General features: G+C 59.4%; 57 protein-coding genes and 3 pseudogenes (1 of these 60 running past the window's edge). 26 read left to right on the top strand and 34 right to left on the bottom strand.

The window, feature by feature from the left end; all coding sequences use genetic code 11:
* The 3 genes in view from E4O97_RS17870 to E4O97_RS17860 are tightly spaced (each overlapping or abutting the next) and all read right to left on the bottom strand, a layout consistent with a single transcriptional unit that may run on beyond the window.
* Positions 1–456, bottom strand: the 5' end (the start) of a protein-coding gene (locus E4O97_RS17870; protein WP_148852356.1) for a biotin-dependent carboxyltransferase family protein. The gene continues 459 nt to the left of window position 1, outside the view; only the first 456 of its 915 coding nucleotides appear in the window; it begins with the start codon at positions 454–456; the stop codon falls past the left edge of the window.
* A complete protein-coding gene (gene pxpB / locus E4O97_RS17865; RefSeq protein ID WP_103733530.1) occupies positions 453–1,157 on the bottom strand; it encodes a 5-oxoprolinase subunit PxpB in 705 nt (234 codons plus the stop codon). Before pxpB ends, E4O97_RS17870 begins: the two co-directional genes overlap by 4 nt.
* Positions 1,154–1,894: a 5-oxoprolinase subunit PxpA gene (locus tag E4O97_RS17860; RefSeq protein ID WP_005786116.1), complete on the bottom strand. Its 741-nt coding sequence runs from the start codon at positions 1,892–1,894 to the stop codon at positions 1,154–1,156. The genes pxpB and E4O97_RS17860 overlap by 4 nt, the downstream gene beginning before the upstream one ends.
* 175 nt (positions 1,895–2,069) lie before the next feature.
* On the opposite strand from E4O97_RS17860, the gene E4O97_RS17855 reads away from it, so the two are divergent.
* Positions 2,070–2,990, top strand: coding sequence for a LysR family transcriptional regulator (locus E4O97_RS17855; protein WP_005786115.1), 921 nt, complete (start codon positions 2,070–2,072; stop codon positions 2,988–2,990).
* A 113-nt stretch (positions 2,991–3,103) separates the two neighbouring features.
* Here E4O97_RS17855 and E4O97_RS17850 read toward each other — a convergent pair whose 3' ends face one another.
* From E4O97_RS17850 to E4O97_RS17840, 3 genes are read right to left on the bottom strand one after another with little or no spacing between them, the layout of a single operon-like run.
* Positions 3,104–3,646, bottom strand: a complete 543-nt coding sequence (locus tag E4O97_RS17850; RefSeq protein ID WP_005786113.1) for a DUF2937 family protein — start codon at positions 3,644–3,646, stop codon at positions 3,104–3,106.
* A gap of 10 nt (positions 3,647–3,656) precedes the next feature.
* The gene (locus E4O97_RS17845) at positions 3,657–4,433 is read right to left on the bottom strand and encodes a class II glutamine amidotransferase (protein ID WP_248161864.1); all 777 of its coding nucleotides are present in this window, start codon (positions 4,431–4,433) and stop codon (positions 3,657–3,659) included.
* A gap of 32 nt (positions 4,434–4,465) precedes the next feature.
* Positions 4,466–4,993 carry an MFS transporter gene (locus tag E4O97_RS17840; RefSeq protein ID WP_032877234.1) on the bottom strand — a complete coding sequence of 176 codons (528 nt, stop codon included), beginning with the start codon at positions 4,991–4,993 and terminating at the stop codon, positions 4,466–4,468.
* Positions 4,994–5,017: 24 nt separating this feature from the next.
* Here E4O97_RS17840 and E4O97_RS17835 point away from each other — a divergent pair, with 24 nt between their 5' ends.
* Entirely contained in the window at positions 5,018–7,060 is a 2,043-nt protein-coding gene (locus E4O97_RS17835; RefSeq protein WP_078820612.1) for a S9 family peptidase, read from the top strand.
* Between the two features lie 48 nt (positions 7,061–7,108).
* On the opposite strand, the gene E4O97_RS17830 is transcribed toward E4O97_RS17835, so the two are convergent.
* Positions 7,109–7,387: a hypothetical protein gene (locus E4O97_RS17830; RefSeq protein WP_005786107.1), complete on the bottom strand. Its 279-nt coding sequence runs from the start codon at positions 7,385–7,387 to the stop codon at positions 7,109–7,111.
* A gap of 78 nt (positions 7,388–7,465) precedes the next feature.
* Here E4O97_RS17830 and E4O97_RS17825 point away from each other — a divergent pair, with 78 nt between their 5' ends.
* Positions 7,466–8,152, top strand: coding sequence for a hypothetical protein (locus E4O97_RS17825; RefSeq protein ID WP_032877236.1), 687 nt, complete (start codon positions 7,466–7,468; stop codon positions 8,150–8,152).
* Between the two features lie 117 nt (positions 8,153–8,269).
* Here the strand turns inward: E4O97_RS17825 and E4O97_RS17820 are convergent, their stop codons facing one another.
* Entirely contained in the window at positions 8,270–9,190 is a 921-nt protein-coding gene (locus E4O97_RS17820; protein WP_248161863.1) for a ParB/Srx family N-terminal domain-containing protein, read from the bottom strand.
* 107 nt (positions 9,191–9,297) lie between these two features.
* Here E4O97_RS17820 and E4O97_RS17815 point away from each other — a divergent pair, with 107 nt between their 5' ends.
* The 3 genes from E4O97_RS17815 (at position 9,298) to E4O97_RS17805 (ending at position 10,719) form a co-directional block, all read left to right on the top strand.
* Positions 9,298–9,672 (top strand): YajD family HNH nuclease, encoded by a 375-nt coding sequence (locus tag E4O97_RS17815; RefSeq protein ID WP_005786102.1) that lies wholly within the window; start codon positions 9,298–9,300, stop codon positions 9,670–9,672.
* A 161-nt stretch (positions 9,673–9,833) separates the two neighbouring features.
* Entirely contained in the window at positions 9,834–10,301 is a 468-nt protein-coding gene (locus tag E4O97_RS17810; protein WP_003189607.1) for an RNA methyltransferase, read from the top strand.
* A 67-nt stretch (positions 10,302–10,368) separates the two neighbouring features.
* The gene (locus tag E4O97_RS17805; protein WP_032877238.1) at positions 10,369–10,719 is read left to right on the top strand and encodes a DUF2892 domain-containing protein; all 351 of its coding nucleotides are present in this window, start codon (positions 10,369–10,371) and stop codon (positions 10,717–10,719) included.
* Between the two features lie 83 nt (positions 10,720–10,802).
* Here E4O97_RS17805 and E4O97_RS17800 read toward each other — a convergent pair whose 3' ends face one another.
* Together E4O97_RS17800 and E4O97_RS17795 are read right to left on the bottom strand one after the other, a co-directional pair.
* Positions 10,803–12,023, bottom strand: coding sequence for a hypothetical protein (locus tag E4O97_RS17800; protein ID WP_078820609.1), 1,221 nt, complete (start codon positions 12,021–12,023; stop codon positions 10,803–10,805).
* 14 nt (positions 12,024–12,037) lie between these two features.
* The gene (locus E4O97_RS17795) at positions 12,038–12,487 is read right to left on the bottom strand and encodes a YcgN family cysteine cluster protein (protein ID WP_003172524.1); all 450 of its coding nucleotides are present in this window, start codon (positions 12,485–12,487) and stop codon (positions 12,038–12,040) included.
* A 154-nt stretch (positions 12,488–12,641) separates the two neighbouring features.
* Here E4O97_RS17795 and E4O97_RS17790 point away from each other — a divergent pair, with 154 nt between their 5' ends.
* A complete protein-coding gene (locus E4O97_RS17790; RefSeq protein ID WP_078820608.1) occupies positions 12,642–13,235 on the top strand; it encodes a nitroreductase family protein in 594 nt (197 codons plus the stop codon).
* Between the two features lie 70 nt (positions 13,236–13,305).
* On the opposite strand, the gene E4O97_RS17785 is transcribed toward E4O97_RS17790, so the two are convergent.
* The 5 genes from E4O97_RS17785 to E4O97_RS17765 all read right to left on the bottom strand — a co-directional run bounded on the left by E4O97_RS17785 (position 13,306) and on the right by E4O97_RS17765 (position 17,962).
* Positions 13,306–14,238 (bottom strand): D-2-hydroxyacid dehydrogenase, encoded by a 933-nt coding sequence (locus tag E4O97_RS17785; protein ID WP_103733526.1) that lies wholly within the window; start codon positions 14,236–14,238, stop codon positions 13,306–13,308.
* Positions 14,239–14,346: 108 nt separating this feature from the next.
* Positions 14,347–14,640 carry a YcgL domain-containing protein gene (locus E4O97_RS17780; RefSeq protein ID WP_014717482.1) on the bottom strand — a complete coding sequence of 98 codons (294 nt, stop codon included), beginning with the start codon at positions 14,638–14,640 and terminating at the stop codon, positions 14,347–14,349.
* A complete protein-coding gene (gene rnd, locus E4O97_RS17775; RefSeq protein ID WP_032877242.1) occupies positions 14,637–15,770 on the bottom strand; it encodes a ribonuclease D in 1,134 nt (377 codons plus the stop codon). Before rnd ends, E4O97_RS17780 begins: the two co-directional genes overlap by 4 nt.
* A gap of 122 nt (positions 15,771–15,892) precedes the next feature.
* Positions 15,893–16,492 carry a class I SAM-dependent methyltransferase gene (locus E4O97_RS17770; protein ID WP_005786086.1) on the bottom strand — a complete coding sequence of 200 codons (600 nt, stop codon included), beginning with the start codon at positions 16,490–16,492 and terminating at the stop codon, positions 15,893–15,895.
* 99 nt (positions 16,493–16,591) lie between these two features.
* On the bottom strand, positions 16,592–17,962 hold the full coding sequence (locus E4O97_RS17765) for a glutamine synthetase family protein (RefSeq protein ID WP_078820606.1): 1,371 nt from the start codon (positions 17,960–17,962) through the stop codon (positions 16,592–16,594).
* Between the two features lie 350 nt (positions 17,963–18,312).
* Here E4O97_RS17765 and E4O97_RS17760 point away from each other — a divergent pair, with 350 nt between their 5' ends.
* Positions 18,313–19,086 carry a transporter substrate-binding domain-containing protein gene (locus tag E4O97_RS17760; RefSeq protein ID WP_248161862.1) on the top strand — a complete coding sequence of 258 codons (774 nt, stop codon included), beginning with the start codon at positions 18,313–18,315 and terminating at the stop codon, positions 19,084–19,086.
* Between the two features lie 105 nt (positions 19,087–19,191).
* On the opposite strand, the gene cynR is transcribed toward E4O97_RS17760, so the two are convergent.
* Positions 19,192–20,058: a transcriptional regulator CynR gene (gene cynR / locus E4O97_RS17755; protein ID WP_248128169.1), complete on the bottom strand. Its 867-nt coding sequence runs from the start codon at positions 20,056–20,058 to the stop codon at positions 19,192–19,194.
* 112 nt (positions 20,059–20,170) lie between these two features.
* Between cynR and E4O97_RS17750 the strand changes: the two genes are divergently transcribed.
* The 3 genes from E4O97_RS17750 to E4O97_RS17740 are packed head-to-tail and all read left to right on the top strand — an operon-like array spanning position 20,171 to position 22,204.
* Positions 20,171–20,812, top strand: a complete 642-nt coding sequence (locus E4O97_RS17750; RefSeq protein ID WP_248161860.1) for a carbonic anhydrase — start codon at positions 20,171–20,173, stop codon at positions 20,810–20,812.
* A 27-nt stretch (positions 20,813–20,839) separates the two neighbouring features.
* The gene (gene cynS, locus E4O97_RS17745) at positions 20,840–21,310 is read left to right on the top strand and encodes a cyanase (RefSeq protein WP_005786081.1); all 471 of its coding nucleotides are present in this window, start codon (positions 20,840–20,842) and stop codon (positions 21,308–21,310) included.
* A 54-nt stretch (positions 21,311–21,364) separates the two neighbouring features.
* Positions 21,365–22,204, top strand: coding sequence for a cache domain-containing protein (locus E4O97_RS17740; protein WP_248161858.1), 840 nt, complete (start codon positions 21,365–21,367; stop codon positions 22,202–22,204).
* 87 nt (positions 22,205–22,291) lie between these two features.
* Here the strand turns inward: E4O97_RS17740 and E4O97_RS17735 are convergent, their stop codons facing one another.
* Both E4O97_RS17735 and pobA read right to left on the bottom strand, forming a co-directional pair.
* Positions 22,292–23,809: an MDR family MFS transporter gene (locus E4O97_RS17735; RefSeq protein ID WP_078820688.1), complete on the bottom strand. Its 1,518-nt coding sequence runs from the start codon at positions 23,807–23,809 to the stop codon at positions 22,292–22,294.
* Positions 23,810–23,875: 66 nt separating this feature from the next.
* Positions 23,876–25,069, bottom strand: coding sequence for a 4-hydroxybenzoate 3-monooxygenase (gene pobA / locus E4O97_RS17730; protein ID WP_148852365.1), 1,194 nt, complete (start codon positions 25,067–25,069; stop codon positions 23,876–23,878).
* Between the two features lie 180 nt (positions 25,070–25,249).
* On the opposite strand from pobA, the gene E4O97_RS17725 reads away from it, so the two are divergent.
* Complete coding sequence (locus tag E4O97_RS17725) at positions 25,250–26,125, top strand: helix-turn-helix domain-containing protein (RefSeq protein WP_248161856.1); 876 nt, start codon at positions 25,250–25,252, stop codon at positions 26,123–26,125.
* Here the strand turns inward: E4O97_RS17725 and E4O97_RS17720 are convergent.
* Together E4O97_RS17720 and E4O97_RS17715 are read right to left on the bottom strand one after the other, a co-directional pair.
* Entirely contained in the window at positions 26,118–26,297 is a 180-nt protein-coding gene (locus E4O97_RS17720) for a hypothetical protein (protein ID WP_248161854.1), read from the bottom strand. The two genes, E4O97_RS17725 and E4O97_RS17720, sit on opposite strands and share 8 nt — an antisense overlap.
* 100 nt (positions 26,298–26,397) lie before the next feature.
* A complete protein-coding gene (locus E4O97_RS17715) occupies positions 26,398–27,303 on the bottom strand; it encodes a LysR family transcriptional regulator (protein ID WP_005786071.1) in 906 nt (301 codons plus the stop codon).
* A 105-nt stretch (positions 27,304–27,408) separates the two neighbouring features.
* Between E4O97_RS17715 and E4O97_RS17710 the strand changes: the two genes are divergently transcribed.
* Together E4O97_RS17710 and E4O97_RS17705 are read left to right on the top strand one after the other, a co-directional pair.
* The gene (locus tag E4O97_RS17710) at positions 27,409–28,275 is read left to right on the top strand and encodes an MBL fold metallo-hydrolase (protein ID WP_032877249.1); all 867 of its coding nucleotides are present in this window, start codon (positions 27,409–27,411) and stop codon (positions 28,273–28,275) included.
* A 34-nt stretch (positions 28,276–28,309) separates the two neighbouring features.
* Positions 28,310–28,924, top strand: a complete 615-nt coding sequence (locus tag E4O97_RS17705; protein ID WP_032877250.1) for an NAD(P)-dependent oxidoreductase — start codon at positions 28,310–28,312, stop codon at positions 28,922–28,924.
* Positions 28,925–28,963: 39 nt separating this feature from the next.
* On the opposite strand, the gene E4O97_RS17700 is transcribed toward E4O97_RS17705, so the two are convergent.
* A complete protein-coding gene (locus tag E4O97_RS17700; RefSeq protein WP_248161852.1) occupies positions 28,964–29,833 on the bottom strand; it encodes a LysR substrate-binding domain-containing protein in 870 nt (289 codons plus the stop codon).
* Between the two features lie 111 nt (positions 29,834–29,944).
* On the opposite strand from E4O97_RS17700, the gene E4O97_RS17695 reads away from it, so the two are divergent.
* From E4O97_RS17695 to E4O97_RS17685, 3 genes are all read left to right on the top strand, one after another.
* On the top strand, positions 29,945–31,582 hold the full coding sequence (locus tag E4O97_RS17695) for a 5-guanidino-2-oxopentanoate decarboxylase (RefSeq protein WP_248161850.1): 1,638 nt from the start codon (positions 29,945–29,947) through the stop codon (positions 31,580–31,582).
* A 131-nt stretch (positions 31,583–31,713) separates the two neighbouring features.
* On the top strand, positions 31,714–32,901 hold the full coding sequence (locus E4O97_RS17690; RefSeq protein WP_103733519.1) for a cyanate transporter: 1,188 nt from the start codon (positions 31,714–31,716) through the stop codon (positions 32,899–32,901).
* Positions 32,902–33,038: 137 nt separating this feature from the next.
* The gene (locus E4O97_RS17685) at positions 33,039–33,980 is read left to right on the top strand and encodes a LysR family transcriptional regulator (protein ID WP_032877254.1); all 942 of its coding nucleotides are present in this window, start codon (positions 33,039–33,041) and stop codon (positions 33,978–33,980) included.
* Positions 33,981–34,008: 28 nt separating this feature from the next.
* Here the strand turns inward: E4O97_RS17685 and E4O97_RS17680 are convergent, their stop codons facing one another.
* On the bottom strand, positions 34,009–34,929 hold the full coding sequence (locus E4O97_RS17680) for a LysR substrate-binding domain-containing protein (protein WP_032877255.1): 921 nt from the start codon (positions 34,927–34,929) through the stop codon (positions 34,009–34,011).
* Between the two features lie 532 nt (positions 34,930–35,461).
* Between E4O97_RS17680 and E4O97_RS17675 the strand changes: the two genes are divergently transcribed.
* Together E4O97_RS17675 and E4O97_RS17670 are read left to right on the top strand one after the other, a co-directional pair.
* A complete protein-coding gene (locus E4O97_RS17675; protein WP_248161848.1) occupies positions 35,462–36,769 on the top strand; it encodes an MFS transporter in 1,308 nt (435 codons plus the stop codon).
* Complete coding sequence (locus tag E4O97_RS17670; RefSeq protein WP_078820596.1) at positions 36,766–37,524, top strand: substrate-binding domain-containing protein; 759 nt, start codon at positions 36,766–36,768, stop codon at positions 37,522–37,524. Before E4O97_RS17675 ends, E4O97_RS17670 begins: the two co-directional genes overlap by 4 nt.
* On the opposite strand, the gene E4O97_RS17665 is transcribed toward E4O97_RS17670, so the two are convergent.
* The gene (locus E4O97_RS17665) at positions 37,516–38,418 is read right to left on the bottom strand and encodes a LysR family transcriptional regulator (protein ID WP_057701145.1); all 903 of its coding nucleotides are present in this window, start codon (positions 38,416–38,418) and stop codon (positions 37,516–37,518) included. The genes E4O97_RS17670 and E4O97_RS17665 overlap by 9 nt on opposite strands.
* Positions 38,419–38,628: 210 nt before the next feature.
* Between E4O97_RS17665 and E4O97_RS17660 the strand changes: the two genes are divergently transcribed.
* Both E4O97_RS17660 and E4O97_RS17655 read left to right on the top strand, forming a co-directional pair.
* On the top strand, positions 38,629–39,033 hold the full coding sequence (locus E4O97_RS17660; protein ID WP_216090888.1) for a type II toxin-antitoxin system ParD family antitoxin: 405 nt from the start codon (positions 38,629–38,631) through the stop codon (positions 39,031–39,033).
* On the top strand, positions 39,030–39,383 hold the full coding sequence (locus E4O97_RS17655) for a type II toxin-antitoxin system RelE/ParE family toxin (protein WP_216090887.1): 354 nt from the start codon (positions 39,030–39,032) through the stop codon (positions 39,381–39,383). The genes E4O97_RS17660 and E4O97_RS17655 overlap by 4 nt, the downstream gene beginning before the upstream one ends.
* Positions 39,384–39,401: 18 nt before the next feature.
* Here the strand turns inward: E4O97_RS17655 and E4O97_RS17650 are convergent, their stop codons facing one another.
* From E4O97_RS17650 to E4O97_RS17640, 3 genes are all read right to left on the bottom strand, one after another.
* Complete coding sequence (locus E4O97_RS17650) at positions 39,402–40,439, bottom strand: histone deacetylase family protein (protein ID WP_248161846.1); 1,038 nt, start codon at positions 40,437–40,439, stop codon at positions 39,402–39,404.
* Positions 40,440–40,573: 134 nt separating this feature from the next.
* Positions 40,574–41,806: a Zn-dependent hydrolase gene (locus E4O97_RS17645; RefSeq protein ID WP_248161844.1), complete on the bottom strand. Its 1,233-nt coding sequence runs from the start codon at positions 41,804–41,806 to the stop codon at positions 40,574–40,576.
* 11 nt (positions 41,807–41,817) lie between these two features.
* Positions 41,818–43,134: an MFS transporter gene (locus E4O97_RS17640; RefSeq protein WP_103733515.1), complete on the bottom strand. Its 1,317-nt coding sequence runs from the start codon at positions 43,132–43,134 to the stop codon at positions 41,818–41,820.
* A 157-nt stretch (positions 43,135–43,291) separates the two neighbouring features.
* Between E4O97_RS17640 and E4O97_RS17635 the strand changes: the two genes are divergently transcribed.
* The 4 genes from E4O97_RS17635 to E4O97_RS17620 all read left to right on the top strand — a co-directional run bounded on the left by E4O97_RS17635 (position 43,292) and on the right by E4O97_RS17620 (position 46,408).
* Positions 43,292–44,233: a LysR family transcriptional regulator gene (locus E4O97_RS17635; protein WP_078820590.1), complete on the top strand. Its 942-nt coding sequence runs from the start codon at positions 43,292–43,294 to the stop codon at positions 44,231–44,233.
* Between the two features lie 105 nt (positions 44,234–44,338).
* Positions 44,339–44,653 (top strand): type II toxin-antitoxin system RelE/ParE family toxin, encoded by a 315-nt coding sequence (locus E4O97_RS17630; protein ID WP_248161842.1) that lies wholly within the window; start codon positions 44,339–44,341, stop codon positions 44,651–44,653.
* Positions 44,654–44,655: 2 nt separating this feature from the next.
* Complete coding sequence (gene nadS / locus E4O97_RS17625; RefSeq protein ID WP_003189536.1) at positions 44,656–44,943, top strand: NadS family protein; 288 nt, start codon at positions 44,656–44,658, stop codon at positions 44,941–44,943.
* 238 nt (positions 44,944–45,181) lie between these two features.
* A complete protein-coding gene (locus E4O97_RS17620) occupies positions 45,182–46,408 on the top strand; it encodes an MFS transporter (RefSeq protein WP_248161840.1) in 1,227 nt (408 codons plus the stop codon).
* A gap of 571 nt (positions 46,409–46,979) precedes the next feature.
* Here E4O97_RS17620 and E4O97_RS17615 read toward each other — a convergent pair.
* The 8 genes and pseudogenes from E4O97_RS17615 to fimA form a co-directional block, all read right to left on the bottom strand.
* Positions 46,980–47,606, bottom strand: a complete 627-nt coding sequence (locus E4O97_RS17615) for a response regulator transcription factor (protein WP_248161838.1) — start codon at positions 47,604–47,606, stop codon at positions 46,980–46,982.
* A 699-nt stretch (positions 47,607–48,305) separates the two neighbouring features.
* A pseudogene (locus E4O97_RS17610) lies at positions 48,306–48,532 on the bottom strand (ATP-binding protein); the annotation flags it as partial.
* Positions 48,533–48,561: 29 nt separating this feature from the next.
* Positions 48,562–48,946: pseudogene (locus E4O97_RS17605) on the bottom strand (hypothetical protein); the annotation flags it as partial.
* A gap of 112 nt (positions 48,947–49,058) precedes the next feature.
* Complete coding sequence (locus E4O97_RS17600; RefSeq protein WP_248161837.1) at positions 49,059–49,592, bottom strand: fimbrial protein; 534 nt, start codon at positions 49,590–49,592, stop codon at positions 49,059–49,061.
* 12 nt (positions 49,593–49,604) lie between these two features.
* Complete coding sequence (locus tag E4O97_RS17595) at positions 49,605–50,591, bottom strand: fimbrial protein (protein WP_248161836.1); 987 nt, start codon at positions 50,589–50,591, stop codon at positions 49,605–49,607.
* Positions 50,592–50,614: 23 nt separating this feature from the next.
* A complete protein-coding gene (locus E4O97_RS17590; RefSeq protein WP_248161835.1) occupies positions 50,615–53,245 on the bottom strand; it encodes a fimbrial biogenesis usher protein in 2,631 nt (876 codons plus the stop codon).
* A 123-nt stretch (positions 53,246–53,368) separates the two neighbouring features.
* Positions 53,369–54,076, bottom strand: coding sequence for a fimbria/pilus periplasmic chaperone (locus E4O97_RS17585; RefSeq protein WP_248161834.1), 708 nt, complete (start codon positions 54,074–54,076; stop codon positions 53,369–53,371).
* 255 nt (positions 54,077–54,331) lie between these two features.
* Entirely contained in the window at positions 54,332–54,892 is a 561-nt protein-coding gene (gene fimA, locus E4O97_RS17580; protein WP_248161833.1) for a type 1 fimbrial major subunit FimA, read from the bottom strand.
* Positions 54,893–55,115: 223 nt separating this feature from the next.
* Here fimA and E4O97_RS17575 point away from each other — a divergent pair.
* A pseudogene (locus E4O97_RS17575) lies at positions 55,116–55,462 on the top strand (transposase); the annotation flags it as partial.
* Positions 55,463–55,514: the final 52 nt, after the last annotated feature.

Genomic DNA, 55,514 nt, shown 5'->3' with positions numbered 1-55,514 from the left:
CCCGCCTTCAGCCAATGCCTTGCCGAAACCGTCCACCCCGCCCAACGCTTCGCGCACGACCGTGGCACAACTGCCAAGTACAGCCGGGGCATCGAACCCACCGGGCGCCGCCAGATAAGCGCGTGCCCCATTGAACGGCTGGGTGAAGCGCAGTCGCTGGCCCTTTTGCAGGATAAAACTGCGACCGGGGCTTATGGCGCGCTCATCGATATAGGCGCCCAGGTCTGCACCGGCCAGTGCCAGCAGGCAATAATCCTCGGCCTGCACGGTGAAACCACCCAGGGTGATCTCCACCACCGGCGCATCCAGGGCATTGCCCAAGAGCCAGTTAGCCCAGGACATCGACACCCAGTCCAGTGCGCCGCCCTGGGTTACACCCAGGTGGCGCACGCCAAAACGCCCGGCGTCCTGCAACAGGCACAGCGGCGTGCTGGCCTCGATCATCAAGCGGCTCATGCCAGCGCCTCCAACGGCGTGTCATCGCCACCCAGGTTGACGAATTCGGTGTGGCTGACCGGGGCGAAGCGCACCGTGTCGCCGGGCTGCATCAGGCTGTAGCCGTCGCGCTCACGGTCGAAGAGTTTGGCCGGGGTGCGGCCGATCAGGTTCCAGCCGCCCGGGGACACCACCGGGTACGCAGCAGTTTGCCGTTCGGCAATGCCGACGCTGCCAGCGGCCACGCGTTTGCGCGGCGTGTTGAGGCGCGGTGTGGCGAGGCTTTCATCCACCAGGCCCATAAAGGCAAATCCCGGCGCGAAACCAAGGGCGAACACCTGGTATTCATGGGCGCTGTGGCGGCGGATCACGTCCTCTACCGTCAGCCCGCTGCGCTGGGACAACAGGGTCAACTCCGGGCCGACGCTCAGGTCGTACCACACCGGCAGCACATGGCACTGGCCGCTGCCCTGGGCCTGGGGTTGCAGGTCCGTGAGCGCAAGGTCGATCAGCTCCCGAGCCTGTGTCGGGGTCAGCTCCCTGAGGTCGTAATGCACCATCAAGGTGGTGTAGGACGGCACCAGATCCACCAGCGCCGTGCCGAACTCTGCGCGCAAACGCTGCGTGGCAGCGAGCATCCACGGCATGTTGGCCTCGGCAATCACCTCAAACAGACGCACCATCAGACAGTCGATGGCCACCACTTCAATGCGTGGCTTCATGCTGTCTGCAACGCTTGGCGGATACGCTGCACCGCGGCCACCGAGCTGGCGTTGTCGCCATGCACGCACAAGGTATCGGCCTGCAAGGCCAACGGGCTGCCGTCGCTGGCGACCAATGCCGCGCCACGGGAAATGGTCAGGGCCTGCTGCACGATAGTGTCGCTGTCGTGGTGCACCGCGCCGGGCAACTGGCGGGAAACCAGATGGCCCTTGCTGTCGTAGGCGCGATCGGCAAAGGCTTCGAACCACAGGGTCACACCGTATTCGTCACCCACAGCTTGGGCGGCGCTGTTGTCACGGGTAGCCAGCAGCATCAGCGGCAAGTCGCCGTAGGCGGCCACGGCCTGGATCACCGCACGCAACTGCGCGGGGTTGGCCATCATGTCGTTGTACATCGCACCGTGGGGTTTCACGTAGCTGACGCGTCCGCCCTGGACCCGGCAGATGCCGTCCAGCGCGCCGATCTGGTAATGCAACAGGTCCTGGATTTCCTGCGGCGTGTAGTTCATTGACCGTCGGCCAAAGCCTTGCAGGTCTTGATAGGCCGGGTGAGCGCCCACTTGCACGCCATGCTTGAACGCCAGGCTGACGGTCTTGCGCATGATGCTCGGGTCGCCAGCATGGAAACCGCAGGCCACGTTGGCGCAATCAATGAACGGCATGACTTCGGCGTCCAGACCCATGGTCCAGTTGCCAAAGCTTTCGCCAATGTCGCAGTTCAGTAGCAGGCGGCTCACGGTGGTCGCTCCTGTAGGTTTTGTTTTTTTGTAGTGTGGGATTTATTACACAGAACTCGCAACTTGTCCTGGCACCCCAACGACGCTTATCGTGGAACGGCTCGATTTTTGGCGCTTGCCCGGTGCGACGTCCAACTAATAAAAACCGATCCATGCATAAGAAAAAGTTGATCCCATGAATTTGAAGTTCCTCGAAACCTTCGTCTGGGTGGCCAAGCTCAAGAGCTTTCGCCTGACTGCCGAGAAGCTGTTCACCACCCAGGCCTCTATTTCCAGCCGCATCGCCGTGCTCGAAAGCGAGCTGGGGGTGAAGCTGTTCCTGCGTGACTCCCGGGGCGTGAGCCTGACCCCGGAAGGCTTGAAGGTGCTCGATTATGCCGAGCAAATGATGGTGACCATGCAGGGTTTGAAACAGTCCCTGGAGACCACCAGCAGCAAGGTCGGACGCATTCGGATCGGCGCGATGGACACGGTGATCCACACCTGGCTCAGCCCGCTGGTGGCAGAACTGATGAAGCTGTTCCCGCTGGTGGAAATCGAGCTGGTCGCCGATACCGCGCTGAACCTCAGCGATCAGTTGCAAAAAGGTTTTCTCGACCTGATCCTGCAAACTGACCTGCTGCGCCTGGAAACCGTGCGCAGCCTGGAACTGGCCAGCCATCCCATGGCCTGGATCGTCGCCAGCCACTCGATTTACAACCGTGACTACGCCTCCCTCGCCGAACTGGCTCAGGAGCGCATCATCACCTACTCGAAAAACTCCCACCCGCATCAGGACGTGCTGAGTCTGATGCAGGCCAACGGCGTGGCCGCGCCCAGAATGAACTGTGTGAACTCGGTGTCGGCGATTACGCGATTATTGCGTGACGGCTTCGGCATCGGTGCCCTGCCGCCGGTGCTGGTCAGTGAAGAGCTGGCGCGGGGGGAATTAGTGATGCTGCCGATGGCACAGCGCCTGCCGAACTTGCAGGTGGTGGTGTCATGGCGTGTGGGGGTGGAGTTGGTGGAGGAGATTGTGGGGTTGTGCCAGAAGGTGGTGGCGCGCTATGCCGAGGAAGTCGGTGCAGAACGCATGCAACTGCATAAACCCGATTAAAACTGTGGGAGCTGGCTTGCCTGCGATAGCGGTGGGCCAACGCGCACATCTGTGACTGGACCACCGCTATCGCAGGCAAGCCAGCTCCCACATTGGACCGAGTCGGCCCTGACTTATAGGCCCTTCAAGTCCCGCTCTTCGATCGGCCGGCTCTGGCGCAAGCGCCGGCCACCCAGCACTACCCAGTCGATCAGGCGATACAGGCACTCGATGCCGAACGACAACAGCATCGCCCCGCCCAAGCCCCAGCCCATGGCTTCGGGCGTCAGCAGAATCTGGTAGCTGTAGCCATTCCAGGTTTCCAGGCGGATATCCGGGTCGGCGGCTACGGCCACTTGCAGGGCGCGGATGTACCACGGGCCTTGCATGGCCTGGAATTGCTTGTCCAACTCAAGCTGGCGATCAAGCATCGCGCCCAGGCTGCTGGCGTCGCTCTGGAAAACCGGGTCATCGCTGGCGCGGTAATGAGCCACCAGCGCTTGCATGTCCCCGTTGAAGAACTGCTGCGCGGTCGACTCAAAGCCGCGCAAGCCAGTCTGCGCCTCGATCAGGTGGGCTTCGACGCGCTTGGCGTAATCGTTGATAAACCCCGGCACTTGCACGCCGACCAACAAGCCAATGGCAAACAGCACCAACCGCAGATAGCTGAGCAACATGGTCGATTCCTTATTCGGTAACGCCCTGGCTGACGCATTCACCGCGTCGCCACAGGCTCCATTGGCCCGGTTCGTAGCGGGTCCAGTTTTCGTTGTCGGTCAAAGGCTCGGTGGCGATGACGGTTACCACGTCATTGGGCGTCGTTTCGGCCTGAAAATCGACGATCACGTCGACATCTTTCAAGCGTGCGGGGCCAAACGGCGCGCGCCGGGTAATCTGCGCCAGTTTGGTCGAGCAGTAGCAAAACAGCCAGTCGCCGTCGCTGAGCAAGCAGTTGAACACGCCCTTGCTGCGGTATTCGGCGCAGGCGGCGATCAGGTCCGGCAGCACTTGCTCGATGTCCACAGGCTCAGGGAAGGCTTCGCGCACGCGGTTGAGCAGGTCACAGAAGGCCGCTTCGCTGTCGGTATCGCCGACCGGGCGGTAGAACGTGGCGCGCGGGTAGAAGTCGGCCAACTGGCCGTTATGGGCAAAACACCAATTGCGGCCCCACAGCTCACGCACGAACGGATGGGTATTGGCCAGACTGACCTTGCCCACATTGGCCTGGCGGATATGGCCGATCACCACTTCGCTCTTGATCGGATAGCGCTGCACCAACAGCGCCACTTCAGACTCACTGCTCGCGGCCGGGTCCTGGAACAGGCGCAGGCCACGGCCTTCATAGAAGGCGATGCCCCAACCGTCGCGGTGCGGGCCGGTACGCCCACCGCGCTGCATCAGCCCGGTAAAGCTGAACACGATATCGGTGGGGACGTTGGCACTCATGCCCAATAATTCACACATGCCAGGGCTCTCGCTGCAGGGGCAGTCTACGTTTAAAGGCGCGGCTCGACCCGCATACCACCAGCAGGCGCCGGGCGACGGAACGGCTCGTCGTCTTCCGGCTCGGCGGCCAAGGCGGCATCTGCAGCAGCCTTGCGCTCACGGCGAGCGCTGGCCGCGCGTTCGATGGGCCAGCGGATCAGCACAAACACGATGTACAGGGCAAACACGATCATCGTGTACATGAACAGATCGGAGATCGCCCGCCAGGCGTTGTTGCCGACCTTGAGCACCAGGTCCAGGGCGGTAATGGCCACGGCCGGCGCAAACTGGGTCTTGACCGGGTCGACGATGGTCGGGCTCAGTAACAGCACCGCCATCAGCAATTGCAGCGGCTCGCGCAGCCAGCGCCAGACCCAGCGGGTCATGCGCCACCACACTAACAGGCAGCCCAAAGCGGCGAAGGCGTAGAGGCCCCAAGCGGTCAGATAGTCGTTCTCGGTCATGGTGTCCATGGCAAGGCTGGCAAAGAGGCGGCTATGATAACGGCTTTTGCGTGTCGCGGCTGCAATGCCGGCCACCGTCCGCCAGATAGGGAATTATCCATGCCTATTTCCACCGCTCCGATTGCCCGCAAGGCCCCAGGCGCAGACCCCTACGCCTGGCTGCAGGAGCGCGACACCCCTGAAGTGCTCGATTACCTCAAGGCGGAAAACGCCTGGCAGGAAGCCCAACTCGCCGACCAGCAAGCTTTGCGCGAAACGCTGTTCGAAGAGATCAAGGGCCGCATCCTCGAAACCGATCTGTCCCTGCCCTCCCCCTGGGGCCCGTACCTGTACTACACCCGCACCACCGCCGGTGACGAATACGCACGCCACTATCGCTGCCGCCGCCCGGCCGATGACAGCAACCAGGTGGACGAGAGCAGCGAAGAACTGCTGCTGGACCCGAACGTCTTGGCCAATGGCGGCTTTTTCTCCCTCGGCGCGTTCAGCATCAGCCCCGACCATCAGCGCCTGGCCTACAGCCTCGACACCAGCGGTGAAGAGATCTACACCCTGTACGTGAAGGAATTGGCCACCGACAAGGTCAGCGAACTGGCGTTCGACAACTGCGACGGCAGCATGACCTGGGCCAATGACAGCTTGACGCTGTTCTTCGGCGAACTCGACGACACCCATCGCCCGCACAAGCTGTATCGCTACCGTCTGGACGGTACGGCGGCGCAGGAAGTGTTCCACGAGCCCGATGGCCGTTTCTTCCTGCACTGCTACCGTTCCAGCTCCGAGCGCCAACTGCTGCTGGCTCTGGGCAGCAAGACCACCAGTGAGATCTGGGCACTGGATGCCGATCAGCCGCACCTGGCCTTCACCTGCCTGGCGCCGCGCGTCGAGGACCACGAATACGATGTCGACCACGGCAAGCGTAACGGCGAGTGGACCTGGTTTATTCGCAGCAACCGCGACGGCATCAACTACGCGCTCTACCTCGCCGCCGATACCGGCACGCCGCCTACCGAGGCCGACTGGCAGAACCTGATCCCTCACAGCGACGAAGTCATGCTCGACGGCGTGAGCCTGAACGCCAGCGCCATGACATTGAGCCTGCGCATCGGCGGCCTGCCGGTCATCGAGGTGCACCCCGAGGGCGTACCGGCTTATCGCGTGGAATTACCCGACGCCGCCTACAGCCTCTACGTACAAAACAGCCTGGAATTTCCAAGCGACAACATCCGCCTACGCTATGAGGCCCTGAACCGTCCCGCCCAGGTGCGTCAGCTAGAGCTGGCAAGCGGCGCGCAGGTGGTGCTCAAGGAAACCCCGGTACTCGGCACATTCAACGCCGACGACTACGTCAGCCAGCGCCTGTGGGCCACCTCTGCCGACGGCACCCAAGTGCCCATCAGCCTGGTGGTCAAGCGTGATCAACTGGGTAAACCCACCCCGCTGTATCTGTACGGCTACGGTGCCTACGGCTCAAGCCTGGACCCATGGTTCTCCCACGCACGCCTGAGCTTGCTGGACCGAGGGGTCGCGTTTGCCATCGCCCATGTGCGCGGCGGCGGTGAGCTGGGTGAAGCCTGGTACCGCAACGGCAAGCAGGAACACAAACAGAATACCTTCAGCGATTTTATCGCCTGCGCCGAACACCTGATCACCGAGGGGCTGACCACTTCCAGGCAACTGGCGATCAGTGGCGGCAGTGCCGGCGGCCTGTTGATTGGCGCGGTGCTCAACCAGCGCCCGGAACTGTTCCAGGCGGCGATTGCCGAAGTGCCGTTTGTCGATGTGCTCAACACCATGCTCGATCCGGAGCTACCGCTGACCATCACCGAGTACGACGAATGGGGCAACCCCGAGGAACCCGAAGTGTATGCGCGCATCAAGGCTTACGCGCCATACGAAAACGTCAGCGCCCAGGCGTACCCGGCCATGCTGGTGATTGCCGGCTACAACGACAGCCGCGTGCAGTATTGGGAGGCCGCCAAGTGGGTGGCCAAGCTGCGCGATACCGCCACTTCAGACAACCTGTTACTGCTCAAGACCGAGCTGGGCGCCGGCCATGGCGGCATGAGCGGGCGCTACCAGGGATTGCGTGACGTAGCGCTCGAATATGCGTTTGTGTTCAAGGCGCTCGGGCTGATCTAAGCACTTGATGGAGCGGTCCTGTCTGAACGCGGGACCGCCTTGACTGTTTTAACCGCCGGGCGTCTTCGGCTTGCTGTCGTTCTGCTGCAAGCCGGGGACAGTCTGGTCCTTGGGCGGCGTGGGCAACACGATGGGCACCAACGGTGGCGTACCGTTCGTCTTGGGCGTGGCGGGCGGGCTGACTTGAGGGTACAACGTCGGGGTCGGCGTGCCCGGCGCGCCTGGGGTTGGTGCGGGCGCGACCGGTACGGTTTGCAACTCCTGAGCCTGCGCCGCAGCGGATATGAGCGCGCTCAATACAATGACCGTTAGAATGCTGCACTTCATCGATGGCTCCATGGCCTGACCGGAATGCCTTAAGGCTACTCCCAACTGCGCAAGAATGCCCTTCCCAATGAGATTTCCATGAAACGTTTCGTTCTGCTGGACACTACTCCGATCCCCGACAACGGCGGCGCCTTGTGCCTGTTCGAGTACGGCGAGGACTTCGTCATCAAGATCCAGGGCGGTGACGGCGGCCAGTTGATGAACACGCGCATGCACGGTTCCGAAGACGCCCTGGCGGAGATTCCCTGCCGCAAGGTCGCCGGTCGCCCGAACTCACGCGTGCTGATCGGCGGCTTGGGCATGGGCTTTACCTTGGCCGCAGCACTCAAGCATTTGGGCAAGACTGCCGAAGTGGTGGTGGCCGAACTGGTGCCGGGCGTCGTGGAATGGAACCGTGGGCCACTGGGAGAAAAATCCGGGTGCCCCTTGCAGGACCCGCGCACGGTGATTCGTCTGGAAGATGTGGCCAAGGTGCTACAGGCCGAGCCCCAGGGCTTCGACGCGATCATGCTTGACGTCGACAACGGTCCCGAGGGGCTTACGCAAAAGGCCAACAGCTGGCTGTATTCCGCCGGTGGCCTGGCCGCCTGCGCCAAAGCCCTGCGGCCCAAGGGCGTGCTCGCCGTGTGGTCGGCCAGTGCCGATAAGCTGTTCAGCGACAAACTGCGCAAGGCCGGCTTCAAGGCTGAAGAGGTTCAGGTGTTCGCCCATGGCAATAAAGGCACGCGGCATACCATCTGGATTGCAGAAAAGCTCAAGGGCTGAATCACTATCGGTCAAATGTGGGAGGGGGCTTGCTCCCGATAGTGGTGTGTCAGCTTGCCTATCCTTAACAGACACACTGCTATCGGGAGCAAGCCCCCTCCCACATTTGGTACTGCTTCAGTCTCTGGATTTGCGGTAATCGATCACGTACGGCACTTTTTTATCGAAGGTCTTTTCCAACTCCTTTTGATCCAGCTGGGTCATACCGCCCAACTGCCGGGCAGTGAAACCGCTGTCGCCGATCATTGCCCCCGGCGCCAGGCTGACCATGCGCTTGGCGACAGCCTCGATGGCATCCTTGTAGCCGCCCTTCTTGTTCAGGTTGTACTGGCCCAGATCAATCTGCGTGCGCAGCCAGTTGCCCCAGTAGAACTCCAGAAATTCCGGCGCAATCGCACCCTCGTTTGGCTTGCCGTACGCGGCCTTACGGGTGAAATACACCAGGCTGCGGAACGTGTCGTCCTGCAGGTTCTTGAAGCCCAGGTGCGCCGGCAGTTGCTCCGCTGGCAACGCCTGGCCCCGGTTGTCCTTGAGCCAGACCTTGCGGGCCGCTTCCATCCGCTGCCAGAACGTGGCGAGATTGGGGCTGGCACTGAAGTCGTCGGTGACCTTGACCCACATTTTCAAGCGCGGGCCAGCGCCGGGTGTTTCCCACAAGGTAGTGAAACTGTGATGACCATCGGTCAGGTAAAGCTGGCCGCCGGGGCCCACCACCACGGTTTTCATATCCTGCGGGTAGGTGCCGACCGGGTGCTTGCAGGTAAAGCTGTCGGACCTTAGCAGCTCGGCGTTTTTCGGCACCTGGTCAGCCTCGCCCTGGCCGTTGGTTTCGCAGTATTCATCGAAAGCCTTGGCCGGCTTGTCGGCGAACAGCCCGAGGCTGTAGTAGATCTGGTCGAAACCCACCACGGCCTGGGTGGGGTGCAATTGCTCCAGGGCCACCTCGATCACCTGCCCGGGCTGCGGCGTAGAGAACGCCTGAGCCTGAGCGGTAACCACACAGAGCACAAGCCCGATAGTCCATGAATACAGACGCATAAATTTCAAATCCTTATCAGTCAGTGAAGCAATCCCTAGGGGTGATTTTCAGCGTAAGCGGCTAGAATCAACCTTATCCGTGACCCACCAAATAGCCAGGAGCCATGATGAGCTCGACCAACCCGCCCTCCCACACCGCCAAGCTGGACCGCATCCTCGCCGATGCCCAGCGCGACCGCGAAATGGGCTACCGCGACAAAGCCTTGAAGATGTACCCCCACGTGTGCGGCCGCTGCGCCCGTGAATTCGCCGGCAAGCGTTTGAGTGAACTGACCGTACACCACCGCAACCATAATCATGATGACAATCCCCAGGACGGCTCCAACTGGGAATTGCTGTGCCTGTACTGCCACGACAACGAACACTCGCGCTACACCGACCAGCAGTATTTCGGCGAAGGCTCCACCAGCAGCCCGAGCATTGCCAAGGCGACGCACAATCCGTTTGCGGCGCTGGCGGGGTTGATGAAGAAAGACGACTGAAGATCGTCCTTGTCTGTACTGGCCTCATCGCAGGCAAGCCAGCTCCCACATTTGGAATGCATTCCCCTGTGGGAGCCGGGCTTGCCCGCGATGACGATCGCCCAAGCACTGCATACCCCCAGGCCGTATAATCGCCGTTTTTCTCCAAGGCACCCTTCCCCGTGGGCAATAAACGCTACAGCTGCATCGGTCTGTATAACCCAAAATCCCCCGAAAACGTCGGCTCGGTGATGCGTGCCGCCGGTTGCTACGGCGTGGCCTCGGTGTTCTACACCGGCGTGCGCTACGAGCGAGCCCGGGACTTCATCACCGACACCAAGAAGGTCCACCACGACATTCCGCTGATCGGCATCGACGACCTGAAGAAGATCCTGCCCCTGGGCTGCATCCCGGTTGCCGTGGAACTGGTGGAAGGTGCCCGCCCGCTGCCTGAATACACCCACCCCGACCGCGCGCTGTATATCTTCGGCCCCGAGGACGGTTCCCTGGACAAGGAGATCCGCGACTGGTGCGAAGATGTGGTGTACATCCCCACCACGGGCTGCATGAACCTGGCAGCCACCGTCAATGTGGTGCTCTACGACCGCCTGGCCAAGGGCAACAACACCCGTTCGGGCCCCAAGTACTGATTCTGCGGGAACATCCGGCACCTGCGCGCAGTCAGCTAGTAACACTAGCCCTTGTTGGAGACAGATCATGAGCGACAGCAAAATCTTGCAACCTATCATCGAAGCCACACCGTTGAAGCCTCAGCCTACCCAGAACGTGCATGGCTGGGAGCGCATCGGCTCAGTGGCGGGCGGCGTGATGATGGTCGGCAAAGGCCTGCGCCGCGGCGGGATTTTCGGGCTGATCCAGGTGGCGATTGGCGGCGTGGCACTGGCCCGTGGCTTTACCGGGCACAGTTCGCTCAAAGACAAGCTGGAGCAGGGTCGCCAGGAAATGAACAGCGTGCGCACGAAGATCGAGCGGGCCGGGGAAGAATTGAAGAATTTGAAGACCAAGGCGGAAGTGGCGGCTGAGAAGGCTGTAAAACCCAAAGCCTGACCTAAGTAATTGGACATGCTGGAGATTCAAATGTGGGAGGGGGCTTGCCCCCTCCCACATTTTGAATTGCACAGGGCTTGGGATCAGCGCAGCAGTTTGCTATCCAGTACCACCGACGATTCGCCGATTACGCTTTCAGCCAACTGAACGAACTCTTTGGTGTTGATGCTGTTGACCCGCATCACCGCCTGCGCCAGATCATCCAGGGAGCGCTTGTTGTGGGTTTTCACGCGGATCTCGCGGTCCAGGTCCTGCAACACCAGTACTGCCCGCGCTACACCAGCGCTGCCGATTTGCTCGCCTCTCAGCGTGGTGACCGCCTTGCTTTCTTTGGCCAGGCGCGCCTGGATCGCCGCATAACGCTCATCGGTGAGGCCCCCCGCACGTCGCACCAGTTCAATCGCGTAATACTCCCCCAGGCCCTCGCTGATCCAGTCACTGCTGTCGTGGTCGTTGAAGCGCCCGATGGCCTGCACCACCTCGCGCAGCAACGGGCTGCCGCCATTTTCGCTGACCAGTGGCGTACGGCTGTTAAGGTAGATCGAATCGTGCGACGCCCAGGCTCCGCGGCGCATCGGGTCACTCGCGCCGACGATCAACAATTTGGCGGGATGGCGTGGGAACGCAGCGTCCACCTGCGGCCAGACGAACGTCAGCAGCGTCAGCACGTCCATGCGGCGCATGCCCTGCCCCTTTGGCGAGGCCACGGTGACCTCGGTTTCACCCAGGCGCAGGCGACGGCTGCCGAGGTTACCGGCGAGCATCCAGCCGGTGGGGCGATCGAACAGGCGGGACACGTTGTCGATGCGGAATTTGTTTTTGCCAATGCGCGGCCAGGCAGTTTCGACGCTCTTCCAGCCCGCGGGCAGTTCGAACATCAGGCGCGAGACCAATTCAATGCCATCTTGCTGGTCCAGGCGCGCAGCCGGCACCAGGTCTTCACCACGCAGTAATGCCCAATTGGGCGTGGCCCGCGTGTCAAAGGTGCCCGGCTTGCGCGCGTGGGTCAGACGCACGCGGTAGGTCAGGCTGGCCTTGTCGGCGCTGGGCTGCCACACACCACGGCTGCCCGTGACTTGCCATTGGCCGTCGGCCTTGAAGTCGCTGTAATCACCACTGCGGCCCAGGTCAAAGTCCAGGCTGCGCACCGCCGAGCCTTGGGACAGGCTGACGCGCACCTCGGCCTGCTCGCTCTGGGGCAGCAGCTTGACGTGATAATCCAGGTCAACCTTCTTCGCACACCAGCCCGGCCCGCTCAGCGCCAGCAATACCAGGGCCGCTGCCAACTTGGCTGCCACCTTCATACACACTCCTTTGTTCAGCCTGCACGGAAGATCAGGTAATCCTCCCAGTCGTCCTCTGGCACGCTGCCTTCGCTGAGCATGCGCCCGGACTGGGAAATGCGTTCATGGTGCACGGCGTCGCGGTCGCCGCAGACCAGGTGGTGCCAGAGCGGCAAATCCTTGCGCTCGCTGACCAGACGATAGCCGCAGGTTGGCGGCAGCCATTTGAACTGGTCGGCCTGGCCGGGCGTGAGCTGGATACAGTCCGGCACCGAAGCGCGGCGATTGGGGTAATCGGTGCACTGGCAGGTTTTCAGGTCGAGCAGTTTGCAGGCGATACGCGTGTAATAGACGCTGTTGTCGTCTTCATCCTCAAGCTTTTGCAGACAGCACAGGCCGCAGCCGTCGCACAACGACTCCCACTCCTCCTGGTCGAGGTGCTCAAGGGTTTTGCGTATCCAGAAAGGTTCGACTTTGGCGGCCATGGCTCTACATCAGTATCAGAAGGTGAAAAGGCCGCCAGTCTAGTGCCCAAGCCCGTTACGGCCAAGCGCTTACGACTGACGGTGTTGCAAGACTTGTCAGCCCTGGGTTGGCGCAGTAGTTTTGAACCCCGGCTTTTTTCATCAGGATCTGTCCATGAGCGATAACCCACGCGTTGCCGATTACCCGATCCATACCCAATTCACCGAACGCTGGTCGCCCCGCGCCTTTACTGGCGAAAGCATCCCGCAAGAGACGTTGCTGAGTTTCTTCGAAGCCGCACGCTGGGCACCCTCGGCGTACAACTCGCAGCCGTGGCGGTTTCTCTACGCCCGCCGGGACACGCCGGACTGGGAGCGTTTCCTGGGCCTGCTGAATGAATTCAACCGCAATTGGGCGCAGCATGCGTCGGCCCTGGTCATCATCGCGTCGAAAACCGACTTCATCGCCCCCGGTGCAACAGAAGAAACCCCGGCGCTGTGGCACACCTTCGACACCGGCTCGGCTTGGGGCCACCTGGCGCTGCAAGCCAGCCTCAGCGGCTGGCACACCCACGGCATGGCCGGTTTCGATCAGGAGCTGACCCGCAAAGAGCTGAAGATTCCCCAAGGCTATGCGCTGCACGCGGCCGTAGCGGTGGGTAAGCTGGGTGACAAGTCGAACCTGCCGCAATACCTGCAAGGCCGTGAAGCGCCGAGCCCACGCAAGCCGTTGACTGAACTGGTGTCTGAGGGCGACTTCAGCCTGTAAGCCTAGTGCAACTCCAATGTGGGAGGGAGCAAGCCCCCTCCCACATTTTAGATTGATGCATGGCCAAGGATCAGTAGCCCCGGTCGAAGTCCACTTCGCCGCGCAGCGCTCGCTTGGCCTGGTAGGCGCGCACGTTTTGCACAAACAACGCCACCATCATCGACGGCGAGGTCGGTGCCGAGCTGTGCCCAGTCAACAGCAAACCCCACGCAGTCCAGAACGGGTGGCGTTGCGGCAACGGCTCCTGACGGCACACGTCGATCACCGCGCCGGCCAGATGCCCTTCTTTCAGGGCCTCGACCAGGTCGGCATCCACCACCGCCACGCCGCGCCCGACGTTGATAAACAGCGCCGTCGACTTGAATTGCTTGAACAACGCCGCGTTGTACACGTCATGGGTGTCCGGGGTATTGGGCAGCAGGTTGATCACGTAATCGACCTCGCCCACCAAGCGGCCCAACTGATCGAGCCCGGCCACTTCAATAAAGGGTGCCTGTTCCCGCGCCGTACTGGCGATGCCGTACAGCTTGACGCCAAAGGGCACCAGGAAATCAGCCACGCTTTTGCCAATATCACCCGTGCCGACAATCAGCGCCTTGCGCCCCGCCAGGCTCTGGCCCATGCGGTTGTCCCACTTGCGCTCGACCTGGCTGACCAGGCGCGCCAGCACTTCGCGCTCATGGCCCAGCATATAGGTGAGGACAAACTCGGCCATGACCTGGCCAAAGATGCCGACTGCACGGGTGAGGCGATAGTCGCGGGGCAAGCCATCGGCCAGCAGCGGCGTGATACCGGCCCAGGTCGATTGCAACCACTGCGGTTGATGGCCCTGGCGCAGCAGCGTCGCCAGCAGATCGGGCTGGCCCAGCCACACCGGGCAATCGGCGGCCAGGCGCGAGAGTTCGGCCGAGTCACCGCTGGTCAGCACGTCAAGGTCCGGGGCGGCCTCCTTGAGCAGTTGGGCGTAGAGCGGGTGATCCTGTTCAGCAATCAGAACACGCATGGTTCAAACCTTTCAAAAACAATGCAGACGGCCGCCCGCATCCTTACGGCCACCGTCGTCTAATACGATTCCATTTAAAGCCTGTGCCCTGACACGGGCACTGATCGATCACATCGGGTCGTTGCGGCGCAGCAACTCTTCGGGCAAGTGCTCGATGTACTCGTCTTCGGCCGGCGGCATTTGCAGGTGGTAGCCCTGTTTGTCGAGGTTTTCCAGCACCACGGTGATGTCTTCGCGCGACAGCTTGCGCTCCGGCGTCAGCACCATGTCAAACGCGTGATGCGCCTTGCCGAAGGCCTCCATCAACGGCTCGGGCACGCGCTCGAGGGCATCGCTTTTGAGCACGTAGAGGTACATGCCGTCTTTTTTCTTGCTGCGGTAGATGGAACAAATACGTTTCAAGGCTGTTCTCCGGCATTGGCCAGGCTGTCGAGCAGCGCCTGGCCCATCAACTCGCGGCGCCAGCCACGCAGCGAGTCTGGCAATTGGTAAGGCCCATCGGGGTAGCCACTTTTGACCAGGGCTTCGAGGGTTTTCTTGCGCAGCATCAGTTCCGGCGCCATCTCCAGGCGCTCGGCGAACGTCTGGCCCAGGGCGCGCAGTTGCTTGATCAGCGCGGCGGCGTCCACCGGCAACGGTTCGGCCACGGCGGGAGGCCATTGGTCCATCGGCACGCTACCGGCACGTTTGATCAGGTCCAGCAGGAACTGGCCGTCCTGACGCACGGTACGCGGGTGCATGTCTTCGATCTTGCCCAGCGCGGCCAGGTTATCCGGCTGGGATTTGGCCAACGGCCAGAGCGAATGCTCGCGGATGATGCGGTTGCGCGGCAGGTCCCGGGCGCGGGCCTGCTGTTCGCGCCAGGCGCACAATTCACGCAGCACGGCAAGTTGGGCACGGGACAGTTTCCACGCCAGCTTGGCATCGCGGTACACCTCGAAAGGGTCGATTTCGCGGCGCAGGTTGGCCACCAGTTCGGCACCGTCTTCCAGGACCCAGGCGTACTTGTCATCCGATAGCTGCGGGCGCAGGCGAATATAGACCTCGGCCAGGTGCACCGCGTCTTCAGCGGCGTAGCTGACCTGCGTCTCGGACAATGGCCGCTGCAGCCAGTCCGAACGGGTTTCGCCCTTGGGCAGCTCGATATCCAGCACGGCTTGCACCAGGCGCGAATAGCCCATGGAAAAGCCGAGGTTGAGGTAAGCCGCGGCCAACTGGGTGTCGAACAACGGTGCCGGCAGGCTGCCGGTCAGGCGCAACAGCACTTCCAGGTCTTCGCTGCAGGCGTGCACCACCTTGATCACCGCCGGGTTCTCCAGCAAAGCGGCCAAGGGTTGCCAGTTGTCGATGGTCAGGGGGTCGATCAGGTAAGCGCGTACGCCATCACCGATCTGGATCAGCCCGGCAATAGGGTAAAAGGTGTCGACCCGCATGAATTCGGTGTCGAGGGCGACGAATGGCAACTGCTGCCATTGGGCGCAATGCTGGCCGAGGCTATCGTTGTCGCAGATCCAGTGAATATCGATGGCCACACGGCTCTCCCTTGAAGAATGGCGCGCAGTATATATCGCGAAAGGGGCTTGCGAGCATCCGTAGTGCACACACCATCATGAAAACTCCGACAGGAGATGAAGAATAGTCCGACATATGGGAGTTATCCTCTCTTACGCAGGACGTACACACACCAGAGTTTGGAGCCCGGCAGGAACTCCTGGTAATTCAGAACCTTGAAGCCCGCCTGACGAAACTCATCCTCTACCGGTGTACCCGCGCTTACGGAAACAATCACCGTGTCGCGGCTGACGCGGTGAAACTCGCGCAACAACATTAATCGCACATCGCTGCTGGGCACATGGCGAAACAACTCCAGGCAGAAAATACAGTCCACCGCGTTCGCCGAAAGGCCAATCGAAAACGCCGAGCCCTGGAAGGTTTTGACACGTTTTAGCAACGTGCCCGGGTGATGGGTGCGCGCGTGGTCGAGCATGGCCTGGGAGTTGTCAGAGGCGAGGATCACCCGGTTGACGTGCTCGGCCAGCACCGGCCAGAAGCGCCCCGAACCACAGGCCAGGTCAAGGATAAGCCCTGGCTCACCCGCGACCTTCAGCGCATGGCGTACCAGCCGCGCATCCCGCCACGCGGCCAAGCGCTGCAACAGCCTTGGCGGACGCGGATCACCGCACACCCTGGCATGCTCACGGTCACAGCGCTCGGTGAATTCAGTCTCGATGGGGGATGGAGGTTGTGGCGACATCACGGGCTCATGTGGGTAAAACGGTAGTGAACGACCTTGATTCCCAGCTTAACCACTGCAACGTGAAAAAAAGGTCGAAAGCCGCCACCGTAAACTCCGTCACGCCTGATGCAGGTACCAGCGCCAATCCTGCTCGCCGACCTCGCCCATGAACTGGCGATATTCGGCACGTTTGACTGCCAGGTAAACACCAAGGAATTCACTGCCAAACGCATCCTTTGCCCATCGCGAAGCCTCAAGCGCACGCAGGGTGGTCAGCCAGTCAGTGGGCAACAGCTCCTTGGCCTGGGCATAACCGTTTCCTTCCACCGGGGCGCCAGGGTCGCGTTGCTCGCGAATGCCGCGATGGATGCCGGCCAGGATCGCGGCGGCCGCCAGATAAGGGTTGGCATCGGCGCCGCAGATGCGGTGCTCGATATGCCGGGAACTGGCCGGGCCACCGGGCACGCGCAGGCTGACGGTGCGGTTGTCCACGCCCCAGGTGGCAGCCAGGGGTGCATAGCTGTTGGTTTGGAAACGCCGATAGGAGTTGGCGTTGGGGCAGAACATCAGCAGCGAATCGAGCAACGTACTGAGCATCCCGCCCACCGCCTGGCGCAGCAGCGGCGTGCCATCAGCCGCCTCGCTGGCGAACAGGTTATTGCCCTGGGCATCGGTCAGGCTGACGTGCATATGCATACCGGTGCCGGCCAGGTCGTCGAACGGCTTGGCCATAAAACATGCGGCCATCCCGTGCTTGTGGGCCACGCCCTTGACCAGGCGTTTGTAGCGCACCGCTTCGTCCATCGCCTGTAAAGCATCAGTGCGATGTTCAAGGGTAATTTCCACCTGGCCCGGGGCGTACTCGGAGATGGCCGTTCGCGCCGGGATACCTTGCAGCTTGCAGGCGCTATAAAGGTCGGCGAGAAACGGCTCGATCTGCTCCAGTTCGCGCAGGCCATAGACCTGGGTCGAACGCGGGCGATTGCCGTCCATATCCCGCGCCGGTTGCGGACGACCGTTGCCGTCGGGTTTCTGGTCGAGCAGGTAGAACTCCAGCTCTGCCGCCATCACTGGGTAATAGCCATCGGCTTTGAGTGCATCGATGACCTTGGCGAGCAAATGCCGAGGGTCGGCCACGGTAGCGGGCAAGCCTTGTGTGGGGTGCATGCTGACTTGCACCGCCGCGGTGGGGATCAAACGCCAGGGCATACGCTGCAAACTGCCACTGATCGGGTAGGCGCGGCAGTCGATATCGCCGACTTCCCACACCAGCCCTGAGTTTTCTACGTCATCGCCATTGATGGTCAGGCCGAGAATGGTGCTGGGCAGTGGCCGACCGGTTTCGTACACCGCCAGCAGTTCGTCGCGGTGCAGCAGCTTGCCGCGGGGTACGCCGTTGTTGTCGAGGATAAACAGCTCGAACATCTCAATGTCGGGGTTCTGCTCAAGGAAGGTTCGGGCTTCGTGCAGGCGGGCAAAGACACTCATGGCAATTCTCATACGTTTGGGTCGGGCAGATGCAGATGGGCACAGGTGCACGTCATCCGTGGGGGTGGATCAACGTAGAAAAGAGGTGTCTGGCGGGCGCGCGTGTCGACAATGGAACAAGGCCCAGAACGCAAGTGCAGAAGGCAGTGTCGCGGCGTGAGTGTCGGGGCAACCGTCCATGCGCGGATCACAGAAATAGAGAACCCCGAGCGTCACACGCCTGGATAGGCGGTTAAATTCAGGCTTGATGGAGTTTGGGTACAGTTTGGCTAAACATTCCCCACGCCTTGCCACCCTGCCCGGCGCTGGAAATAATGGGCGCCCCGACCGTGCCCCAAGGACTCGCCCCCATGAAAGCTCCTCTGGCCCTCTGTGTGCTGGCAAGCCTGGTAAACATCGCCCAGGCCGACACTGTCCCGTCACGTCTTGACGAGGTGATCCAGCGCGGCACCCTGACCGTTTGCACAACGGGCGACTATAAGCCCTACACCTCATTGCGCGCCGATGGCCATTATGAAGGTATCGACATTGCCATGGCCGAGTCCCTGGCCAAGAGCCTCAACGCCACGATCAAGTGGGTGCCCACCACGTGGAAAACCCTGATGCCGGACTTCCTCGCCCAACGGTGCGACATCGCCGTGGGCGGGATTTCGGTGTCGTTGGAGCGGCAGAAAAAGGCGTTCTTCAGCCAATCGCTGGGGGTTGACGGCAAGATCCCACTGGTGCGCTGCGCCGACGTGCAGCGCTACCAAACGGTTGAGCAGATCAACCAGCCACAGGTGCGGGTGATCGAGCCGGCAGGTGGCACCAATGAAGTGTTTGCCCGTGCCCACCTGGGCCAGACGCAGATTCGCCTGCATGACAATGTGACGATTTTTGATGAGCTGCTGGCGGGCAAGGCCGATGTGATGATTACCGATGCCAGCGAGGCGCGGTATCAGCAGAAGCTCAAGCCGGGGTTGTGTGCGGTCAATCCTGAGCGGCCGATGCAGTACAGTGAAAAAGCCTTCCTGCTACCTCGCGATGATGTGGCCTGGAAGAGTTATGTGGATCAGTGGTTGCACTTGAGCGTGGCGACGGGTGTGTATGGGGGGGTTGTCAGCCAGTGGTTGGCCGCGCCTTGAATTTGCTGCCATGACGGCCTGTCTGGCACACCGAGATCTAAATGTGGGAGGGGGCTTGCTCTCGATATAGGTGGATCAGCCAAAAAATTGTTAACTGACACTCCGCTATCGGGAGCAAGCCCCCTCCCACATCAGCTCGACGAACGCCCTGCACGCGGCGCTGCGGTAGGCGCCCTTGCGGCTCAATAGTGCGGCAGTACGCTGCGGCAGCGGTGGGTCGATGGTCACGGCGTGCAGCCCCGTCTGCGCCTCGGCCAGTGCTTGGGGCAGGACGGTTGCCAGTGACGTGTTGCGGACGATTTCGATGATTGCGCTGATGGAGTTGGCTTCCATGGCGATAAATGGTTTCACACCTTGCCCGCGGCAGTAGTCATCGATATGGCGGCGGGTAGCGAAGCTCGTGTTCAGCAGCACCAGGGGTTGTTCAAGCCAAACGAGTCGGCTCAATTGGGGATGGCTGGCACTGACCACTACGCTCAGTTGTTCGACAAACAGCCCCTTGCACTCAATGTCCGGCCCATGTTCGCCGGTAAATCCGATACCGATATCCAGCAGGTCTTCGCCCAGTGCAGCTTCGATACGGTCCTGGGTCAACTCCTCGACGCTGAGGGTGATGCCCGGGTAGAGCGTATTGAATCGCGCCAGCAACGGGCCGATCAGGTAGGCGGTAAAGGTCGGCGTCATGGCCAGGCGCAAATGCCCGCGGCTGAGGTCCTGCACATCGTGTATGGCGCGGCTGCCGGCCTGCAGGTCCTGCAAGGCCAGCCGGGCAAAGCGCACATAGGCTTGCCCCGCATCGGTCAGGCTGATACTGCGCCCGGAGCGGTCGAGCAGCGGCGCGCCGAGGCTTTCTTCCAGCTGTTTGATCTGTTGTGAGAGGGTCGGCTGCGATACATGCAGCGCTTCAGCAGCGCGGGTGAAGTTGCGATGCTCGGCAACGGCGAGCAAGTAACGGATATGACGCAGCAGCATCGACAGCGCTCCAGCTATAGGCATGACTTATAGACAGCATCATAAACCGGTCTTGGACGCTATAGCCGAAAACTTCCATCCTTGCCCCATCAGCGACGCAAGGAGAACCACCATGCAGCATCTCATCGATGGCTTCCGCAAATTCCAACGTGAAGCCTTTTCCCAACGCAGCGACTTGTTCAAGCACCTGGCGACCACACAGAACCCCGGCACCTTGTTCGTGTCCTGCTCCGACAGCCGTGTCGTGCCGGAGCTTCTGACCCAGCAGGAACCCGGCGATCTGTTCGTGATCCGCAATGCCGGCAACATCGTGCCGTCCTACGGCCCCGAGCCGGGTGGTGTGTCGGCCACGGTCGAATATGCGGTGGCGGTACTCGGGGTCAGCGACATTGTGATTTGCGGGCATTCGGACTGCGGCGCCATGACTGCGATTTCCACCTGCAAGTGCCTGGACCATCTGCCGGCCGTGGCCAACTGGTTGCGTCATGCCGAGTCGGCCAAGGTGATCAATGCATCCCGTACGCATGTCTCGGACGCTGCGCGCCTGGATTCATTGGTGCGTGAAAACGTGGTCGCCCAACTGGCTAATCTCAAGACTCACCCCAGCGTTGCGCTGGCCCTGGAACAAGGCCGGACGAACCTGCATGGCTGGGTGTATGACATCGAAACCGGTGGCATCGACGCGCTGGACGGTCGCACCGGACGCTTCGTCTCTCTGCTCGACCATCCAACCACCCGCGCCCACGCTGCCTGAACCTTAACCACCCAAGAGGACATCACCATGTTGCAATCCCAATTCGCCCAAACCCCACGCCTGGCCCTGGCCGATACCGTTATCGACCTCAAGGCACGCAAGAATCTGTCATGGCAGGACCTCACCGATGGCACCGGCCTGAGCCTGGCGTTCGTCACCGCCGCCCTGCTCGGCCAGCACCCACTGCCCAAGGAGGCGGCCGACATCGTGTGCGACAAACTCGGCCTCGACCAGGACGCCAGCCGCCTGCTGCAAAGCGTCCCACTGCGCGGCAGTTTCCCCAGCGGTGTGCCGACCGATCCGACGATGTACCGCTTCTACGAAATGCTGCAGGTCTACGGCTCGACCTTGAAGGCCTTGGTGCATGAGCAATTCGGCGACGGCATCATCAGCGCCATCAACTTCAAGCTGGACATCAAGAAAGTCGAAGACCCGGACGGCGGCTCCCGTGCGGTCATCACCCTGGACGGCAAATACCTGCCCACTAAACCCTTCTGATTTGCCGCCAACCGTCTACGCTCTTGGCACACCAACAAGAACGAGGGACGGTAAATGAAGAGACTGCTCCGACTCACCTGGCTGCTGCTGTTGTGTTGCAGCCAGGTGCATGCCGCCACGGCACAGGAAGCCGATGCCCAAGCCGCCAAGGCCCTGCTGGAAAAGGCCTTGGCGTACTACCACAAGCAAGGTGACAAGGCGTTCGCCGCCTTCAGCCGTCAGGGCGAATTCATCGACCAGGACCGTTATGTGTTTGTGGTCAATACCCAAGGCGTACTGTTGGCCAGTGGCGGGCCCTCCTCCGCACTGATCGGTCGCGACGTGTCCGAGGTACTCGGGCCCGACCTGCAAGCCTCGTTCAAACAAGCCTTGAGCGTGCCGGAAGGCAAGGGTATCCAGCAGGCTGACTATCGCTGGCAGAACTGGAACGACGGCAAGGTCGAACATAAGCATGTGTTTTATCAGCGGGTGGGCGAACGCATCCTGGCGGTCGGTTATTACTTGCCGCGCGCCACGCCAGAACAGGCACGGGCGCTGCGCAACAAGGCGGTGGAAGCGCTGGTCAAGGATGAAACCGGCACGCTCAAGGCGATCAACTCCTTGCAGGGCGGCTTCTTGCAAGATGACCTGTATGTGTTCGTGGTAGACCTGAACACGCGACGCTACGTCGCCCACGGCACCAACCTGCGCCTGATCAACACCGACTTTGCCAAGATCAAGGACCCGGATGGCAAACCGGTGGGTGTGCCGATCCTCAAGATGATGGCCGAGCAGGACCAGGGCGAATACAAATACCGCTGGAAAAACCCGGTGACGGGTAAGGTCGAGAACAAGCACGCTTATGTGCGCAAAAGCGGGCATTTCATGGTTGCGGTGGGATATTACAGCCCCTGACCTGACTTGAAATGCAATCAAACTGTGGGAGCAAGTCGAATCGTCGCGCCGCCCCTCCCACATTTGGTTTCCTACATTCAATTGGACCTAGCGGGCTTTGTCTTCCCGACCACGCAGCACCCGGTTCGGCATCACGATCGCAGCCGCCAACCCCAGCAACGACACTGCCGCACTCACCATCAGCAAATGCCGGAACGTCACCGCCAACTCCCCGCGTAACGCATCCTGCGCCGGGCCGGGTGCGGCGTTGAGGCCGTCAAGCAGCACGTTGCCAGAACTGCCTTCGGCCACCAGTGCGGCGCTCGTCAAATGGGCGAAACTGGAGTCGTGCAACAGCGCCAGCAGCAACGCCGACATGCAAGCCACCCCCACTGCCCCGCCCAGGGAGCGGAACAGGTTGGTGGTGCTGGTGGCCACACCGATATCCCGTTGCTCTACCGAGTTCTGCGTACCCACCAACGAGGTCGGGAACTGCATACCGGCGGCAATGCCGCACAACAGCATGAATACGCTGGTGAGCACCACTGCCTGGGGCGCGCTGTAGGCCATGCCGAGAATCGCCAGCGGGCTCAACACCGCGCCGCTCAGGATCATCGGTTTATAGCGGCCAGTCACCGACGTCATGCGCCCGGCAAAATACGCGCCCATCGGCAAGCCCATCGCCAAGGGCAGCAAGTGCAGGGCCGCACTGTCGGCACCGGCGCCGGTCACGGTCTGGTAACGCAGGGGCATCAGCACGGTCAGGGAAATCGCCTGGAAGCTGGTGACAAAAATCGTGCACCAACACAACACCGCACTGCGGTTGGCAAACAAGTGCATGGGCAGCAGCGGTTCGCGCGCGCGGCGTTCGTGCCACACAAACACGCTCAACGCCAACAGTGCGCAGGCCAGCAACCCCAGCACTTGATCGTCACGCCACGAATGGCCCTGGCCGATTTCGGTGATACCCAGCAACAAGGCGGTGAGGCCGATGATCATCAGCACCGTGCCGAGGTAATCGATGATCGGCTTGCGCTGCGGCACCGGCAGCCCCACCAGAGTGCGATGGGCCACGTACCAGGCGCCTGCGCCCAGCGGCAGGTTGATCAAAAACACCCAGCGCCACGACAAGTACTCGGTCATATAGCCTCCCAGCACCGGCCCCGCCACGCTGGCCACCGCGTACATGCTGCTGAAATAGCCCTGGTACCGGCCGCGTTCGCGAGGGGGAATGATGTCGCCGATGATTGCCTGGCTCACTGAAATCATCCCGCCGGCACCGATGCCCTGGAGAATCCGCGCCAGCACCAATTGCTCCATGCTTTGCGCCATGCCACAAAACAGCGACGCCAGGGTGAACACGCCCATGCCGATCAGCATCATGGGCCGACGCCCATACAGATCGCCAAGCTTGCCGTAGATCGGCACCGCCACGGTCATCGCCACCATATAGCCGGAAATCACCCAGGCCAGCAGGTTGACGTCATGAAACTGCGCGGAAATGGCCGGCATGGACACCGCCACAATGGTCTGGTCCAGGGCGCCGAGGAAGATCGCCATCATCAGCGCAGCAAGAATACTGCGCACGGCGGGAACGGTTGGGGCGGGCTGATTGAGGTGAGTCACGGCAGAACCTTCGAACAAGGCCCGCAGGACAAGATCGCCCGCGGGAATGCTCAATACGATAGCAGGCTATTCGATAGGCTCATAAGCAAGCCCGACGTAATTTTCTGCAATGGTTTTGCGCCCGGCATCCGAGTGGATGAAATAGTCCAGCTCACTCTCGGCAATGCGCTGGCTGAAGGCGTCCGCCTGGGGAAACTCATGCAGCATCGAGGTCATCCACCAGGAAAACCGCTCGGCTTTCCATACCCGGCGCAGGCAGATAGCCGAGTACTTTTGCAGCAAGTCCAGGCGTCCTTCGCGGTACACCTTGAGCAAGATCCGGAACAACGTGCTCACGTCACTGGCCGCCAGGTTCAACCCCTTGGCGCCGGTGGGCGGGACAATATGCGCGGCATCGCCAAGCAGGAACAGGCGCCCGTACTGCATGGGTTCCACCACGAAGCTGCGCAGCGGCGCGATACTTTTTTCAATCGATGGGCCGGTCACCAACTGCTGCGCCAATGAACCGGGCAAGCGGGTTTTCAGTTCATCCCAGAAACGCTCATCCGACCAATCCTCCACAGCCTCGTCCTGCGGCACTTGCAGGTAATAACGGCTGCGCGTCGGTGAGCGCATGCTGCACAGGGCAAAACCCCGTGGGTGTTTGGCATACACCAGCTCGGCGTGTACCGGCGGCGTATCGGCGAGCACCCCCAGCCAACCGAAGGGATAGACCCGCTCGAATACCTTCAAAGCCTGCGCCGGAATCGACTGGCGGGCGACGCCATGGAAGCCATCGCAACCGGCGATGTAATCGCACTCCAGGCGATAGGCTTGGCCTTGGTGATTGAACGTCAGCCAGGGTCGATCACTTTTCAGATCATGGGGCTGTACGTCGCACGCCTCGTACAGCGTGGTAGCGCCGGCGGCTGCGCGGGCGGCCATCAGGTCGCGGGTGACTTCGGTCTGGCCGTAGATCATCACCGATTGGCCACCGGTCAATGCCTTGAGATCGATTGGGATAAGTTGGTCATTAAGGGCAATGTCAAAACCTGTGTGCACCAACCCTTCAACATCCATGCGTTGGCTCACCCCGGCTTCGCGCAACAGGTCAACCATGCCCTGCTCCAACACTCCGGCACGGATGCGCCCCTGCACGTAATCGGAGCTCTGGCGCTCTAGAACAAGGGTTTGAATACCAGCGTTGTGCAGCAGCTGGCCGAGCAGCAATCCAGACGGACCGGCGCCAATAATGGCGACTTGGGTTTTCAGGGTTTTCATTATTTTTATGGCCTTCACGCTTTACCCGAACGTATCGAGTGAAAGAGTTGTCAGTGGAATTGTGGCTGACATTTTTCACTTGAGCGAACCGCATAAGAAGGTGAAAACTGCGTCAAAGCCTGCGCTTTTCGCCAATCGGGGCGATTACCGAACCATTATCCTGAGTATCGGATTGAAACCATGACCAAAACCGCGATTCCGGTCTTCAAGCTTTACGGGGAAAGCCAGCAGTGGCCGACGCCCGATTTGTTGCACTGCGAAACCATTTCCCGGCGCAGTCGGGAATACCAGTGGGAAATCCAGCCCCACCGGCACGCGGATCTGTGCCAACTGCTGTATGTGCACAAAGGCCAGGCACAACTGGAAATCGAAGGCCAGCGCACCACCCTCAATGAAGCGAGCCTGCAAGTGCTGCCGCCACTGTGCGTGCATGGCTTTCGTTTTTCCGAAGATGTGCAGGGTTATGTGGTGACCCTTTCGGCGCCGCTGGTCAGCCATTTGCAGGCGCAATTGGGCGACACCGTCGATGGCCTGCAAACCCTCGGCAGTTATCCTGCGGGCAAGGACAGCGACTACTTGAACAACCTGTTCGTGCGCTTGCAGGACGAATACGCCGAGGATCAACCGGCACGGGACATGATGTTGCACGCCTTGGTCAGCGTGCTGCTGGTGTGGGTCAGCCGCCAGGCGATCCAGCGTCGTCATCCACGCACCCCACGTGGCCGTGAGTATTTTCGGCGTTTCACCCAACTGGTCGAACAGCATTACCGTGAGCACCCCAAGATTGAAGATTTGGCCCACAAGCTGGGCATCTCGGTCTCACACTTGAACGGGACTTGTCGGGAGTTGGGCGGGCAACCGGCATTGCAGATCATGCATGACCGCCAATTGCTGGAAGCCAAGCGCTTGTTGACCTACACCAGCATGACCATCAATGAGATGTCCGAGGTGCTGGGCTTTTCCGACCCGACCAACTTCTCGCGACTGTTTCGCCGCAGGGTCGGGTTTTCACCCAAGGCGTTTCGCGAGCAATTGAAGGCCGAGCAGCCTACCTGAGCGCGCTGAAGCTGCCGGTGCGCGGCACGCATTGGTCCTGATGGCAACTGATGGCGAACGCCGCCGGTTGCATGCGCGTTTGCTCAACGCGATAGGCGGCTGTCCCGTACAACGCAGTCGCCAATGTGCAGAGGGTGAAAATCGTCAGGTATTTTCTGGTTTTGATACTCATGGCACAGACCTCTGAACGGATCTACACGGTGCTGTTTAAAGCATAGGTCAGTCAGCGCAAGTTGCCATGATTGGCTGCCATTCAGCGCGTTTATATCGCCTCAGAGACCGACGTCCCACGCAGGCGCCTCCGGAAACCGCAGTACCAGAAAATCCAGCAGGCTGCGCAGTGCCGAGGGCATGTGCTTGCGCGAGGCGTACACCGCATAGATGTTCATCTGCCGTGGCTCTGCTGCAGGCAGCAAGCGCACCAGTTCACCACTGCGGATCAGGTCACCGGCCTGATAACTGGGGAGCATCGCCACCCCTGCCCCGGCCAGGGTTATACGCAATAACGTGCTGGCCTCGTTGGCGGTGATATTGCCGTGCACCGGCACCGACACGTGTTCGCCCTGCTCTTCGAAATGCCACAGGCTCTTGCCGAAATAGGAGTGGGTCAGGCAGTTGTGCCGGGCCAGGTCTTCGACTTTCTGCGGCGCCGGATGCTCACGCAGATAGGCCGGTGTGGCACACACCACCGAGCGGCACACGGTCAAGCGCCGGGCGATCAGGTTCGGGTCCAGGTCATTGCTGGTGCGGATCGCCAGGTCGATGCGCTCGTCCACCAGGTTCACCGTGCGGTCGAGCATCTGCAAGTCCACCGTCACCAGCGGGTAGCGCTTGACGTACTCGGCAATGGCCGCGCCCAACTGCGCCTGGCCGAACGAGGTACTGACGCTCAGGCGCAACAAGCCCCGGGGCGCGTCATCGGGCTCGCTGACGGCGGCCTGCATATCAGCGCACAGCTCCAGCAATTGCCGGCAGCGCGGCAGGGTTTCGCTCCCGGCAGCAGTGAGGCTGAGCTTGCGCGTGGTGCGGTGCAGCAGGCGCGCGCCGACCCAATCCTCCAGCTCAGCCAGGTAACGCGAGACCACCGGGCGCGACAGGTCCAGATGATCGGCGGCGGCAGACTGGCTGCCCAGGTCCACCACGGTGACAAACACGCGCATTGCTTGAAGACGATCCATGATCTGCCCGATTTCAGAAACAAACTATGTCCAAGCATCGCATTTTTTGTGGTGTTTTATGCAACTAAGCTCTACCCACCCCTTACCAATGGCAGGAGCTGCCCGATGTTCTCGACCTTCAAACGCTTGACCCTGGCCACTGCCGCCCTGGCGTTCGCCGCCCACGCCGCAGCCGCTGAGCTGAAACTGGACGTGTACAACCCCGGCGAAGCGGCGATCTTTCCCGTCAGCTCGGTGCTGGTCAGCGGTGCCAAAGACGCGATCCTGGTGGACGCCCAATTCGGCAAAGGCCAGGCCGAGCAATTGGTGCAGAAGATCCGCGCCAGCGGCAAGCACCTGACCACCATCTACATCAGCCATGGCGACCCGGACTACTACTTCGGCCTCGACACCCTGACCGCCGCCTTCCCCGACGCCAAGGTGCTGGCGCCGCAACCGGTGGTCGACCATATCAACGCCACCGTCGCTGGCAAGCTGGAATATTGGGGCCCGAAAATGGGCGCCGACAAACCGACCAAGACGATTGTGCCGCAAGTGTTGCAAGGCCACAGCCTGACCCTTGAAGGGCAACAGCTTGAAGTGGTGGGTCTGGACGGTCCGCAGCCGGATCGCAGCTTTGTGTGGATCCCGTCGATCAAGGCTGTAGTCGGTGGCGTGGTTGTCGCCGAAAACATTCACCTGTGGATGGCTGACACTCAGGGCGCGCAATCTCATAAAGACTGGTTGAGCACCCTTGAGCGTATTGAAGGCTTGAAGCCAAAAACAGTGATCCCTGGTCACTACCTGGGCACCCCATCGCTGGCCTCGGTGAAATTCACCGCCGACTACATCCAGGCCTTCGACATCGAAACCGCCAAGGCCAAGGATTCCGCCGCCCTGATTGCGGCCATGAAACAGCGTTACCCCACCCTCGCCGACGAAAGCTCGCTGGAATTGAGCGCCAAAGTCGCCAAGGGCGAAATGAAGTGGTGATCGGCTTTAAACCCTAACCCTGATGGAGAACGTCATGAGCAAAATCGCAATCATTGGTGCCACCGGCCGTGCCGGTAGCCAACTGCTGGAAGAAGCCCTGCGCCGCGGGCATACCGTCACCGCCATCGCTCGCAACACCGACAAGCTGGGCGTACGCCCAGGCGTCACGGTCAAGCAGGTGGATGCCCTGGACGCCGATGCCCTGCAACACGCTATCAGCGGCAGCGATGTGGTGATCAGCGCCGCGCACTTTGCCACCTTGCCCGCCAGCGCCGTGATCGGCCCGGTGAAAAAGGCCGGGGTCAAACGCCTGCTGGTGGTGGGTGGTGCAGGTTCGTTGCTGCTACCGGACGGCAGTCGCGTCATCGATAGCCCGGGTTTCCCTGCGGAGTACAAGGCCGAAGCCAGTGCCGGGGCTGATTTCCTGGAAACGCTGCGCCAGGAAACGGAATTGGATTGGGCGTTCCTCTCGCCATCGGCGCTGTTCGACGGGACCGAGCGCACCGGCAAATTCCGCCTGGGCCAGGATGACCTGTTGGTGAGCAGTGACGGTAACAGCTCGATCAGCTTTGCCGACTACGCCATCGCCATGATCGACGAGGTTGAAACACCCAAGCACTCGCGTAAGCGCTTCACCGTTGGCTACTGACACCACGCGGTAAAAAATGTGGGAGGGGGCAAGCCCCTCCTACATTTGTGCCTGGCTGGTCAACCAATCCATCAGGGCCAACAACCCGGCAGAAGGCACTGTCTGCGGCGGATACACCAGGAAGTAGCCCATGCCCGTCGGCACCCGCAGTTCAAACGGCATCACCAGGCGCCCCGCCTTCAGGTCCTCGCCAATCAGCGCACGATCACCGATCGCCACGCCCGAGCCTTGTGCCGCCACCGTCATCGCCAGGTCCAGCGTTTCGAAATGATGCCCCTGGCTCAGACTGCTCAGGCGCGTACCCGCCGCTTTTAACCACAATGCCCAATCCCGCTGATCCCGTGTGGGGTGCAGCAGCACCTGGTGTTGCAGATCCGCTGGCGTGTGCAAGTTGTCCAGCAAGGCCGGCGCACAGACCGGTGTGAGTTGTTCATCGAACAAATGCCGAGCCTGCTCGGACTGCTCGCCGATGGGCGCATAGATCACCGCCGCATCAAATGGCTCGCGACGAAAATCCACGGTGTAGGCCACGGTGGTGGTCAGTTCCACCGGTACATCCGGGCGCTCCCTTTGCCATTGCAGCACGCGTGGCAGTAGCCAGCGCATCACACAGGTGGACGCCTTGAGCTGCAAAACCTCGCGGCGACTGCCGATTTGCTCCACGGCCTCACCGATCACGCCGAACACCTGCTGCACCCGCAGCGCCCACTCGCGACCTTCCTCGGTCAGGCTCAAGCCCCGCGCCTGGCGCACAAACAACCCATAGCCCAAATGCCGTTCCAACCCCGCGATCTGGCGGCTCACCGCCCCCTGGGTGATGTGCAGTTGCTCGGCGGCGCGGGTGAAGTTGCAGCATTGGGCCGTGACCCAGAAGGTGTGCAATGCGGGCAACGGTGGAAGGCGTTTCATTAGGGCGCAGCCATGACGTGAGGACATGGCGAGTATGACTTTTTATCGATTGTTGCCGCTACCGGCCAGCCGGTCCAATAGCGCCTTCAATCCATAACAAGAGCGACCGGCATGGCAACCTGCGGCGAAGTATTGGTCCACCTCCTGAAAGGCTACGGTGTCGATCATGTGTTCGGCATCCCCGGTGTGCATACCGTGGAGCTGTACCGTGGTTTGGCGCGCTCCGGCATCCGTCACGTCACCCCGCGCCACGAACAGGGCGCCGGGTTTATGGCCGACGGCTACGCGCGCACCTGCGGCAAGCCTGGTGTGTGTTTCATCATTACCGGCCCGGGCATGACCAATATCACCACGGCCATGGGCCAGGCCTATGCCGATTCGATCCCGATGCTGGTGATTTCCAGTGTGCAGGCGCGCAGCCAGTTGGGCGGCGGGCGTGGCAAGTTGCATGAGTTGCCGAATCAGAGCGCACTGGTGGCCGGCGTGGCGGCGTTTTCCCATACCTTGATGTCGGCCCACGAGTTGCCCGGCGTGCTGGCGCGGGCGTTTGCACTGTTTCAGGCCGGGCGGCCGCGCCCGGTGCATATCGAGATTCCGTTGGATGTGCTGGTGGAGAATGCCGACGCTCTGCTGGGCAGCCAGCCGGTCAGCGTGGCCCGCGCCGGAGCGGCACCGGCGGCGATCGAGCACATGAGCCGCTTGCTCGCCACCGCCCAACGCCCGCTGATTCTGGCCGGTGGCGGCGCCATCGATGCGGCGCCCGAGTTGACCCGCCTGGCCGAAACCCTCGGCGCGCCCGTGGCCCTGACCATCAATGCCAAAGGCCTGCTGCCTGCCGCACACTCGTTGTTGATCGGCTCGACCCAGACCCTGGCGGCCACCCGCGCCCTGGTCGCCGAGGCCGATGTGGTACTGGCCATCGGCACGGAACTGGCGGAAACCGATTACGACGTGACCTTCGCTGGCGGCTTCAAGATTCCCGGTACGTTGCTGCGCATCGATATCGACCCGGATCAGACCGTACGCAACTACCCACCCGAGGTGGCCCTGGTGGCCGACGCGAAAATCGCCGCCCGGGCGCTGCTCACCGAACTGGACCGCCAGTCACTGGCGCCGCGCAATACCGATTGGGGCGCAGTTCGCGTCGCACGTTTGTGGGCCGAGCTGGAGCCCACTTGGGACGCTGCCACCCGTGCACACACGCGGCTTCTCAACACCGTATTGGAAGAACTGCCCCGCGCCGTGCTGGTGGGTGACTCCACCCAACCGGTGTACAGCGCCAACCTGACCCTGAACCTCGACCGACCACGTCACTGGTTCAATTCATCCACCGGCTACGGCACCCTGGGCTATGCCCTGCCCGCCGCCATCGGCGCCTGGCTGGCGCGCGGCGATAGGCAACCGGTGGTGTGCCTGATCGGCGACGGTGGCCTGCAATTCACCCTGCCGGAACTGGCCAGCGCCGTGGAAGCCCGCACACCGGTGATCGTGCTGTTGTGGAATAACCAGGGCTATGAGGAGATCAAGAAATACATGCTCAATCGGGCCATCGAGCCTGTGGGTGTAGACATTTACACCCCGGACTTTATTGGCGTGGCCAAGGCCCTGGGCTGCGCGGCAGAGAGCATCGAAGGCATCGAGCATCTGCGCTCGGCACTGCGCGCCGCAGCTGATCGCCAGGGGCCGACGCTGATTGAAATCGACCAAGGGCGGTGGGAGTCGACCAAGCCTGGAACTCGCTCTATGTGACTCTGGTTTTCCCCTGTGAGAGGGGCGATCTGTCAGTTATCCGCAATTTTTAGATAGCCCCAGCGACTTTCTGATTTGCCCCACTTGCCCCTGCATGGCCTGATTCGCCCTTGTTCGAACAAGGCAGGCCCATGGAAAACGTTCACGCAAAACCCACCACCGCCGTATGGCTGATGATCAGCGTGGTGCTGGTCGCCCTTAACCTGCGACCGTCAATGGCGGCTGTGGGGCCGTTGTTATCGTCGATTCGCGTGGATGTGCCGTTGAGTTTCAGCAGCGCCGCGTTACTGACCATGTTGCCGGTCATGGCCATGGGCCTGGCGATGTTTGTTGGCATGGGCCTGGCCAAGCGCCTGGGCGAACATCGCAGCATTATGCTGTCGCTGCTGGTGATTGGGCTGGCGACCTTATCGCGGCTGTTGCTGGATTCGGCGCTGGAGCTGATCGTCAGCGCGATTGCCGCAGGGGTCGGCATCGCGCTGATTCAGGCGTTGATGCCGACGCTGATCAAGTCGCGATTCAGCGCTGACGTTTCGCTGTTCATGGGCCTGTATGTGACTGCGATCATGGGCGGCGCTGCGCTGGCGGCATCACTCTCACCCTTGGTGCAAGTGCGCACCGGCAGTTGGCGCATCGGCCTGGCGATCTGGGCGGTACTGGCGCTGTTGGCGCTGGTGTTCTGGTATGCCCAGCGTTCGGCTCTGCCACCCTTGCCTCAAGCAGAATCGAGCATTCGGGAATCATTTTTCAGCAATCGCCGCGCCTGGTTGCTGGCGATCTTTTTTGGCCTGGGCACGGCGTCCTATACCTGTGTATTGGCGTGGCTGGCGCCGTACTACGTCGAACAGGGCTGGAGCGAGCAGAATGCCGGCTTGCTGCTGGGCTTGCTGACCGCCATGGAGGTGATCTCCGGCCTGGTCACTCCGGCCATCGCCAACCGACGCCAGGATAAACGCGGCGTGATCGCGGTGCTGCTGGTGCTGATCATCCTCGGGTTCTGCGGCCTGATCCTCAGCCCGCAACACTGGAGCCTGCTATGGCCTTGCCTGCTCGGCCTGGGTATCGGCGGGTTGTTTCCCATGAGCCTGATTGTGTCCCTCGACCATCTCGACAACCCACGGCGCGCCGGTAGCCTTACCGCATTTGTACAGGGCATCGGTTACCTGATTGCCGGCGTGTCGCCCTTGATTGCCGGAGTGATCCGCGATCAATTGGGCAGCTTTGAAGGAGCCTGGTGGTCGCTGACCGCGGTGACTGTGGTGATGCTGCTGATGGTCCTGCGCTTCAACCCCCGGCATTACGTACGACATATCCGCTGACGTCGTATTACAAACAGTATTTGTCCCACACGAAACATTGACGAGTCCTACAGAGCTTTCTATTGGTACGAGCGTTCCGTTAACATTTTGCCCAGTCTTGTACTGAGTTCGGTACAAAGGGTTTACGGACGAAACCGATGCTAAACAGTAACTCGCTCAGAAAGCTCGATATGCAGGATTTGATGGTGTTTATCGCCGTCTACGACCAGAGCAGCGTTACTGATGTGTCCGAAACGCTGTTCGTCAGCCAGTCCACGGTGAGCTACAGCCTGAAGAAGTTGCGCACCAGCTTTGAGGATGAGCTGTTTATCAACACACGGGCCGGTATGCGTCCGACGTACAAGGCCACCACCATGTACGGGCATGTGCAGAAGATCCTGGAAAGCATCAACCTGTGTCACGCCGGTGGCCAGGCCTTTGACCCGACCCAACAGGCGGTGACCTTCAATGTGTGCGCCCCGGAATACTTCGAGCAACTGATCCTGCCACGGCTGTTGAAGCACTTCGACCATGCCGACCTGCCGGTGATCGTCAATGTGCAGAAGCTGGAAACCGACATTCCCGTCGATGACCTGCGTGAAGGCCGCCTCGACCTGGTGATCTGCTTCGGCCCGCACTTTCATCGCACCCATAAAGACTTCAAGACCCAGATGCTGCTGGAGGATGACCTGGTTTGCGTGTTCGACCAGCGCTCGGCACCCAGGGAGCCGGCCTTCAGCCTGCAATCTTTCGTCGAGCGGCGTCACATATTCCCCACGCCATGGTCCTCCGACACCAACATGATCGACGGCTGGCTCGCACGTCAGGCGCGCAAGCGCCAGGTGATCGCACGGGCCAACAGCTACAGCGCAGCGTTGAAGATGATTACCGGCACCGACTTCATCGTCACCCTGCCGCGTCGCGTGCAAAAGTTGCTGGCGCCGGCACCGGGGTTCGGTGTGTGCGAAGCACCCAACGGTTTGCCGGGGTTCACCCTGGATATGCATTGGAAGGAAACCAATGGGCAAGACAGCGCCAATAGCTGGTTTCGTGAGCAAGTGGTGAGGGTGTGTGAGGAACAGCTGCAAGCGGCAAGTTGAAGGCGCCAAGCAGTCTCTACAGTTGCTTTTAGCTTGGAGCCGGGAGCTTGTCACTCATGAACGCCTCCAGCCGCGAACGCATCCAGCGCTCCGCCGGGTCGGTGTCGACGTGGCTGAGCCAGACCATCGACAAATCCAGGGTCGGGGTCTGGAAGGGAAACGGCTCGCAGTACAAATTGCCGCCGGCGGCCATGGCTTGGGCAGTGTAATCCGGCAGGCTGGCGATCATGTCGGTGCCGGCGAGCAACGCCGGCAGCGAACTGTATTGCGGCACCGACAGCACCACATGGCGCTTGCGGCCCACCTCCGCCAGCCACTCATCGGCAAACCCGGCCACGTTGGCAGTGTGGGACACCAGCACATGGGGCCGTGCGCAATATTCATCGAGGGTCAGCGGCGTGTCCGAGGCATCGGCGCGCAGCAGGCAGGGGCGGATATGCCGCAACAGCTTGCGCTTGGCATTTGCCGGCAGGCCGCGGGTCTGGGTGATGCCGACGGTGATATCGCCCGACGCCAGCAAGTCGGGAATACGCCAGTAATCCACGTGCTGCACCACGAACACCACCTGCGGCGCCTCCTGGCGCAAGGCACGCAGCAACGGTGGCAGCAGGCCGAACTCGACGTCATCGGACAGGCCGATGCGAAAGGTCATGGTACTGATGGACGGATCAAAGTCATGGGTCAGGCTCAGGGCCGATGACAAGGAATCCAGGGCCGGCGACAGGTGCTGGATGATTTCCTCGGCACGGGCCGTGGGCTCCATGCGATGGCCGACACGAATGAACAACGGGTCGTTGAACAAGGTGCGCAGGCGGTTGAGGGCCGAACTGATGGTGGGCTGGCCGAGAAACAGCTTCTCCGCCACCCGCGTCACATTGCGCTCAAGCATCAGCGCTTCGAAGACCACCATCAGGTTGATGTCGGCCTTGCGTAGTTCATTGCGATTCATCGGCGCCCACCCCTCTCCCCAAGACAAGCCGCAGTTTAGAAAGGCCACGGGGCTGCGTCTATGTGCGCACTGCTCATCAGGCGGTTTGGGGACTATAAATCAGCGCTTGAGGGTTATGTAAGCCTCACAGAACAACTGTGGGAACGGCCTATCCCACTCCCACAGCTAGATTGTGTTTACCTTGAAGTCAGGGTTTCAGCGGGCGCTCCTGGTCCCGTTCGGAAAGCTCCGTGCCGTCGTCTGGGTGCTTCCAGGTTTGCGGCTTTTCTTCCTCTGGCCGCCGCCGAGGATGTTCACGTTCTGGCTCACTGTGCTGCTGGTGTTCGTTGCCCATAGCCACCTCCCATCCGTAAGAATTGGACACAAGCTCAAGCATAGAACAGGTCTGAAAAATCGGATGGCCGTTTTGACTGATAGCCAAAACACATCAATGCATCCATATTTGTCACTTATCATTTCTAAATGTGTCAGCCACTATCCCCAGTCTTAAGCGAAACAAGCACTTTAAAAAGAACGCTGGAGACACAAAATCATGACTAGCCCTTCCCGGCCCGCCCCTGCCAGCTCGAAAGTAGGCGCTGTACTGCGCGTTACTTCGGGCAACTTCCTCGAACAGTTCGACTTCTTTCTGTTCGGGTTCTACGCGACCTATATCGCCGCCGCGTTCTTCCCCGCCGCTAATGAGTTTGCGTCATTAATGATGACCTTCGCCGTGTTCGGCGCGGGCTTCCTGATGCGACCACTGGGTGCAATCATTCTGGGTGCCTATATCGATGACGTGGGCCGTCGCAAAGGTTTGATCGTGACCTTGTCGATCATGGCCAGCGGCACGCTGTTGATCGTGCTGGTGCCCAGTTATCACACCATTGGCCTATGGGCGCCGCTGCTGGTGCTGCTGGGCCGCCTGCTGCAAGGCTTCTCGGCCGGTGCGGAATTGGGCGGCGTCTCGGTTTACCTGTCTGAAATGGCTACGCCGGGCCGCAAAGGGTTCTACACCAGCTGGCAGTCGGGCAGCCAGCAGATCTCCATCGTGGTCGCCGCCGCGCTGGGTTATGGCTTGAACGTGTGGATGGAACCGTCGGTGGTCGCCGATTGGGGCTGGCGTATTCCGTTTGCCGTAGGTTGCGTGATCATTCCGTTTATCTTTGTGCTGCGTCGCAACCTGCAGGAAACCGAAGAGTTCGCCAACCGCAAGCATCGCCCGACCATGCGTGAAGTGATGGCGACCCTGGTGAAGAACTGGACCGTGGTGATCGGCGGCATGTTGATGGTGGCCATGACCACCACCGCGTTCTACCTGATCACCGTGTACGCACCGACCTTCGGCAAGACCGTGCTGCAACTGAGCACTTCCGATGCCCTGCTGGTGACCTTGCTGGTGGCGGTGTCGAACTTTTTCTGGCTGCCGATCGGCGGCATCCTCAGTGATCGCTTTGGCCGCAAACCGGTGCTGATCGCCATGACCGTGCTGACTGTTCTTACTGCTTATCCAGCGCTGTCCTACGTGGTCAACGCGCCAAGCTTTGCGCACATGCTGGAAACCCTGTTGTGGTTCTCCTTCCTCTACGGCCTGTACAACGGCGCAATGATCCCGGCGCTGACCGAAATCATGCCGATGGAAGTGCGCGTGGCGGGTTTCTCCCTGGCTTACAGCCTGGCGACTGCAGTCTTCGGTGGCTTCACGCCGGCGATTTCCACCTGGTTCATCCACATCACTGAAGACAAGGCATCTCCCGCCTATTGGATGATGTTCGCCGCACTGTGTGCGCTGTGTTCAACCCTGGCGTTGTATCGCCACGCCAATACCCGTGGCCAAGTCATGCAGGAGGCGGTGCAATGAAGCCTTTGTTCAAATCCCTCACTGCCGTCGTCCTCGGCGCCCTGGCGCTGACGGCCCAGGCCGAAGAGCTCAAGGTGATGACCTCCGGTGGTTTCACCGCCGCCTATAAACTGCTTGGCCCGCAATACGCCAAGCAAAGCGGTGACACCCTCGACACCATTCTCGGCCCGTCCATGGGCAAGGCGCCGGAAGCGATTCCCAACCGCCTGGCCCGCGGCGAGCACGCCGACGTGGTGATCATGGTCGGCTACGCCCTGGATGAGCTGATCAAGCAAGGCAAGGTCGACCCCGCGTCCCGCGTGGAACTGGCCGATTCGCGCATTGGCCTGGTGGTGAAGGAAGGCGCGCAAAAACCTGCGATCAATACCGACGCCGAACTCAAGGCCGTGCTGAGCAAAGCCAAATCCGTGGCGTACTCGGACAGCGCCAGCGGTGTGTACGTCGAGAAAGAGTTGTTCAAGAAACTCGGTATGCCGGCCAAAGGCACTATGATCGAACGCGTGCCGGTGGGCGAGCAGGTGGCCAAGGGCGACTACGAAGTCGGCTTGCAGCAGGTGGCTGAATTGTTGCCGGTCAAGGGTGTGACGTTTGTCGGCAAGATCCCGGAAAACGTGCAATCGGTGACACGCTTTGCGGCGGGCATTCCGGTCAACGCCGAACACCCGGACGAAGCCAAGGCGCTGCTGGAGTTCATGGCCTCGCCCGAAGCTCAACCGGCGGTGCAATCCACCGGCCTGGACTCGGTGTCACGCTGACCGAAACGGCATCTCCCGCACCAATCGTTCCAACTCCAGCGCCGCGGGCGGCAATGTCCGCCCGCGGCGCTTGATCAAGCCCACATTGCGCATCACCTGCGGCTCTACCAGCGGCACACTCACCAGAATCGGGTGCTCGCACGCCGGCATCGCAATCGACGGCACCATCGCCACGCCCAGCCCCGCCTCCACCAGCCCGATCATCGTGGTCACGTGGTGGGTCTCGCAGATACTCGGCTTTTTCACCCGCACGCCACGCAGCGCCTGGTCGAGCAGGAAGCGGTTGCCCGAGGTTTTGTCCACGCTGATGTAGTCGTGTTCATAGGCTTCTGTCCAGGTCACGCTCTCACGCGTGGCCAACGGATGGTCACGCCGACAGGCAAGCACATAGCGTTCCTGCAACAACAGCTCGAACTCGACCTCGTCGGCCAGGCTACCGCTGAAGCTCACGCCGAAATCCGCTTCACCGCTTGCCACCGCATTGCTCACCTCACCAGCACTGGCATCGAGCACCCGCAGGCGAATCTTCGGATACAGCTTGTGGAATTCGGAGATCACGTGGGGCATGAAGTAATACGCGGTAGACGGCACACAGGCGATGGTGACGTTGCCCATGCGTGTGGACGCGACGTTGCTGATGCCCATCAAGGCGATGTCGAGATCGTCGAGCATTCGCTCCACCTGGGGCAAGAAGGCACGACCGACCATGGTCAGACTGACCCGCCGTGTGGTGCGTTCGAACAGCTTTACATCCAGGGCGGATTCAAGCTTCTCGATGCGTCGGCTGAGGGCCGGCTGCGAGATACGGATGGCCTCGGCGGCGCCACGGAAACTGCCCTTGTCTACCACGGCGCGGAAGGCTTGGAGGTCGTTGAGGTCGAAATTGATGATCACGGGAGGCGGGCCAAAGTGGTCGGGGTGACGAGCATTATCGTATGGGAGCCGATGGGATGCCATGCGAGCCGGGGCGGCTTTATCGAGATAATCCTGTTACAGATATCAAGTCATACATTTCAGCAGCTTATCGGCCATCTACGGCCACGCGATCGCCAAAACGGGTCAATACTTGCGGCCTGACCTACACAACTGGAGACGCGACACCCCATGCAAACCTACCCCTTCTGGATGGACGACGAGACGCCGGATATCGGCATTGATCAGTTGCTTCTTGCATCGCGCCAATGGTCAAGTAGGATTGAATCCTACTCACTTCTGGCGGACATCCCAATGCGCTCAACCCAGCAAATGAGCATCACCTTGCCCCTTGAAATGGCGGCCCTGGTCAAAGCCAAGGTGGCTGCAGGCGAATATGCCAGCGAAAGCGAAGTGATTCGCGACGGATTGCGGGTGCTGCTGGCACGTGACCGTGCCATGGAAGATTGGCTGAGGGACGAAGTCATCCCGGCAGCGACCGCTCTTGAGGCACAGCCTGAGCTCGGGTTATCTGCAGAACAGGTTCGCGAGCATATGGCAGCCAGGCGTCAACGCAAAGGCATCGGGAACGCGTGAGCTACTCGGTGGTTTTTTCGCCTGAAGTCCTGACGCAACTCAATGCCCTTGAGGATTACATCTGCGATGCCGGCTCCCCCTTGGTAGCGACGCGCTTTATCGACAATCTCGTCAGCTACTGTGAAAACCTCGCCCTGTTCCCCTTGCGTGGCACGCGCCGTGACGACCTGCTTACAGGCTTGCGCATCACGCACTATCGTCGCAGCACCATCATCGCGTTCAGGGTGAGGCCTGATTGCGAAACGGTGTCGATAGTGGGGGTATTTTATGGCGGGCAAAACTACGCGGCGCTGTTCCAGGGTGAGGGGAACGACTGCTCATTGATTGACGAAAAGCCTGCTGAAAACTGATCGGCAGGCTTTTAGCGCTTAATCGACTGATAATTTCTCCCACGCCGCTGGCGCACTGAAAAACGCCTGCGCGTTACTGTCCAGCGTCTCCAAGTGATAACCCCCTTCCTGCACGATCAAGCATGGCAACCCCAGCCCTCGAATGCACTCGCCCAACCGCGCAAAGCCTTCCCGCGTCACCGCGACTTTGCTTTGCGGGTCCAACTCGTAAATATCAAAGCCCAGTGACAACACCAGCACATCCGCCGAGAAATCCTTCACCGCTGCCAGGGCCAGCTCCAGCTTGTCGAAAAACAGCGCTTCGCTGGCACCGTGGGGCATGGGCAGGTTGAGGTTGAACCCTGAGCCTGCACCATCGCCTCTTTCTTCGGCAAAGCCCGCCACCCCGGGATAGAAGTTGGTGGGATCGCCATGGATCGACGTGTAGAGCACGTCATCGCGCTGGTAGAAAATCTCCTGGATGCCTTGGCCGTGGTGCATGTCGGTATCGAGCACCGCGACGCGCTGGAAGCCTTGGCGTAACGCTTGCGCAGCCACCGCCGCATTATTGATGTAACAGAAACCACCCGCCGCATCGAAGCGGGCGTGATGACCCGGTGGTCGGCACAAGGCGTAGGCGGCAGGTGCGCCTTCGAGGATCGCCTTGGCAGCGGCAACGGCGCTTTGGGCTGACCAATACGCCGAGCGCCAGGTCAGTTCACCGATCGGGCAACTGCCATCTGCCAGGTAACGTGCCGCCTGGGCCAGAATGCCGCGCAGGGCGTTGGGCTCGCGCACGAAGATGTTGGACATGACTTCGTCGCCCCAGTCTTCAGGAATTTCCTTCCAGCGCTGGTGAGCCTCTTGAAGAAAATCCAGGTAGGCCGCGCCATGCACGGCGAGCAGCGGTTCCATACCGTAGTCGCTTGGTTGCTGGATATCAAAGCCCAGGGTTTGCGCAGCCAGCAGCAGGTTGCGCGCACGCTCGGGGACCTCCTGTGGCGTGCGCATCTGGCCACGAGAATAGTAGCTGCGTGGGTGATGCAGCAGTTGTTCGGGATGGAAAAACGTATTCATAGGATGCTCCTGGATAAACACAGAACCTGTGGGAGCTGGCTTGCCTGCGATTGCGCACGGTCAGAGCACAATGTACTGCCTGCTTCACCGCTATCGCAGGCAAGCCAGCTCCCACATGGGCACGGCGTCAGCCTTTAGAAATGAACCTGGCCGGCGCGTTTCAACACGGCGTTGAGCAATACATCTGTGCCCTGGCGCACGTCTTCAGGCAAGACATCTTCGGCTTCGTTGTGGCTCAGGCCACCGACACAGGGGATGAAGATCATCGCAGTCGGGCAATAGCGCGCCAGGTGGATAGCATCGTGGCCGGCACCGCTGATGATGGTCTGCTGGCTGTAGCCCAGAGCGTCCACCGACGCTTGCACACAGGCCACGCACTCAGCATCGAACGGCGTGGCCGGGCTGATCCAGTGCGGTGTGATAGTTACGCTCAGGCCACGGTTGTCGGCAATCGCCTGCAGGCGTGCGCGCACTTGCTGCTCCATGGCGTCGATATCGGCGTCGCGGTGATGGCGCAGATCGACAGTGAAGTCGAGCACACCGGGAATAGTGTTGCGCGACGACTTGGCGATGCTCAACTCACCTACGGTGGTCAGGCCATATGGGGCAAAATCGGCAGCGAGGTTTTCCAGGGCCTGGATCATTTTTGCAGCGCCGTACAACGCATCTTTGCGCAGTGCCATCGGCGTGGTGCCCGCATGGGCAGCCATGCCTTCGACCCGCACATCGAGCCAGCGAATCGCCTGGCCGCCGGTCACCACGCCTATGGTTTTGGCGTTGTCTTCCAGGATCGGGCCTTGCTCGATATGCGCTTCGAAATACGCATCCACCGCCCCACCCAATGCACGCTCGCCGTTATAACCGGTGGCGCGCAACGCCTCGTCCACGCTGACGCCATCACCGTCGGTGGTCGCCAGCGCCTTGTCCAGCGCGAGGGCGCCGGTGAAGACCGCCGAGCCCAGCATCGCCGGGGTGAAACGCGCGCCTTCTTCGTTGGTCCACACTGCGATTTCCAGGGGCTTGCGCGTCTGGATACCGTGGTCATCGAGGCTGCGGATCACTTCCAGGCCAGCCAATACACCGTACACGCCATCGAAGCGCCCGCCTTCGGGCTGGGTATCGAGATGGCTGCCGATCATCACCGGCGCGGCCTCATTGTCGGTACCCGCACGACGGGCGAACAGGTTGCCGATGACATCCACGCTCAACGTCAGGCCAGCCGCTGTACACCAGTGGCTGAACAGCTCGCGACCGGCCTTGTCTTCGGCGCTCAACGCCAGGCGGCAGCTGCCACCGCGTGCAGTCGCGCCGATCTCGGCCATGGCCATCAAGCTATGCCACAGGCGCTCGCCATTGATCTTCAACATTGCTGACTTCCTCAACTGTGTGCCATTTCCAGGCGGTGAGCCGTGGCGTGGCGGCGGGACAAGGCCAGGACGCACACCAACGAGACCGCCGCGATCACGCTGTAAAACACTGCCATCGGCCACCATTGGCCCAGGTATTGATGGGCCAGCCAGGTGCCGATCAACGGTGTCAGGCCGCCGGCCAATGCGCCGCATACCTGGTAAGCCAGAGAGATCGCGGTGTAGCGCACACGGGTTTCAAACAGGCCGCTGACAAAGCCTGCGATGACGGCATAGAACGACGCCATGCACACCACCGCCAGGGCAATGCCGAGGATGATCAAGGGCGCCTGGCCGCTGCTGACCAGCACAAACATGGGGTACGGCGACGCCATTGCCAGTACGCACATGGCGCACAGGAACCGTGTAGCGCCGACCTTCTCTGCCACCCAGGCGGCCAGTGGCTGAACGCAGAACTGGATAATGGCGACGAAGAACAGGCATTCCAGAATCAGCGAGCGCGGCAGGTTCAGTTGCTGAGTGCTGTAGGCAATCATGAAGGTGTTGGTGAAATACACGCCGGCGATCCCCAATGTGTTGGCGCCAATGCACAACAACAGTGGACGCCATGCGGTCTTCAGCACTTCCAGCACGGGGGCTTGGTCCTTCTTGATCGCCCGCGCTTTTTCCGCCTGGGCCTTGTCTTCGAGGAACTCCGGCGACTCATTTACACCCAGGCGAATCGCCAGGCCGACGACCAACAGCAAGGCACTGGCCAGGAACGGCAGGCGCCAGCCCCAACTGAGCAGGTCTTCTTCCGGTAAGCGGGTCACCGCACTGAACGCCAGCAGGGAAAGAATCAAACCGGCCGGGCTGCCCAACTGCGCGAAGGATGCAAAGAAGTTACGGCGCCCCTTTGGCGCATGTTCCCCGGCCATCAACACCGCCCCGCCCCACTCACCGCCGACCGCAATGCCTTGCACCACTCGCAGCAGTATCAGCAGCACCGGTGCCGCGGCGCCGATCTGTGCATAGGTCGGCAACAGGCCGATGCACACCGTGACCACGCCCATCATGACGAGGGTAATCACCAGGGATTTCTTGCGGCCGATGCGGTCGCCGATATGGCCAAACACGATGCCGCCCAACGGCCGCGCAAAGAAGCCCACGGCGAAGGTGCCGAACGCAGCCATGGTGCTGAACAATTTATCGTCGGAGGGGAAAAACAGCTGACCGAACACCAGCGCCGCAGCGGTGGCATAGATGTAAAAGTCGTACCACTCGATCATGGTGCCGATAAAAGCGGCGGCCGCGGCACGGCGAGGCTGCGGCGAAGCGGAAGGCTTCATGGGGCTGGCTCCTTTGGTTATTTTTTTGGCAGGAGAAGGTCGAACCGGTGCGCTCTGATGGCGCTTGTTGAGCCCGATTTTTCGGCCCGGGGCTATGATTAGTCAATTTTCTATTTATTATCTTGATTATAAATACTGCTTATTATCGAGCGACACCATGGCCGAATCCCGCCGCGATATTCACCCCCTGCTCAACGACCGCCTGGACTGGAACCTGCTGCGCACCTTCCGCGTGATCGGCCAGGAACTGAGCATCAGCCGCGCTGCCGCCCGCCTGCACCTGACGCAGCCGGCCATCAGCCAGGCGCTCAAGCGCCTGGAGGAACAGCTGGATTGCCAGCTCATCCTGCGCCGTGGCCCGCGCTTCGTGCTCACCGAGGCAGGTGAACAGATTTTCGCGATTGCCGGCGAGATGTACGGCCAGGTTTCGCAAATGAGCAACGCCCTGCAAAAGCCCGGCGATGAAGTGATCGGCAAAGTGCGCTTGCTGATGATCAGTCGGATTAATTCCGACACTTTCGATGACTTTCTCGCCAGCTTTCATCGCGAACATCCGCGGGTCGATCTGGAAGTCGAAGTGATGCGCAGCTCCGACATCGTCGCCGCCCTGCTGGAAAAAACCGCGACCCTGGGGTTGAGCCTCAATCGTCGGCCTCAGCCGCGCCTGGAACAGCACCTGTTTCTGCGTCAGCGCTACGCGTTCTTTTGCGGAAAACATCACCCATTGTTCGGGCGCACAAACCTGGCCGAGGGGGACTTGCAGTCGGAAAACTTCGTGAGTTTTACCAGCGACCAGATTGGCGGGATGCTCTCGCCGCTGACGATTTTCCGTGATCAGCAAGGCTTCGGTGGGCGGATCGTGGCGTCATCCTCCAGCCTGGAAGAAGTGCGGCGTTTGGTGATTGCCGGGTTTGGTTTGGGTTGCTTACCGACTCATGTGGTGGCGGACGATGTGAAAAACGGGCTGCTGTGGCGGTTGCCGCCGGATGAGGGGATTGCGGATGTGGATATTCACGTGTTGTGGAATCGCGAGCAGAAGATGAGTCGGGCGGAGGGGGTGTTTATTGAGTGTCTTATGGGGCGGTTGGCCGACGTATAATTGGCCACATCCTGCGTGTCAAAAAGCAGTTACAACTCACTGGATGCACGTCGAAGCACGCACGGCTAGGATTGCAGTCAACTAAGCCAATGGCGTACATTAGCGATGATTTTCATAGAGCCGTCAGTCTTCACCCGTCGCGTTAAAGAATTGATCGACGAGGATGCCTACACGGCTCTTCAGAACGTGTTGGTAGTCAACCCTTCTGCTGGCGATGTAATCGAGGGTACGGGTGGAGTTCGCAAGATACGAGTAGCAGCCAAGGGCCATGGCAAACGAGGCGGGGCGCGGGTGATCTATTACCACTTCGTCTCGGCATCACAGATTGTTCTACTGATGATCTATCCCAAAAATGAACAGCAGGACTTGACTGCCGACGAGCGCAAGTCACTGAAGGCTGCGATTGAGCACTGGAGATAGCTATGAGCAGATTTTTTGATGAATTGATGGAAAGCGTTCAAGAGATGAACGAGATCCTGCGCGGAGAACGCGAACCTTCTCGTGAATTCCATGTTGATTCAATGCGAGTCAAAGAGATCCGTAAGGCGACAGGGCTGACCCAGGCTAAATTCGCAGCGCTGATTGATGTGCAACTTGGCACATTACGTAACTGGGAGCAGGGTCGTCGTGAACCTACCGGACCAGCAAAGGCATTGTTGAAAGCTATCCATAATGACCCAGTCCATGTACTGAATGCGTTGGCTAGCTAAAATAAGACTCCACTGCTGCGCCTTAAACATCGTCATAACCGGAAAAGCTCGGAGCTGACTCAGCGACGGGCTTTTTCGTTTGTACGGCAGATTTAAGGCTCTTTAAAATCTCACATCGATACCACTGATGATTACTATCGAAACGAGCGCCTGAACGATTGCCGCCACTGATTCCTATAATCGCTCCAAATTCCCTCCCCGCCTGGCTTCAGGCGACATCCTCCCGGAACCCAATCCCATGCCAAGCGCGAGCCAGGCCCCTAGCGGGCTTCCCGAACATAATCAACAAAGCGTCAAACAGCAGTGGCTGGCGATTCTTTCAGTCGCCGTGGGTGCCTTCGCCCTGGTGACCAGTGAATTCCTGCCGGTGGGCGTACTCAACGACGTTGCCAGCGACCTGGGCATCAGTGCCGGTCACGCCGGATTGATGGTCACATTGCCCGGCATCATGGCCGCCCTCGCCGCGCCGTTTCTGTCGGTCAGCATTGGCGCCATGGACCGTCGCTATCTGCTGATTGGCCTGACACTGGTGATGATCATCGCCAACTCGGTGGTGGCCTTCGCCACCGATTTCAGCCTGCTGCTGTTCGGCCGTGTATTGCTCGGCATCAGCATCGGCGGCTTCTGGGCCACGGCCATTGCCCTCAGCGGGCGGCTGGCGCCCAAAGGCGTGGGAGTTGCGAAAGCCACCTCGATCATCATGATGGGCGTGACCCTGGCCACCGTTCTGGGCGTGCCTGTGGGTACCTGGCTCAGCGGCCTGATGGGCTGGCGCATGACCTTCCTGGTTACTGCGTTGGTGGGCATTCCGGTGCTGCTGGCGCAGATCTTCCTGCTACCGCGACTGACCCCGGAAAAGGCCATTGAGATCCGTGACCTGCCGGCTTTGTTTATCAACCCACAAGCACGGGTCGGGTTGATCGCCGTGCTGCTGATCGGCCTGGCGCACTTTGCCGCATATACCTATGTCGCACCGTTTTTCAAACACAGTTCCGGCTTTGACGGCCCAACAATCGGCTCACTGTTGTTGCTGTATGGCGTGGCAGGCGTGCTGGGCAATATCTTCGCTGGCTTTGCCGCCAACCGCAGCGTACGCAACACCCTGCTGCTGGTCGCGCTGATGATCGGTACCAGCACTGCACTGTTCCCCTACTTCGCCACCGGTATGACCGGCGCGGCGATGCTGATCGCCCTCTGGGGCTTCGCCTTCGGCGCGTTCCCGGCCTGCGCCAGCATCTGGATGTTTGTGGTGGCGCCCAAGGATGTAGAACGCGGCATGCCACTGTTTGTGGCGCTGTTTCAGGTGATCATTGCGTTAGGCTCGTTCTTCGGCGGCCGGATCGTCGACCAGATGGGCAGCGCGGTGCTGTTGAGCCTGGCCACGGCGCTGGTGGGATGTGGATTTGTAACGGTACTGATACTGGGCCGCAATGTGAGTAATAGCTTGGTGGCGCAGCCGGGCTGACCGTACCGAGATAAAAACAACCGAAACGAAAAAGCCCCGCAGCTTATTCAGTTACGGGGCTTATTCTATGTAATGGTGGAGAGATAGGGACTCGCCCCTTCATGCATTACTGAGGACCGCACCGGCCCATCAAATATTATGTTTTCACGCTCTGCCTGTGGCGCACTGCGGCCTGTAGCGGCCCTGAATATGCCCAAGCGTTGCCCTAAATCTTGAAAGTCAGGGCGAGGCGATCAGTGCTAACACTCGTCTATCCGCAATTCGGTATTACAGGAAGCACATCATCCACTCGTGATCAATGGTGTCAAAGAACGCACGAATAAACACGTCCAATATCCACCGAACTCGAGCAGTCTGTATTTCTATCGATATGGCGTTGAGCACTTGCACGACTGTTTACTGCTCCCTTGGTTAACTCCCTTTCCTCCATTAACTCCGCTGAGCCAAGCTCATGGTTCGGTAATGGGACCAGTTGCAAGTCATTCAGGCAGCTTTTGTTAACCCGACAGCAGCAAAGGCAGGAGATCAGTAAGCAGCCGAAAAAGATGCCCATACGAACAGATGCGTTCATTCAGATAAGCGCATTTCGTTTGGCGAAGTCAGCCAAGCCTACTTGCGAGGTTAGTTTGAGCTTGCTTAACAAACGTTTTTTGTGGGCGCTGATATTCTTATTGCTCAACAGCATGATCTCACTGATTTGCAGATTGCTCATGCCCCTGGCCAGTTGCCGCAGGACCGCCAATTCACGGTTTGACAATGTACTGATCAGCTGCTGATCGGAGGCGTCCAGTTCACCGCGACGAACCGAATCCGTTTCCTGACTGGGGAATACCGTATAACCGGACATGACGGTCGTCAGTGCTTTACGGAATTTTTGCGGCTCATCCACTTTACAGATATAACCGTCAGCCCCCATGCTTCGGCAGCGTGACGCATAAAACTCCGGCTGTTGGGAAGTGAGCACCAGGATTTTACTGGGCAATTTCAACGCTTTAACACGGCGGATAACTTCCAGGCCGTCGAGTTTTGGAAGGCCAATGTCCAACACGATTAAATCCGGTTGATGCTGGCGAGCCAGTTGCACGGCGTCTGCACCATTGTTCGTTTCCGCCACCGTATCAAACCGCTCTTGCGACAACACCATCACCACGGCCGCGCGTATAAACGGGTGATCATCTACCACCAAGACTGTATACATCCGTGCTCCTACGACATTTAGTTAGCTATAGGTATTGAAAGATTTAAACGGATAAGAACGCATCATTCGTGGATGTACCATCGGTGTAGCTCATCCGTGCCGACTCGACATTCGGAGTTTGGCTGGTGCGCGATACCACACGGATGCTGCCGCTGAAAACTAATCGAAAATAGGGATCACTGACTCCAGCTGAACAACACATTACTCGTAGGCCGGAAAAAATTACCCGAAATCACCCCGCTACCAACCGCATCACTCATCTTGACCATGTTAGCGATCTGCGACGAGATGAGGTTGTACACTCACTGTCTTTAAATCCCGGAAACGTCAATACACTCTGCTGCTAGAACTGATTATCCCCAGCGTATTTGCAATTGCCGCGTGGCTTCCTTGACCCGAGCATACTACGTGCCCTGAGTGACGTACGGCAGTCAAGCGTTGATACGACTCGTGGTAGCAACGAGGTTGGAACTACCTAATTTACTGACGTTGCCGTTGGTAGCATCGAACAGTTACCATTGTTAAGCTCTTAATATTCAGAACAAGAAAACCTCCTACTTTTTCAGCAGTAATCATCTGGTCTTTACCGCAACCTCCATATCAGATGATTCTGAAAAAATGAATCGCACCTCCACCCTGCCGATTGAAAATTGCTCCAGGGCGGATTGCTGATTTTTGCCCCCGCAATTGTGGTGCGGATCAAAACAGCTCATCGTCCTCTATACCATCTTCGTCCTTGCGCTTTCGTTTTCGCGATTTGATTTTTGTCTGGGCGGCCAAGGTGCTGTGTTGCAGGCGGTAGGACTCGTTGCCCGTTTCGACGATATGGCAGTGGTGTGTCAGCCGATCCAGCAACGCTGTGGTCATCTTGGCATCGCAAACACACTCGACCATTGCGAGAAGCTGAGGTTGGTGGTGATGACCACGAGGATGGGTAAAGACGGCTGCTGACTCACTGGCCGACTCGCTCACAAGGCACCGAATAGCGATTTCGCACCACGCTGATCAGGCAGGTGCCAGAGACCCGTACGGTGCGCTCGACGTAGCCATCAAAGGCCGTCGGCATCGGCATCATTACCCTCGGCCTTGATCTGCTCGAAAAGTGCTTTGGCGCTTCTGCGGTTGTGCTTTGCCCGGAACGAATCGGCTTTGAGCACCTGTTCCAGCGTGTCGTGGAATGGGCTGAGTTTGTTGAAGGTCGCGTACCGCTGGTACGCCGGCTGAGTGGCTTCGGGCGCTCTAACCCATTTTCGGAAGGTGTTTCTCGACAGCCCGGTACGCTTGGCTATCTGGTGCAGCGAGAGCTTGTCGCGGAAGTACATCCGCCGGATTTTTCCCAACATTTCCATGCTGATCACCCTGTGTTCTCCTGTTAGGAAAATCAGCAGAAGCAGTTGAACACCTGGGTCAGTTTTCGGTCAGCGGCAACATGCCCCCTGTATGCGACCGCGACTACTCATAACTCAATTTAAAGGTTGCGTCGGCATCTCCCTTCCCCGGCGTCACCGGGCCGGTTGCGCGATACTGACTAAAGAATACCAGCGCGGCAGTGCGGCTCCTGTTTACAGGCGCAGCCGCCGCTAAGATGGTTTGCTCGAGTGGCAGGAGTGTGCGGTTCTGATCCAAAAGGGCAATCGCGACATTTTTCGCCGAGCCGTTCCCGCTCAGAGCCAGCAGCCTCGGGTCAGTCGGGTTTGCGGCGCCACTAAAGGTGACTGAGATACCCTTCTTCAGACCGTTGCAATTTTCCAGGTTAATCACAAAGCGTGCCGCAGGCATTGTCGGCAATGTACTGCTGGATTGCCGCACCGCCCAAGTGCCCATATAGACATCCTGATAGTCTGAACCGACACTCACCTCACAGCTCGCCGCCACTAACGTTGCGGTTATAAGTAAGTTAATCCTGGCCAACTCTGCTTGTGTCACGCTTGAAAAGCCGGACAACAATAGAAGCCACAAGCCCAGCTGCCGATTTAATGTTCGCATAGCAGCCTCCTGTTATTGATAGTCCACCCGAAGATACGCCCGCGAGGTAACAGGCCCCTCCGCAGGTGGTTTCCCGGTAACACTGACCGGAAAGACTTTGATGGTGACGTTAGCGCTACCGTTGTTGTCCAGATTAAATGGAATCAAGCTGTTGAACGAGTTCGGTCTCAGGTGCTTTTCGCTCTTGTCGGTGACCACGAAGCCGACGTCCGGATTAGTCGAGACAATGGCATCGCCGCTGACCTTATCAGCTTGAACACGCATCGTCAGGCTGGCCTGCTGCTTGATATTGCTGCACTGCAGGGCAATGGATCGAACCTCGGGACTCACCCCCTCTGCCTTGGCACCGGCCGTTTTGAACGCTCCAGTGGAGATGCTGTTGGGAAAATCCACTGTCACGAGGTCAGTCGTATCGAGCACGCAATTTTCAGGGACGGTAATGCTATAGTTCAAATATACCTTTGCAAAAACAACTTCGTGAGTATTGCACCGCCACCCATTACATGCTCCCCAAGTACCTAGCAACAGGTTATTTTGGTATACGCCTCCTACCATCTTTTTCGTAATTTTAATTGAGCTATCCCAAGTCGTAGACACAATTCCTGAGCCTGATTCGCCAGGCTTACAGGTACCCGATAGACCCGTTGGCCCACTGAATGGAACATACGCATAATTTCCGCAAGAGTTGTGACGGGTTCGAACAGCAACGGATAGATAATCATCCACGCGCTGATAATGCCAGTCAGTATAACGGGTGCCGTAAGACGGTATAGAACCATCCAAACCTGTGAATGAGTTGCTCTTTACCCCCACCCCCAAGCCACTATCAAGCTCATTCACGGTAAAACTTGACGAGGCCATCGTTCTCCCTGGCATATTCGCATGGCTGTCCAATGTTTCAGTCAGCGTCAAATTGACTACTTGATTGCAGCCAATACAATCGGCCATTGCCGGGACGCTACTGATTATTAGCAACAGCCCAATCGCTCTGCTTAACATGATTACCACCCTACTCTCCACCATCACAGGCACTCTACTTTGGCGTAACTGACGACGTTGCCTTCGCTGCTTTTGGGTAACTGATAGCGGGCGTGACACGCCTGACGTGTTCCCGGCCCCCAGCTCACAGACAAGTCTCCCGTGAGCGGCAAGCCCGCCAGATAAACCTGACCGTTTTCACCGACGATGCTGCCGCCTTTGCCGTCCTGCCGTTCAACGGTAGAACCAAACGGCACAGGTTGGCCGCTGGTTTGCACCAGAGTCACCAGTGCTCTTACACCGACGCGCGTGATGAACTCAGCCCTTACCAGTGCACCGCGGGAAGGCACTACGTTCATGACGGGTTCGTCCAGATCGGCATTGTCTTTGAGCGAGGTGGTGTCCAGTGCGATTCGATTGGTGTGATAGGTGGTTGCATAAGGCATCACCGCATAGCCGCGCCAGTCGGTCCTGACGCCGGTCGCGTTTTCAATCTTGACTCCAGTGGCGCCTGGCGCCTTGATCAACACGTTGGTATCCCCCAATGGCTGGCTGAAGGTCACGCCGTTGGCGTGGCCCACTAAACCGCCGCTCAGCCCAACGGTGACTTGCTGGTAGTTTCGGTTGTAGCTGTAACCGGCAGAACCGTTGCCGTAGCCGCCCTGATAGCGCAGATTCGCGCTTCCGCTTGCGCCCCCCTGGTCACCGTAACCTTGTTGTACGCTGTAATTCAGGTTGTTATCCGCCGTGGCGGTACCACTTACACCTGCACGCTGGGTCATCTGACCGTGCGTATCGGTATTAGCCGAATAAGTGCCGTACATCGTGTTTCGGGAGCTGGTAATGTCGGTGCTCTTGCCGCCCTTGGCCAGCCAGTCACCCAACGGAAAAGACAAGTTCAACAATAACTGGTTATCCGAACCGCCCATGTTCGCGCTTTTATTGTAGCTATACGTCACGTTGTAATTGATATCGCGCCAAAAGCCGCTATATCCCAACTGCCATAGATCATCGGTTTTGTCGCTGTTCCAGTAGGACTGACGGCTGCCGCTCAGGAATATCGAACCTTTATTCCCCAATTGCTGGGTGATGCTCACTTGCGTATGGCCTTTGCGGGTGTGATTGAGGTTGAAGTAATCCTGGTAGGTCGGTTTTACCTCCACCGGTCCATCTTGAGCATCCACCTTGTACCCGCTCATTTGGCGGTAACTGGTATCATCCAGCGTATAAAAACCTTGGGTTGAAAAGCGATAGCCCAGCAACTGAAAGTTAGTACCCAACTGGTTTAGCGATTTGGCATACAAGAAGCGCAATGATTGCCCCTGATGCCGGCTGTCATCGGCGAGCACGCTATTGGCCTGGGTCAAATCTGCCGACACTGCGCCCCATGTCCCCAGGTTAACCCCCGCCCCAACGGCGAAGGCAGTGTAATGGTTGGCGAGTTGCGAGCCACCATAAAGCGTGATGCCATGCGGGCCGCCCCAGATAACAGTACCTTGGCCAAAACCTGGTTTACCCTGTTCCATCGTGTTACTGCGATACTGCCCCACCGTCAGCGCATACTTTACCCGCCCTTCACGTTGCAGCACTGGCACTCCCGAGTAGGCCACAGTGAAAGTATTTTCCGAGCTATCAGCTTCGGTCACCGTAACTTTCAAGTCCCCGCTGCTGGAGGTAGGGTAAAGATCACTAATTTCAAAAGGTCCTGGCGCGACGTAGGTTTGATAAATGACATAGCCATTTTGTTTGATGGTGATTTTGGCATTACTGTTGGCAATCCCTCTCACGGTAGGTGCAAACCCGCGCAAACTGTCCGCCAGCATGTTGTCATCTGAAGCCAATTGCGCGCCGCGAAACCCCAAACTGTTGAAAACGTCACTCGGGGTAGAGCTATCACCTAACGTCAGTTCTGACTTCAAGGGTGCAATCGTGCGTTGCGCATAGGTACTGATGTTCTGCCATTCGTTAGTGCTGCGTCCATAGCCGTTGCTGTAGATCAAGCTGGACGTGTTACGCAAACGCCAGGCACCCAAGTTAACACCGCTGTCCAGCCCCAAAAAACCGTAGTTGGCGCTGCCCCCCCCCATACTGTTATGGGTGTTGCTGCCGGTAAAATTGTAGTTCAGCAACAATGCGTTAATGCCATGATCCCACTCATCGGGTGAAACGTAGCCCCGTGCATTACTTTTTAGAGCAGCCTGTGGGATGCTGATGTACAGACGCTGACCGTCAAAGTCGAACCGCGCCCCAGCCTGGGGTATGGCTGTCGCCAGATCGATGCACTGATCCGGCAGAGCGCCTTGCAACAGGGTCGATGATTCAACTTTCACACCCACACGCTCCAAATGCTCACGGGTAATGCAGGCACTCAACCCGGAGTCATCCAACTGCGCTTCCCCTTCTGATGCACGATGGCGCGCTCCAAACGCCAGGTTCTGGGTGGACATATATTCATCATTCAAATAGATTTCAACGCGGTAGTTGCCCGGAGCCTGCCCTTCACCTTTCTCGAAACGCGAAAGGTCGGCGACAGCATTTGGGTCACCAGACAGAAAGGCCGGGTTAAAGAACTCCTCTGCCTTCGTGGCGGTGCTGACAACGCAAGCCATGCAAAAGCTGACAGTAAAAAAAACACTGCCAGCAGACTTAGACTTATTAAGATTAATCGTTAGCATAAGCCCCTACCAGCACCTGAAAGCACAGCGCAACATAACGCTTCTCAAACGTTCACATGCAGCGATGGAAAATCATTTACTTGAGCATGTGAGAATATTAAGCGACGATGTAATTCGATCTTATTACTTCAATGGCACCGTCGTGACAGGCGTGATGGCGCCATAATCATTTACTGTTTGATAACTGACAGCGCCTGAGGCACTGTCTGGAATCGGCACACGACTGCTGCTCATCGGCGAAACCATAGTATTTGGCAAGTTACCTGTACCGATCGCCAGACTGACGAGCGAAACATAATAAGGCGATGGGTTCTCAATCTTCAGCACTTCGCCCTGACGCGAGAACTTCAACTGCCCAGGTGCGTCAGCAGCCGTTGAAGGCAAATTGGCAGGCCGCACAAACAACTTGACCCGCGACAAGATAGCAATCTGCAGTACGTTCTTATCCTGTACATCGTCACGCTCAACAGCAGGAATGGCCTTACTGTTTAGCCAAAATACACTTTCGCGATCTTTCGGCAAATCAGCGCCGACATACATGATGCGCAAGGTATTCTCACTTTTTGGTTTGCTGACAAACAACGGTGGTGTCACCACAAAGTCTGACGACTTCTTCTCAGCAACGTCATCAACCCACGATTGAATCAGGAAACGATTTTTTTTGTCGCTGTTGTTCACCGCCAGCGATACTTGTTTGGCGCCGGCCGGATAAATAACTCGCGTTGCGCCCAGCGCAACACCACCCGCCTGTGCCGTCAAGGTGTAAAAGGAGCTAAATACAACAATTAAGCCAGCTGTTACATTGCGAAAGCGTAAAGCGTACTTTATCAACACAAACCCCCCTTCAAATTAACAAGTACACCGCCTGCCCGGTAGCGATCTTTGGTACGAAACAGCAAACCAGGTACAGGTATTCGCGTTACCACCGTTCATCTCACGAGCGGTAAACGAAACAACATCGCAGAACGACAGAACAGAGCCGCGCATAGCGGTGTTTAGCACTCAAAAATACCCCCCAGATGCGATTGGCCCTGCCACCTTCCCTGGCAGCACTGTCGTCCTTAGTATTCGTGTGCTACAGAAGCCTTACTCGTATTTCATGGTAAAGGTTGCGTCTGCGTCTGCCGCACCCGGCGTCACAGCCGCAAGCGTTGACTTATAACGCGCAGTGAGAGCCAACACGTTGTCGCCATCTTTCAGCTGGTGAGACGCAGAGAAGTTCCCGCTATTGGGCACTAACACTGTCCCATGACTATCGGATATTTCAATGCCCACACCGCTAGCTGCACCGGACGAACCGCCACCGATATTGCTGACAGTAAGCACGCTAGGGTCAGCAGCATCAGCAGCACCAGTGAAGGCCACAGAAGCCTTGGAAGAAACAGTACTGTCACAATCCTGCAACTTGATAGTGAAAGGAACCAATCCAGTTTTGTCGCCTACCGCTTTAAACTTCGCAGATCGGTACTGCCCCAATGTTACTGTCTGGTCCGCTGAGTCGGCGCTGACCGAGCAGGCAGCGTTAACTATTTCACCTTTAAAATGCACGGCCCCACCGTTTGATAGAGTTGGGGCCGCCATAACGCCAATACTGGACATCAGTAAAGACGCCACCACAAAAGTCTGTACAGAAGAGTTAATGCGCATGTTTTTAGCTCCTGAATAGGTAGTAGTGCTTTAACACTTGGGAAATCAAAATGAATCTGCACTTGCGGGATAAAACGGGCAAGTTCAAAAAGACTACCTAACGACTAAGAAAAAAAATTGTAGAAATTTCACCTTTTTGAGGTGGAAATTTCTTTCCAGTGTGAATCACCCCTGGTTTCCTAGACGCCTCTTTGACTTGAACTGAGGCCAATTAGTAGGTGCCATGAGCAACCCGCGTTATCCCGAAGAATTCAAAATCCAAGCGGTCAATCAAGTGACCGAAAAGAAGCTGCCTGTCGCTGATGTGGCGGCCCGTCTCGGCGTGTCGACGCATAGCCTCTATGCCTGGATAAAGCGCTATAGCAAACCTCAAGCAGAACGGCAGCAAGACGACGATCAGCACGCTGAACTGCGTCGTCTGCAAGCCGAACTCAAACGCGTCACTGACGAGCGAGACATTTTAAAAAAGGCCGCCGCGTACTTTGCCAAGGCGTGCGGCTGAAGTACGCCTTTATCAAGCAGCAAGCGGGCGACTATTTCATTCGACGGCTTTGCCTGACGCTGAAAGTATGAATCGCCCCGGATTCTTTAGACACCTTGCAAACTCATTGCGTAACGTTTT

The sequence above is a fragment of the Pseudomonas sp. W15Feb34 genome, from assembly GCF_023127765.1.
Classification (GTDB): domain Bacteria; phylum Pseudomonadota; class Gammaproteobacteria; order Pseudomonadales; family Pseudomonadaceae; genus Aquipseudomonas; species Aquipseudomonas synxantha_A.
The sequence above is the reverse complement of the archived record's forward strand: the minus strand, read 5'-3'. Positions and strand labels throughout refer to the sequence as shown.

Coding starts and splice junctions, on each gene's coding strand:
- pxpB (WP_103733530.1), bottom strand. CDS start 1,157: ATGAAGCCACGCATTGAAGTGGTGGCCATCGACTGTCTGATGGTGCGT.
- E4O97_RS17855 (WP_005786115.1), top strand. CDS start 2,070: ATGAATTTGAAGTTCCTCGAAACCTTCGTCTGGGTGGCCAAGCTCAAG.
- E4O97_RS17850 (WP_005786113.1), bottom strand. CDS start 3,646: ATGTTGCTCAGCTATCTGCGGTTGGTGCTGTTTGCCATTGGCTTGTTG.
- E4O97_RS17845 (WP_248161864.1), bottom strand. CDS start 4,433: ATGTGTGAATTATTGGGCATGAGTGCCAACGTCCCCACCGATATCGTG.
- E4O97_RS17835 (WP_078820612.1), top strand. CDS start 5,018: ATGCCTATTTCCACCGCTCCGATTGCCCGCAAGGCCCCAGGCGCAGAC.
- E4O97_RS17830 (WP_005786107.1), bottom strand. CDS start 7,387: ATGAAGTGCAGCATTCTAACGGTCATTGTATTGAGCGCGCTCATATCC.
- E4O97_RS17825 (WP_032877236.1), top strand. CDS start 7,466: ATGAAACGTTTCGTTCTGCTGGACACTACTCCGATCCCCGACAACGGC.
- E4O97_RS17820 (WP_248161863.1), bottom strand. CDS start 9,190: ATGCGTCTGTATTCATGGACTATCGGGCTTGTGCTCTGTGTGGTTACC.
- E4O97_RS17815 (WP_005786102.1), top strand. CDS start 9,298: ATGAGCTCGACCAACCCGCCCTCCCACACCGCCAAGCTGGACCGCATC.
- E4O97_RS17805 (WP_032877238.1), top strand. CDS start 10,369: ATGAGCGACAGCAAAATCTTGCAACCTATCATCGAAGCCACACCGTTG.
- E4O97_RS17800 (WP_078820609.1), bottom strand. CDS start 12,023: ATGAAGGTGGCAGCCAAGTTGGCAGCGGCCCTGGTATTGCTGGCGCTG.
- E4O97_RS17795 (WP_003172524.1), bottom strand. CDS start 12,487: ATGGCCGCCAAAGTCGAACCTTTCTGGATACGCAAAACCCTTGAGCAC.
- E4O97_RS17790 (WP_078820608.1), top strand. CDS start 12,642: ATGAGCGATAACCCACGCGTTGCCGATTACCCGATCCATACCCAATTC.
- E4O97_RS17785 (WP_103733526.1), bottom strand. CDS start 14,238: ATGCGTGTTCTGATTGCTGAACAGGATCACCCGCTCTACGCCCAACTG.
- E4O97_RS17770 (WP_005786086.1), bottom strand. CDS start 16,492: ATGTCGCCACAACCTCCATCCCCCATCGAGACTGAATTCACCGAGCGC.
- E4O97_RS17765 (WP_078820606.1), bottom strand. CDS start 17,962: ATGAGTGTCTTTGCCCGCCTGCACGAAGCCCGAACCTTCCTTGAGCAG.
- E4O97_RS17760 (WP_248161862.1), top strand. CDS start 18,313: ATGAAAGCTCCTCTGGCCCTCTGTGTGCTGGCAAGCCTGGTAAACATC.
- cynR (WP_248128169.1), bottom strand. CDS start 20,058: ATGCTGCTGCGTCATATCCGTTACTTGCTCGCCGTTGCCGAGCATCGC.
- E4O97_RS17750 (WP_248161860.1), top strand. CDS start 20,171: ATGCAGCATCTCATCGATGGCTTCCGCAAATTCCAACGTGAAGCCTTT.
- cynS (WP_005786081.1), top strand. CDS start 20,840: ATGTTGCAATCCCAATTCGCCCAAACCCCACGCCTGGCCCTGGCCGAT.
- E4O97_RS17740 (WP_248161858.1), top strand. CDS start 21,365: ATGAAGAGACTGCTCCGACTCACCTGGCTGCTGCTGTTGTGTTGCAGC.
- pobA (WP_148852365.1), bottom strand. CDS start 25,069: ATGAAAACCCTGAAAACCCAAGTCGCCATTATTGGCGCCGGTCCGTCT.
- E4O97_RS17725 (WP_248161856.1), top strand. CDS start 25,250: ATGACCAAAACCGCGATTCCGGTCTTCAAGCTTTACGGGGAAAGCCAG.
- E4O97_RS17720 (WP_248161854.1), bottom strand. CDS start 26,297: ATGAGTATCAAAACCAGAAAATACCTGACGATTTTCACCCTCTGCACA.
- E4O97_RS17715 (WP_005786071.1), bottom strand. CDS start 27,303: ATGGATCGTCTTCAAGCAATGCGCGTGTTTGTCACCGTGGTGGACCTG.
- E4O97_RS17710 (WP_032877249.1), top strand. CDS start 27,409: ATGTTCTCGACCTTCAAACGCTTGACCCTGGCCACTGCCGCCCTGGCG.
- E4O97_RS17705 (WP_032877250.1), top strand. CDS start 28,310: ATGAGCAAAATCGCAATCATTGGTGCCACCGGCCGTGCCGGTAGCCAA.
- E4O97_RS17700 (WP_248161852.1), bottom strand. CDS start 29,833: ATGAAACGCCTTCCACCGTTGCCCGCATTGCACACCTTCTGGGTCACG.
- E4O97_RS17695 (WP_248161850.1), top strand. CDS start 29,945: ATGGCAACCTGCGGCGAAGTATTGGTCCACCTCCTGAAAGGCTACGGT.
- E4O97_RS17690 (WP_103733519.1), top strand. CDS start 31,714: ATGGAAAACGTTCACGCAAAACCCACCACCGCCGTATGGCTGATGATC.
- E4O97_RS17685 (WP_032877254.1), top strand. CDS start 33,039: ATGCTAAACAGTAACTCGCTCAGAAAGCTCGATATGCAGGATTTGATG.
- E4O97_RS17680 (WP_032877255.1), bottom strand. CDS start 34,929: ATGAATCGCAATGAACTACGCAAGGCCGACATCAACCTGATGGTGGTC.
- E4O97_RS17675 (WP_248161848.1), top strand. CDS start 35,462: ATGACTAGCCCTTCCCGGCCCGCCCCTGCCAGCTCGAAAGTAGGCGCT.
- E4O97_RS17670 (WP_078820596.1), top strand. CDS start 36,766: ATGAAGCCTTTGTTCAAATCCCTCACTGCCGTCGTCCTCGGCGCCCTG.
- E4O97_RS17660 (WP_216090888.1), top strand. CDS start 38,629: ATGCAAACCTACCCCTTCTGGATGGACGACGAGACGCCGGATATCGGC.
- E4O97_RS17650 (WP_248161846.1), bottom strand. CDS start 40,439: ATGAATACGTTTTTCCATCCCGAACAACTGCTGCATCACCCACGCAGC.
- E4O97_RS17645 (WP_248161844.1), bottom strand. CDS start 41,806: ATGTTGAAGATCAATGGCGAGCGCCTGTGGCATAGCTTGATGGCCATG.
- E4O97_RS17640 (WP_103733515.1), bottom strand. CDS start 43,134: ATGAAGCCTTCCGCTTCGCCGCAGCCTCGCCGTGCCGCGGCCGCCGCT.
- E4O97_RS17635 (WP_078820590.1), top strand. CDS start 43,292: ATGGCCGAATCCCGCCGCGATATTCACCCCCTGCTCAACGACCGCCTG.
- E4O97_RS17630 (WP_248161842.1), top strand. CDS start 44,339: ATGATTTTCATAGAGCCGTCAGTCTTCACCCGTCGCGTTAAAGAATTG.
- nadS (WP_003189536.1), top strand. CDS start 44,656: ATGAGCAGATTTTTTGATGAATTGATGGAAAGCGTTCAAGAGATGAAC.
- E4O97_RS17620 (WP_248161840.1), top strand. CDS start 45,182: ATGCCAAGCGCGAGCCAGGCCCCTAGCGGGCTTCCCGAACATAATCAA.
- E4O97_RS17615 (WP_248161838.1), bottom strand. CDS start 47,606: ATGTATACAGTCTTGGTGGTAGATGATCACCCGTTTATACGCGCGGCC.
- E4O97_RS17600 (WP_248161837.1), bottom strand. CDS start 49,592: ATGCGAACATTAAATCGGCAGCTGGGCTTGTGGCTTCTATTGTTGTCC.
- E4O97_RS17595 (WP_248161836.1), bottom strand. CDS start 50,591: ATGTTAAGCAGAGCGATTGGGCTGTTGCTAATAATCAGTAGCGTCCCG.
- E4O97_RS17590 (WP_248161835.1), bottom strand. CDS start 53,245: ATGCTAACGATTAATCTTAATAAGTCTAAGTCTGCTGGCAGTGTTTTT.
- fimA (WP_248161833.1), bottom strand. CDS start 54,892: ATGCGCATTAACTCTTCTGTACAGACTTTTGTGGTGGCGTCTTTACTG.